The following is a 56354-nucleotide window of genomic DNA, read 5'->3' as shown; positions in this document are numbered from 1 at the left end:
AGTATTTCCAGCTTAAGCCGCAGCTGTTCGATTCGAGCGGGCATCCGAGTCTCACTGTGCCGGACGCCGAGGTGTTGTCGTTCCTGCAGAAATACGACGGCCAGGCGATCGCCGACCGGCTGCGCAACGACTACCTGGTGGTGCTCGGTTCGCGCCACGACTGGAATAACTTCGACCAGCAATACGCGCGCTTCGTGCTGAACGACGACACGCAGGTCAAGTGCTACGCGCTCGAATCGCGCGCGGCGCACGGTGAGAACGTCGCGGACGCGGCGCGCGCGCTGCTCGTCGACCCGAAGTGGTATGGCGACGGCTGCGTCGACCTGGTGACGGCGCTCGCCACGAACCAGCAGTTCAGCGCCGACGACGTCTGGCAGCAGATCCGCCTCGCTTACGAACAGAACTACCCCAACACCGGCAACAAGCTGGTCGATGCGCTCGGCAACCAGCGCCCCGATCCGGCGCTGTTCGATCAGGCGTCGAGCGCGCCGCCGCTATTGCTGGCGCGCGGCGTCGGGCCCGATCCGCAGTCGCATCAGCTGGCCTTGCTGGCCATCACGCGGATGGCGCGCAACGACCCGGCCATGGCCGCGGCCACCTTCGCGTCGGTGGCGCCGTCGCTGAGTTCGCCGGAGCGTGCGATCGGCTGGGGCACGATTGCCTATGAGGCGGCCGCCAAGCAGATGTCGACGGCGGTGGACTGGTACCGGCTGTCGGCGAATGCGCCGCTGCTGTCGAATCCGGCTTACGAGTGGCGCACCCGCAGCGCGCTGCTGGCGGGCGACTGGACGATGGTGCGCTGGTCGATCGAACAGATGCCGGCTGCGCTGCGCAGCCAGCCGTCGTGGGTGTACTGGCACGCTCGTGCGCTCAAGGAGGCGGGTCAGACAGACCAGGCCAACCAGGAATTCGCCACGATCTCGTCGGGCTATAACTTCTACGGGCAACTCGCGCTGGAAGAACTGGGCCAGAAGATCACGGTGCCGGCGAAGACCGCGGTGACCGACGCCGAAGTGCAGCAGGCGGCGAATACGCCGGGCCTGGCCCTCGCGCAACGCTTCTATCAGCTCAATTTGCGCCTCGAAGGCAACCGGGAATGGAACTGGCCGCTGCGCACCATGACCGATCGCCAACTGCTTGCCGTTGCGGAATACGCGCGCCGCATCGAGTTGTACGACCGCACTGTCAACACCGCGGATCGCACCAAGACCGAACACGATTTCTCGCTGCGCTACCTGTCTCCGTTCCGCGACATCGTCGAGCGCGACGCCCAGTCGAACGGTCTGGATGTCGAGTGGGCGTATGGTCTGATCCGTCAGGAATCGCGCTTCATCATGAATGCGCGCTCCGAAGTGGGCGCCAGCGGCCTGATGCAGCTGATGCCGGGCACCGCGCAACTGGTGGCGAAGAAGATCGGTCTGGGTCCGATTTCGCGTGAGCAGATGAACGATATCGACACGAACATCCTGCTCGGTACCAACTACCTTTCGATGATCTACAATCAGTTCGACGCATCCGCCGTGCTCGCTACCGCCGGCTACAACGCCGGGCCGGGCCGGCCAAAGGCGTGGCGGGAAGGGCTGTCGCATCCGGTCGAAGGAGCGGTCTTCGCGGAGACGATTCCGTTCACCGAGACGCGCGACTACGTCAAGAACGTGCTGTCCAATACGGTCTACTATGCGGCGTTGTTTGAAGGCCGTCCGCAATCGCTGAAGGCGCGTCTAGGTTATATCGCGCCGTAAGCGTCGTGCCGCCGCGCGTCCCGCGGCGGCGCCTCACTCCAGCCGTTGCCGCGGCTCCACCAGGGAGTCGGAAATGCGACATCAAGCCATTGCGATTATCGGTGGCTCCGGTTTTATCGGCAGCCATCTTGTCAACGCGCTCGTCGAGCTCGGCAAAGACGTGCGCATTGCCACCCGTCGACGCTACAACGCCCGTCACCTCACTCTGTTGCCCATCGACGTGATCGAAGCCGACGTGTTCGATCCGGTGCAGCTTGCACGCTTCCTGGAAGGCGCCGACGCGGTGATCAACCTGGTCGGCACATTGCATGGCGGGCGCGGCACACCGTACGGTCCCGAGTTCGCGAGGATGCACGTCGAGTTGCCGACCAGAATCGTGGCCGCCTGCGAAGGCAAGGGTGCGCACCGGCTGATCCATGTCAGTGCGCTAGGCGCGGACCCGAGCGGGCCGAGTATGTACCTGCGCTCCAAGGGTGACGGGGAAAAGGCGGTGCATGCGTCGACGCTGGCAACGACGATTTTCCGGCCCTCTGTGGTATTCGGTCCGGAGGACAGGTTCCTCAATCAGTTCGCGTTCCTGCAACGTGTGTTCCCGGTGATTCCGCTGGCGTCGCCGGACGCGCAGTTCCAGCCGGTGTTTGTCGGCGACGTCGCGAAGGCGATTCTCAACGTGCTCGATCTCGATGCCGCCACCGGCCGCACTTATGAACTCGGTGGCCCGACCGTCTATACGCTGGAGCAACTGGTGCAGTATTGCGGCGATGTGATCGGCCGCCACGCGCGAATCATGCGGCTGCCGAGCGCGCTGGCGCGGCTGCAGGCTTTGAGCTTCGAAATGGCGCCGGGTGAGCCACTGATCTCGCGCGACAATCTCGATTCGATGAAAGTGCCGAGCGTGCTGAGCGGCCCGCTCGCGCCGGAGTTGGGGATCGAGCCGGCTGCCATCGAGACGATTGCGCCCGTGTATCTGACGGACGCGTCCCTGCGCTCGCGCTTCAACACATTCCGCGCGAGCGCGGGGCGTTAAACGTTTCTTTTGTTCCTTTACCTGAAGCATGAAACTTCTGATCGGTGACAAGAACTATTCCTCGTGGTCGATGCGTCCGTGGGTGTTGCTGAAGCACTTCGGCATTCCATTCGACGAGGTGTGTATCGAGTTGTTTGAAGCCGGCGCGCGGGCGGCGATCCTCGAGCATTCGCCGTCGGGCAGAGTGCCTTGTCTGGTGGGCGACGATGGTCTGTCGGTGTGGGACTCGCTGGCGATTGCCGAGACGCTCGCCGAGCGCTTTCCGCAGCACGCCATGTGGCCGCGCGATGCGGCGCAGCGTGCCGAGGCGCGCAGCATCAGCGCCGAGATGCATTCGGGCTTTGGCGATCTGCGCTCGAACATGTGGATGAACATACGCGCGTCGTTTGCTGGCAAGGGCGCGACACCGGGCGCACTGGCGGATATCGCGCGCGTCGACGCGATCTGGAGCAGTTGCATCGAGCGTCATGGCGGCCCGTTTCTGTTCGGCGAGTTCGGCATTGCGGACGCAATGTACGCGCCGGTCGTGATGCGCTTTAACACGTGGCAGCCAGCGCTGTCCGACACAGCGGCGGCGTACGCGCGGCGCGTGACGCAACAGCCGGCGGTGCGCGCCTGGATTGAAGACGCGCAGCGCGAGACCCACGTGATCCCTGTTTACGAAATACCCGAATGAATATCTACGCAGTAGGCGGTGCGATTCGCGACGAGTTGCTGGGCGTGCCGGTCCAGGACCGCGACTACGTGGTGGTGGGCGCGACGCCAGAGCAGATGGTGTCGCAGGGCTACCGTCCGGTCGGCAAGGACTTCCCGGTGTTCCTGCATCCGCAGACGCACGAGGAGTACGCGCTTGCGCGCACCGAACGCAAGACAGCGGCTGGCTACCACGGTTTCCAGTTTTTCTACGCACCGGACGTAACGCTCGAAGAGGACCTGGCGCGACGCGATCTGACGATCAACGCGATGGCACGCGAAGTGCGCCCGGACGGCGTACTGACCGGACCAGTGATCGACCCGTTCAACGGTCAGGCGGATTTGCAGGCGCGCGTGTTTCGGCATGTGAGCGATGCGTTCCTGGAAGACCCTGTACGGATCTTGCGGGTGGCGCGCTTTGCGGCGCGTTTCACCGATTTCACGGTGGCGCCGGAAACGATGACGCTGATGCGCAAGATGGTGGAGGCGGGTGAGGTGAACGCGCTGGTGGCCGAGCGGGTGTGGCAGGAAGTGTCACGCGGTCTGATGGAGAAGCGACCATCGCGGATGTTTGAGGTGTTGCGCGAATGCGGGGCGCTTGCCCGGATTTTGCCGGAGATCGACGCGTTGTATGGCGTGCCGCAGCGAGCGGACTATCACCCCGAGGTGGATACGGGGATGCATGTGATGATGGTGGTGGATCATGCCGCGGCGCAGGGGTATGCGTTGGCGGTGCGGTTTGCTGCGTTGACGCATGATCTGGGGAAGGCGACGACGCCTGAGGATGTTTTGCCGCGGCATATTGGGCATGAAGGGCGGAGTGTGGATTTGCTCAAGCCGTTGTGCGAGCGGTTGCGGGTGCCGAATGAGTGTCGGGATCTGGCGCTTCTCGTTGCCCGGGAGCATGGGAATATTCATCGGGTCATGGAGACGGGTGCTGCTGGGGTTGTGCGGCTGCTCGAGCGGTGTGATGCGATTCGGAAACCTGGGCGGTTTGCTGAGGCTTTGCAGGCATGTGAGTCGGATGCCCGCGGGCGGCTTGGGTTTGAGGCTCGGGGTTATCCTCAGGCTGAACGCTTAAGAGTAGCTCTTGTCGCGGCGCGGGCTGTCGATGCTGGGGCTATTGCTAAGGGGGTTGGGGATCGGCCTGAGCTTATTAGGGAGGCAGTGCAGAGGGAGAGGGTTCGGGTTGTGGCTGTTGCTCTTGAGGAGTAGGTTTTTTTGCCTGCGCGGCGCTTTGGTGGTTTTACTATGGTGTTGGCCTTTCCTTGCTTTGTTAGTGGTCTATTAGCTTCGCCCCTGTGCGGGGCGGCACTTACTTTCTTTGCCGCCGCAAAGAAAGTAAGCAAAGAAAGCGGGCTTCACACCGCCAGCTCGTAGGTGTCTCCCACTGCCACCCACGACAGAGTGGTCCGCGCACGCAATGTGCCCTCGCACCACCCGCGCTTGTGACAAGGCAGTCATCCGTTCCAGCGTCGCGCTGCGCGCCCCGCCGCGGCACATAACACCTTCTGCAAGCTCGGTAGGTATGCTAACTATATCGGTCTGTCATTCCACTGGTTAAAGCGGAAACCTCTGAGGCTAGATAGGATTTCTAACTATACTGCGCGACCTTTCTCTTCTCCGAAATGTAGGGTAGCCCGCATGCGCAAACCACGCTTTCCCTTGCAGGCCCATCCGCGACGCACGTAGTGCGGAGTGGGGTGGATGATTGCTTTGTCACTAGGTTTGGAGGTGCGAGGGCACGGTGCGTGCGCGGACCACTTCGGGATAGCTTAAGTGGTGGACACCTAAAGGCTAGCGGTTTGAAGCCCGCTTTCTTTGCTTACTTTCTTTGCGGCGGCAAAGAAAGTAAGTGCCGCCCCGCACAGGGGCGAAGCTAATAGACCGATAAGAATGCAAGGAAAGGCCAACACCCCAGTAAAACCAAAAAAACCAAGGCGCCGCAGGCAACCCCCCGGGGGCACTACAAAACCTTAACAACCAAAGACAAAACCATAGTCAACAACAAAGTAGACATAAACGGAAACGGATACTCCTTCCCAAACATCCTGAGCGTCACATCCCCGGGCATCCGCCCAATCCCAATCTTCCTGAGCCACGGCCAGGAGCCCGACAAAATCGCCACGGCGATAAACATAGTCAACAACCACCGGATCATCGTGAGCCCCTAACGGAAATGCAATTCACCACGAACGCGGTCAAAGAGTATGCGTCCGATCCCCGCTCGCAAACGCGTCGAGCGTCTCCTCGATCTCCCGCGAAAACGCAATCACCTTGAACAACTCACCCATCTCCGCCTCGGACAATAACTTCTGCACCGCATTCGCCGCAGGCAAAAACCGCGTCGTGTCCGCTGGGTCAATCTCCCCCAATACCTCAGTAATTCCGGCGTTCAGAAGAAACCGCGCCTGCGATGTGTACCCCAGCAAGTCAGCTCCCGTATCCACGCCCGCCTCGGCGATGCCCGTAAACTCTACGTGCGCCGTGATGTCCTGCAAACCCGGATACAAAAACGGATCGCCGTGCGCCCGGTGCCGGTAGTGGCACATCAACGTGCCCTGCGCTCGCTGTGCATGGTAGTACTCGTGTCGCGGAAAACCATAGTCGATCAGCAACGCCGCGCCTCGCGTCAGCATCGTGCAGATCGTCCGCGTGAACGCTCGCGCCGCCTCGTGCGTCTCCGCAATGTAATCGCCGTCCACTTCAAGACTCGTCAGAAACTCCATGTCCTGCTGTGCGCTCACCGGCCGGTCGGCGAAGGCGAGCTCGTCGTTGCTGAACGTCACGCCGCGCTCGTGCCACACGCCATTCGTATGAGCGAAGAGACGCACCGGCATCGCGTCCAGCACCTCGTTGCCGATCACCACGCCCTCGAACTGCTCCGGTAACCCATCCAGCCAGCGGACCCGCGCTGCCAGTGCAGGCGCTTGCGCTTCGATCATTGAGCGTTGCCGTTCACGCAGTTCGCCGGATAGGTCCACGATCGAGTAAGTTTCGACGGCGGCGCCCAGTTCCTCCAGCGCGTTCAGCAGGCCGGCTGCCAGTTTGCCGGTCCCGGCGCCGAATTCCATCACGTGGCGTGTGCCGCTCGCCTCCAGCGCCTGGGCGACCGGTCGCGCCAGCGTCGCGGCGAACAACGGTGACAGTTCCGGGGCCGTCACGAAGTCGCTGCCATCCTCCGGACGGCGGCCGAATTTGATCGATCCGCCGCCGTAGTAGCCCAGTCCCGGCGCGTATAGCGCCTGCTCCATGTAGCGGTCGAACCGCAGCCAGCCATCCGCTGCGGCGATCGCCGAGCGGATCTGCGCGGACAGCGCTTCCGACTGCGCAAGCGCGCTCGGGCCGGGAGCAGGTAAACTATCGGGTTGGTGAGCTATCGGATTCATCCGTGTATTGTAAATGACCGTTCCTACCGACACTTCCGCCGCCGTCGACCGTCCGGCCTCCGTTCCGCGTGTTGTCCTGATCACCGGCGCTGCCCGGCGGATCGGCCGCGAACTGGCGCTCGGCTTTGCTGGGCGGGGCTGGGACGTCGCCGTCCATTACGGGAAGTCGAAGCCGGAAGCCGACCAGGTGGTCGCCGAAATCGTCGCGCTCGGCCGCCGGGCGGTCGCGCTGCAGGCGGATCTGGTTGTCGAGGCGGAAGTCGCCCGGCTCGTGCCCGATTGTATGGCGGCGTTGGGGCGGCCAGTGTGTATCGTCAACAATGCGTCCCAGTTCGACGAAGATACCGCCCAGAGCATAGGCTACGAACAACTGCTCAGCCATATGGCCGCGAATGTCGGCGCGCCGCTCGTGCTGGCGCGTATGCTGTATGAGGCCACGCCCGAAGCCGCCCGTAGCGACGAGGCGCAGCGCGCGGTCGTCATCAATGTGCTGGACCAGAAGCTGTACAACATGAATCCGGATTACCTGTCCTACACGCTGTCCAAGGCGGCGTTGCAGACAGCTACCGTCGCGCTCGCCCAGGCGCTGGCGCCGAAACTGCGTGTGGTGGGTCTCGCGCCCGGGCTGACGCTGCAGTCCGGCGATCAGACGCCGGAAGGTTTTGCCGAAGCTCATCGCATCACCCCGCTCGGCCGCGCGTCGCGGCCCGAGGATATCGTTGCCGCCGCGCTGTATCTGGCCGAGGCGGCGGGTGTGACCGGGACGACGCTGGTGGTCGACGGCGGTCAGCACCTCGTGCCGTCCCCGCGTGACGTGATGTTTTTGACGGGCGCCTGAATGTGCGCGGCCCTTAAATTTAGGGGCCGTGGTGCGTTGAAGCGCCCCCTTGCGTGCCCCGCACGCTTTTTTTGACTGGAACGACCATGTTTGCCGCTCTTTCGCATCCCCGGCTAGCCGATTGCCGCCGGCTTTTTCTGCGCAACTACGAAGTGCACATCAACATCGGCGTGCATGACTTCGAAAAGCGCGGCGAGCAACGCGTCGTGATCAACGTCGAACTGTACGTGCCGCTCGCGCTGTCGACCCCCGTCGAGGACAAACTGCGCGAAGTCGTCGACTACGACTTCATGCGCGCTACCATCGCACGCCGCGTCGAACGCGGTCACATTCACCTGCAGGAAACGCTTTGCGACGACCTGCTGACCGCGCTGCTCGCCCATCCGCAGGTGCGCGCGGCCCGCGTGTCCACCGAAAAGCCGGACGTGTATCCGGACTGCGATGCCGTCGGCATCGAAGTCTTCCGCATCAAAGAGGATTGAGTCATGAACGCTCCTGAGATCCTGAGCGCCGAAACGACGCGCGAGGCAGCGCCGGCCGAAACGATGGGCGCCGCGGCGACTGCCGAACGGTCCGCCAAGCCTGCGCTTACGCGCCGCGAGCAGAAAGAGGCGTACGAGAACAACAAGCTGTTCAAGCGGCTTGCGCGCCTCGTCGGTCAGGCGATCGGCGATTTCAACATGATCGAGGAAGGCGACAAGGTGATGGTCTGCCTGTCGGGCGGCAAAGACAGCTACGCCATGCTCGACGTGCTGATGCGCCTGCGCGAGCGCGCGCCGATCCACTTCGACATCGTCGCGGTGAATCTCGACCAGAAGCAGCCGGGCTTCCCGGAACACGTGCTGCCCGAGTATCTGAAGCAGCTGGACATCCCGTTCCATATCGAGAATCAGGACACCTACAGCATCGTCAAGCGGCTAGTGCCGGAAGGCAAGACCACCTGCTCGCTGTGTTCGCGGCTGCGTCGCGGCATCCTGTACCGCGTGGCCGGTGAGCTGGGCGCCACCAAGATCGCGCTTGGCCACCATCGTGACGACATCCTGCAGACGCTGCTGCTGAACCTGTTCTACGGCGGCAAGTTGAAGGGCATGCCGCCGAAGCTGCAGTCGGATGACGGCAAGAACATCGTGATCCGGCCGCTCGCCTACGTGAAGGAAACCGATCTGGAGAAATACGCGGAGTTGCGCGAATTTCCGATCATTCCGTGCAACCTCTGCGGCAGCCAGCCGAACCTGAAGCGCGCGGAAATGAAGGCGCTGATCCGCGATTGGGACAAGCGCTTCCCGGGCCGCGTCGAGAATATGTTCAATGCATTGTCGAATATCGTGCCGTCGCATCTGATGGATCACAAGCTGTTCCCGTTCGCCGGCCTGCGCGCGACGGGCGAAGCCGATCCGCACGGCGATATCGCCTTCGACGAAGAGCCGTGCTCGACCGATTCCATCGAGGGCGCGACGCTCAACGGATCGAAGCCGATTTCGATCGTGCAGTTCGACGATCTGTGAAGCAGTACGCATTGCTTTGAAGTTGCTCTAAACGCCCCGGAAGCCCCGTGCTTCCGGGATTGCGAACCTCCGTAGTAAATCCGCCCGCGAGCGTCTCTGTCATGGGCCGCATGCTAGAATCATCGGCTCCAAACTCGTCCCCTCGCCGACGCCATGAACATCGTGATTTTGGCGGCAGGCACCGGTAAGCGCATGCGCTCCGCGCTGCCCAAGGTGCTGCATCCCCTGGCCGGCCGGCCACTTCTGTCTCACGTTATCGACACCGCTCGTACGCTCGAGCCCAGCCGCCTCGTCGTGGTGATCGGCCATGGCGGTGAAGCCGTGCGTGCTGCGGTAGCCGCGCCCGATGTGCTGTTCGCCGTCCAGGAACAGCAGCTCGGCACAGGGCACGCCGTGAAGCAGGCTTTGCCGTTACTCGATCCCGGCGTGCCGACGCTGGTGCTGTACGGTGACGTGCCGCTCACGCGGGCGAGCACGCTCAAGCGCCTCGTCGACAGTGCCGCCGAGGGCTGCTACGGCGTCCTCACGGTGATGCTCGACGATCCCACGGGGTACGGTCGCATCGTGCGCGACCAGACCGGCTGCGTGGTGCGGATCGTCGAGCAGAAGGATGCGACGCCGGAACAGCTGCGTATCGCCGAAATCAATACGGGCATTGTCGTGACGCCGACCGCGCAGCTCGGCATGTGGCTCGCCGCGCTGAAGAACGACAACGCGCAGGGCGAGTACTACCTCACCGATGTGGTCGAGCGCGCAACCGAAGCCGGTTTTGAGGTTGTCACGGCCCAGCCCGATGAAGAGTGGGAGACGCTTGGCGTCAACAGCAAGCAACAGTTGGCCGAGCTGGAGCGGATTCACCAGCAAAACGTCGCGGAAACCCTGCTGGTAGCGGGCGTGACCCTGGCCGACCCGGCGCGTATCGACGTGCGCGGCACGCTCGAATGCGGGCGCGATGTGTCGATCGACGTGAACTGCGTGTTCGAAGGGCATGTGACGCTCGCAGACAACGTGACGATCGGCCCCAACTGCGTGATCCGCGATGCCACGATTGGTGCGGGTAGCCACGTCGAAGCGTTCACGCATATCGAAGGCGCCGAAATCGGTGCGAACGTGGGGCTTGGACCGTATGCGCGGCTACGGCCAGGGGCGACGCTGCTGGACGAATCGCATGTGGGCAACTTCGTCGAAGTGAAGAATGCCGTGCTGGGCCATGGCTCGAAGGCGGGGCATCTCACCTATATCGGCGACGCGGATGTCGGCGCGCGGGTGAACATCGGCGCGGGCACCATCACCTGCAATTACGACGGTGCAAACAAGCACCGCACGGTCATCGAGGACGATGTGTTTGTCGGCTCGGATACGCAGTTTGTCGCGCCGGTACGCGTCGGCCGCGGCGTGACGATCGCCGCGGGCACGACGATCTGGAAAGACGTCGGGGACAATGTGCTGGTGCTGAACGACAAGACCCAGACGAGCAAGACGGGTTTCGTACGCCCGACCAAAAAGAAAAGCTGAAGCTCACCCGGCGTGCGTGCAGTGCACGCCTTGAAACCGAACCCCTGCAAAGGACTCAGAATCTATGTGCGGCATTGTCGGCGCGGTTGCGCAACGTAATATCGTCCCCGTCCTGATCGAAGGATTGCGTCGTCTCGAATATCGCGGCTACGACTCGTGCGGCGTCGCCGTGCTGGCCAACGGTGAACCGCTGCGCGCGCGTAGCGTCGCCCGGGTGGCGGATCTCGACGATCAGGTGCGCGAGACTCACCTTGAAGGGATCACGGGGATTGCGCACACACGCTGGGCCACGCACGGCGCGCCGGTCACGGACAACGCTCATCCGATCTTCTCGCGAAACGCGCTCGCGCTAGTTCACAACGGCATCATCGAGAACTATGAAGCACTGCGTGAAATGCTGCGCGGCAAGGGCTACGAGTTCGTCTCGCAGACCGATACGGAAGTGATCGCGCATCTGGTGCATAGCCTGTATCAGGGCGATCTGTTCGCCGCGGTGCGTTCCGCGGTGAAGCAGTTGCATGGCGCGTATGCGATTGCCGTGCTGCATAAGGATCAACCGCATACGGTGGTGGGTGCGCGTCAGGGTTCACCGCTGGTCGTTGGATTGGGCGATGGTGAGAACTTCCTTGCTTCGGATGCGCTGGCGCTTGCTGGCAGCACTGAGCGCTTCATCTTCCTCGAGGAAGGCGACGTGTGCGAGCTGGCGCTCGAACAGGTGCGAATTGCCGACCGCGATGGCGACATTGTCCAGCGCGAAGTGCGTCAGGTGGCGGCGTATGGTGGCGCGGTCGAACTTGGCCCGTATCGGCACTTCATGCAGAAGGAAATCTTCGAGCAGCCGCGCGCGATTACTGACACGATTCCGCAAGCCGAGACCTTCGATGCAGCGCTGTTTGGTGACGGTGCGCAGAAGGTGTTTGAGGGTATCGACAGCCTGCTGATTCTCGCGTGCGGCACGAGCTATTACTCGGGACTGACGGCGAAGTACTGGCTGGAATCGGTGGCGAAGATTCCGACCCAGGTAGAGATTGCGAGCGAGTATCGCTATCGCGAGTCGGTGCCGAATCCCAAGGCGCTGGTGGTGGTGATCTCGCAGTCGGGCGAAACGGCGGATACGCTCGCGGCGTTGAAGCATGCGCAGTCACTTGGGCATCAGCATACGCTGGCGGTGTGCAACGTCGGCACGAGTGCGATGGTACGGCAGACGGAGTTTTCGTTCCTCACGCATGCAGGACGCGAGATTGGTGTGGCGTCGACCAAGGCTTTTACTACGCAACTCGTGGCGTTGTTTGTGCTGGCGGTTACGCTGGGCAAGCTGCGCGGGCATGTGAATGCGTCGCAGGAAGCGGATTACATCAGGCAGCTACGTCACTTGCCGGCGGCGCTCAATAGCGTGCTGGCGCTTGAGCCGCAGATCATCGCCTGGTCGGAGGAGTTTTCACGCAAGGAAAATGCGCTGTTCCTCGGGCGTGGGCTGCATTATCCGATCGCGCTTGAGGGTGCGTTGAAGCTCAAGGAGATTTCGTATATTCATGCTGAGGCTTATCCGGCAGGTGAGTTGAAACATGGGCCGCTGGCGCTGGTGACCGAGGCAATGCCGGTGGTAACGGTGGCGCCGAACGACGCGCTGCTTGAAAAGCTAAAGTCGAATATTCAGGAAGTGCGGGCGCGCGGTGGTCAGCTTTATGTGTTCGCGGATGCGGATACGCGGATCGTCAATGACGAAGGTCTGCATGTGATTCGGATGCCTGAGCATTATGGGTTGCTGTCGCCGATTCTTCATGTGGTGCCGCTGCAGTTGCTGGCTTATCACACGGCGTGTGCGAGAGGGACGGATGTGGACAAGCCGCGGAATCTGGCTAAGTCGGTGACGGTGGAGTGAGGGCAGGGGGCGCGAGCCGTATATCGGAGCGCGCGCTGACCTCGGTTGGCGTGCTCCTAAGCCGGCCCAAAAACCACCGCCCCCACACCCGCAACATGCGTAAAACTCCGAACAAACCGATACACCTGATCCCCGACCTCTAGCCTGTTCACCCCAGCCCGCGTCAGTTCAAGTATCTCGTCGGCCACGCCTACTGCGATGGTTCCCTGGCGACTCAACGGATTCTCCTCATCCGCCGGGTCACCAACATAAACTGAACACACCCCGGCCTCGTGCCGCATCATCACGACGGACTTCCCTTTGTCCAGCGCGAGGTCGAGGTATTTGATCAGAGCCAGCAGCGACTCCGGCGTCGCGTCCTGCGGACTGTTCACCAGCTCGGAAGAAGTAGTCATTTCGCTGTCCCTGTCGAAGGTGCCTGTCCTGAAGAAGGAAGCTCGCACGGCTCCACTATAAGCAGCCATCCGCAGATTCGGAACATGTTTGCGCGGACATTTGCCGTGAGACGGGCTGCCGCCAGCTGAGTCGTCAACCGGCAAGCACCCACCCGCGCCCGTCGAAAATCCTCGTCATCGTTCAGAAAGGTTGCATCCAATTTGCTTTCAAACGATAATGATTCGCATTAATATTAGTAATACTTCCGGCGCACCACGGTCCAAACCGGTCCGTATCGCGCCGCGCTAGCGTTCGGTACGGGGAAAATCTTCATGCATGGCGGTATGCGGTACAACCTTTTGGCAACTCGACGCAGGCGAAACTGGATCGGCACACTACTCGCGGCGAGCGTAATCACCACTTCCGCGCAGGCGGCGGACACCGCCGAGACGCCCGACAGCACCGCGAAAGCAAACGCAGACAGCAGCGTCAAAAGTGGCGCGAAGGCCACCGCAAGCACCACCGCGGACAACGCCAGCCAACTCGCCCCGGTAAAAGTCATCAGCGAGAAGTCCAATCATTTCGCTCCCTCGAGCATCGAAACCGGCCCCTACAAGGGCCTCGACGCGCTCGACGTGCCCGCAACCGTCAACGTGGTGACGCGCGATGTGATGGACGCCCAAGGCGATACCGGTCTCTACGACGCGCTGCGCAACGTAGCCGGCGTAACTCGCCTGCAGTTGAACGGTCTGGCGTACGACAATCTCGCGATCCGCGGCATCGCGCTCGACAACCGCTCGAGCTACTACATCGACGGCATCCTGCCGATCGACAACAACGTCTGGATGCCGATGGAAGACAAGGAGCGCGTCGAAGTCCTGAAGGGCGCGTCGGCGCTCTACTACGGCTTCACCGTCCCAGCCGGCGTCGTCAACATGGTCATGAAGCGGGCGGGCGCCGAGCCCGTCACGAGCGTGACGGCGCTCGCCGACTCGAACGGTTCGTACGGCGTCGCGGTCGATCTCTCCCGGCGCTTCGGACAGGACAACCAGTTCGGCATTCGCGTCAACGCGATGGACGAACACGTCGAGACGCCGATCGACGGCGATCGCGGCTACCGCAAGTTTGTCAGTGCCGCGCTCGACTGGAAACTGAGCAGCAAGCTCAAGCTGCAATACGATTTCGAGCACGTCGAATCGAGCATCGTTGAACAGGCGGGTATCGTGCCGCTCACCGCAAAGAACGGCGTTATCACACTGCCAGCGATACCCGATCCGTCGAAGCTGCTGGTCAGCAACGCGCATCCGACCAGATCGAGCGCCGATACCCAGCTGCTGCGCGCCGACTACGCGCTGTCCGAAAACTGGAACGTGGACTTCTCGATCGGCCAGTCGATCACACGGCGCGACCGTTGGGCCTGGGTGTTCCAGAAGTACAGCGTTGCGACGGGCGCCGGCAGCTTGCAAGCCAGCGAGCAGAACGGCCAGATGTACGAGAACAAAAACGTGCGGCTCGAAACGACCGGTGCGTTCAAGACGGGCCCGATCGGTCACACGCTGACGGCTGGCGTCATGCAGAACTGGTTGTTCCAGCCGGACTTCACGACCTACTTCTACACAGCGAGCCAGAATCTCTACGACCCCGTGTCGATCACGAAGCTGACCGCGAGCGGCACGCCGAAGCAGTTCTACGCGCAGCACATCCGCAACAGCGGCGTGTACCTGTTCGACCAGGTCGACCTGACCTCGCGTCTGCAATTCATCGCTGGCGTGCGCCGCTCCGAATATATGAGTTCGCAGCTGGGCACGCCGAGCCAGGATATCAACAGGACGTCGCCGTCCGGCAGCCTCAGCTACCGCCTCACGCCCAACACGAGCGTCTATGCAAGCTACGTCGAGGCGCTCGAGTCGGCCGGTAGCGCACCGTCCACGGCTGCAAACGCCAATCAGATCCTGCCAGCGGCCGTGAGCCGGCAGGAGGAAGTGGGCGTTCGTACCCGGCTGGCGGACCGTGCGCTGGTGTCGCTCGCGCTCTTCAATCTGCGTCAGCCCTCGGCCGATACGAATGCCGACAACGTCTACGTCATGGACGGCAACGCACGTTTTCGCGGCATCGAGTTTTCGGTGCAGGGCGATGTGACGAAGGACATTTCGTTGACGGCGTCGACGGTCTATCTCGACGCGAAGCAACTCGACTCGTCGGATTCGACGCTGGTCGGCAAGACGCCGGAAAACACACCGCACGTCACGGCGAGTCTGTTCGCCGAATATCGCGTGCCGGTGCTCGCAGGCCTGTCGGTCAACGGCGGGATGTACTACGTGGGGCCGCGCCCGGTGAACAGCGCCGATCAGGCGTGGATCGGCGGCGCCACGATTTACACCGCGGGCTTGCGTTACGCGACCCGTGTATACGGCAAGCGCGTGTCGTTCCAGGCGAATCTGGAAAACGCCACCAACAAGCGCTACTGGAGCGCGGCGGGTTCGAATCAGCTCGCGGTCGGCCTCGGCCGCACGCTCGAACTCACATCCACCATCGACTTTTGATCAACAGGTATCCGATGAACGACCTCGCGACCCGTACCGGCGCAAATACGGAATTCAAAGACCGGCCTCGATCCCGCGCCAGCGGTTCGCGTTCGTTTCGCAGCACCTTTCTCAAATGGCTGCGCAAGGTGCACGGCTGGATCGGTCTGTGGGGTGCGGTGCTGGGTCTGCTGTTCGGTGTGACTGGTTTTCTGCAGAATCATCGCGCAACGATGAAGATCAAGGTCGGCGGTCCGGTCGTTTCGACCGTGCAGATGCCTGTGGATGCGGCGCAGTTCAGGACGCCGCGCGAACTGGCCGGCTGGCTGCGTACCGAACTGAAACTCGACCGGCCCGCGGAGCGCGTCACGCGTGATCCGTCCGGCCCAGTCACGTGGGGCGATCAGTCGGTGATTCAACCGGAGCATTGGGAGGTGCGCTTCAACGCGCCGAACTATCTCGTCAGTGCGGACTACTGGAAGGGCGGCACGTTTGTTAGCGTCGAACGGCGCGATCAAGGCCTCGTTGCGACGCTCGAAGGTTTGCATCGCTCGACGGGGGCGGGCGTCGGCTGGATTCTGCTTGCCGATTCGATGGCCGGTAGCATGATTCTGCTGTCGTTGACCGGTGTGATTTTGTGGACCGAACTGAACCGCAGACGCACGATCGGAGCGGTGATTTTCATGTCCTCGATCGCTGCAGTGATTATCCTGGGCATTCAGACGCTTTAGCGTCTGAGCGAGCCGCACTGGGCTGATGAGCCCTGCGGGCTTGTCGCCTGGACCGGCGCAGACGGCGCGCCCGGTCCAGGTCGGACTCTTCAAAAAGCCGTTACTAGAGCGAACTCGCTCGGCCGCGACTGAAAAGACGAATAATGAAGAGCAAGATAACTGCGCCAATGAGCGCCGTTATCAGCGAGCCGATAATGCCGCCGCCCAGATGCAGGCCGAGCGCTCCGCCAAGCCATCCACCTATGAAGGCGCCGACAATCCCGACAATGATGTCGACGACGATGCCGAAGCCGCCACCGTCGACGATGCGCCCCGCCAAGGCACCAGCAATGCCTCCGATAATTAGCCAGAAAATGATGCCATGTGAGACCGGGTCCATATTTACCTCCTGATGGGCAGAATCCGCGCTAGCGGCGAACAAGCATTCCGGTCGTGAGACCGCCCGTTCAGACGGGCACAAAGCGTGAACCGGACGGATTCCTTAAGGATCTCCAGCCGGTTTGCCGGGAATGGGTTACTGCTGAGCAAGTGGCGTGCCTCGCCGTTGCCTTCAGGCCGGCCGGGTAGTGACCTGACGCGGAAACGCGACTGAAACGCAGTGACCACCGGCTTCAAGCCCTTTTTTATTTATTTTTTTGCTGTTGCGCCCGCTTTGCGCGGAGCCGGATACTGAATCTGCCCGTGTTGTCTCCTCTGCGGGGGCATCAATTTGGCCCGCGCCATGCGGGCCTCTTTTGAGCGAAGTAAGCAGACGCTAGCCAGTGGATTGGTCATTTGATTCCGGAGGCGCCATGGAAGTCTGCGAAAGATGTGCCGACATTGATGGATGTCCGGTTGATACTCAACGTCAGGATGGTGTGACGTTGATCGGCGTGGCCGAGTGCAACGGTACGCTCGCACTTGAGCACTACCGCTGCGATGAATGCCAGGCTGTTATCGCCAGACGATTCATGGGTGCCACCGAGGAACGTATCTGGAGCGTCATTGAAGGCGGTCGCCGCCCGTCATTACCGCGTTGCAGCGCGTGAAGCGGGATACAAGGCAGCGCGAAATGTCAGCTGCCCTGGCTATCCGGCGTACCACGGCGCGCCGCATCCGCAAACATCTCCTGAAAAGCCTGACGTTGCTCGTCTGTTAAATGCGTCGCGGCCGTGGGCATGGCAAGCGCGATGCGAAGCCGCAGATCGCCCTGATTTCCTGCCTTGTCCGATAATCCGCGCGCCGGGAGACGGATAATGCTTCCTTGCTGCGAGTTCGGCAGAACCGTAATGCGCAGATCGCGCCCGAGCACCTTTGCTTCGATGGACCCTCCAAGCGTCGCAGTCACAAAATCAACCTGCAGTTCTCCGCTCAGGTTCAGTCCTTCACGCGTAAAGTCGGCGCCACATACAACCGCTATCGAGAAGATCGCGTCGCCGGCAGCGCCACCGTTCACACCTGGAAATCCGCCGCCCGCCACGACGAGTCTCTGACCATCCCATGCGCCAGGAGGGACTGCGACGGTGTCCGAGTTCCAGTAGCTTTGCGTCCCCGTGCCGTCGCACGACGGGCACGAATGCTTGCTCGTAGTACGTCCTCCACCGGAGCAGGTGCCGCAACGCATGCCGTCGCCTGTCTGACCCCACCCGCCGCAGCCTGAACACAGCGCGACCGTGGACTGGAAGCCTTTGCCCCGGCATCGATGGCAGGTTTCAGTGACTTCATAGCGGGTCGCGGCTTCGCCACCGTTCAACGCCACTTCGACAGGTACGTATAGCTGGGTGAGCCGGTTTGCTCCGCGCATGGGCAGCGGTCCGCGATTCGGCCCATACGCGCCCGCTCGCCCCGATGCAGACCTCGCGGTCCGTTCGTTGTGTCCTGCCCCTGCCGTGTGTTCCTGCTGTTGATGAGCTGCATTGCGAGCCGCGTCATGTGCGCGCGTGCGCATGTGCGGTGGCGCTTCGCGCTCGCCCGTGAGAATCTCGAACGCCTCCTGAACCAGCTTGAATGCCGGCTCGACGTTGGACTCCGCGCCTTTGTTGCGGTCGGGGTGGTACTTCGCCCGCAAGCGCCGATGCGCCCGCTTTATCTCCGCAGGCGAGGCAGTATTTGGCAAGCCCAGTCGTCCGTAGTATTCGTCAAGGCTCACGCGTGTGTTCCTTCGTTTTCTTGCAGAAACAAGACGATCCCCAACGTCAGAAAGAAAGGCGAAGCTGCCGCCAAAATACACGAAACCGAAAGTCTGCGAAATGGGGAGCGGGTACGTCAAAAACAGCAAATCCCTAGGTTATTTTCAATACATCCCTACACCAACCCGCTTTGGCATTCGTGGAAGACGATGCACTCTATTCACCGAGGCGCACCGGGGGCAAGTTTGGCTGTTTGTCGCCAGCGCAGCAGTCACTTCGTCAATTTTTTGTCCCGTAGAATGTGTCCCGGTAACTTGCCCGTCGGAGAGAACCTTGCAGAGAGCCTTCAGTGACGCTGTTCCCAGCAGCGAAACGCTTCTCGCGATCGTCAGAGCGCAGACAGAGATCGCCAAACTGGGACTCGATCTTGGCGGCGTCATGAGTTTCGTCACCGAGCGGGTTCAGCAACTGACGCACGCCGACGGCGCCGTCCTCGAGCTTGCTGAGGGCGATGAAATGGTCTACCGGGCGAGCTCGGGCATCGCTGCCACGCTGCTGGGTTTGCGGCTCAAGCGTAATGGCAGCCTGTCCGGTCTGTGCGTCGAGAGCGGCGAGATCCTGCGATGTGTCGACTCGGAAATCGACGCCCGCGTCGACCGGGAGGCTTGCCGGCGAGTCGGCCTGCGCTCGATGATCGTGACGCCGCTCAGGCATATGGATACGACGGTGGGTGTGCTGAAGGTTGTGGGCGCCGCGGCGGACGCGTTCACTGACGGCGACATTCGCGCGCTCGAACTGATGTCCGAACTGATTGCCGCCGCGATGTTTCATGCGGCGAAGCACGAGACCAGCGAGCTTTATCTTCTGGCTACGCGTGACGCGCTGACAGGGTTGCCGAACCGTGCGCTGTTTTACGACCGGCTGCGGCAGGCGATTCACCTCGCTCAACGGTCTTCGGAACCGCTCGGCATTCTCAATCTCGACCTCAACGACCTGAAACCCATCAACGACCGTTACGGCCACCGGGCAGGCGATGCGGCGATCAAGGCAGCCGCCGATCGCATGCACATGACGGCGCGGCGTTCGGACACGGTGGCGCGCGTGGGCGGCGACGAATTCGCCGTCATCTTGCCCGGTATCCATTCGAAGGCCGATGCCGAGCGGCTTGGCATGCGCATGGTTGAACAGGTGCGTGAGCCGTTCGAGTTCGAGGGGCGCGTGCTCGACCTCGATATCAGTGTCGGCGCAGCCGTACTTCCAGATGACGGCGTCGAGATGACTACCCTCATCGATCGGGCCGATCAGGCCATGTACGAAGCCAAGCGGATGCGAAAAGAAGGGCGGACGTAACACGGGGACATGCACGTTCTTCGGTAGCCTGCGTAAAGGCCGACCCCTCGTCGAGCACTGAGCGGTTGAAATGGCTCAAAGCGCTTCGTAACACAGCGCCATCATCCTTTGCACCATGGTGCTCGCCTCGTTGAGTTCCATCTCGCTGGTGAACAGCGCATTCACGCTCGACAGGCGAACCGCGACACCTGCATCCAGCAGGTCTTTGCTGGCGATCTTCAGTGCCAGCTGGCCGATCCGCACCCGGTCGAGCCAGTGCATTTTCAGCTGGTTCTTGTCGAGCCACTGACGGCAGCATTGGACCACATGGTCCACGCGCCAGTCGTTAGTCAACGCGTACGACGCGGCAGCAATCGCGACCAGGAAGCACAACAGGTCGGGACGCGCACTATCAGGTTCGGAGAATTCGGGTTTGTTCATGCCTATCTGATTGCCGTCGTTGATCAACACCGACACATAGGGCCGTGGCCCCGAGAATCAATACCGCTGCAATATCTACCGGATCTGGCACTGCTCGTTCTGGCCCGGATTAGTATTTTTCCGTATGTTCTGAAGATTTGCTGCCTCTTTTTCGAGCATCGGTATAATACGGCCTTCTCCTCTCGAACGTTATCCGCTCATGAGCCGACTACTTTGTCTGATCATGCTGTCGCTTTGTTTCATGCAGAGCGCGATGGCCGAAGAGAGCGACCACGACCGTATCTCGGAATATCTGACGCAAAAGTTCGGCCTCGCCAAGGCGAAGGCCGAGCAAATCTCGTCCGCCGTTCAGTCTGCCGCAGCCAAGTACTCGCTGCCGCCGGCGCTTCTGCTCGCGATCATCTCGATCGAATCCCGGTTTAAGGAAAAAGCCAAAGGCCCGCGCGGCGCCACGGGCCTGATGCAGGTCGTACCGGCCGCCCACCGCGGGTTGCTGCGCAACGTCAAAGACCTGACCGAGCCGACCGCCAATATCGAGGCGGGCTCTGCCATCCTGCACGGTTACGTGCAATCGGCCGGCGGCAATATGAGTCTTGCGTTGAAGAGCTACGGCGGTTCGATGGCTTACGCGCAGATGGTGAGCACACGGGTCGAGACGTTTGCGCCGGTTGTCGCCGAACAGGGCGGCGCGGCGCGTTCGGCCGCGGACGACGCAGCATGCGACGGCCACGCAGCCGACTGCGCCACGTCCGTTGGTGGTGCTCGCACGTTCTACATTCCTTCGGCAAGCGCGGTGCCGGGTTCATCTTCGATCGGTCTGTCGGCCGCTGGCACGGCTTCGGCGGCGCCCTGATCCGATGACCTGACCTTACCGGTCGGGCAAGCTGCGTCGCCCCGAGGCGCACGAGGCATTCCGATGACCGCGCGGCCACCTCGGTCGGACCACTGGTCATCCTGACATCGCCCCGAGCGGCACGCGCCGCACACCGCGCTGACGGAAAGCCTACAAACCTTTTTGTTTCAACGTGTTACGCGCTTTGCCCATTGTTTTCGCTCTGTCAGGCAACCGCTCTACAATGCATGCCATTCGACGTTAAGTAGTCTGCCTTCCGGAATCATGCGTACCTCATTTTCTAAAGCTACCGTAGCCTCGCTGTTTGGGCTGCTCGGGCTTGCCGCCTGTTCAAGCTCGTCACAACCGAAATTCCAGCAGGAACAGTTCGATACGGGCGCGAGCCCCTTCGCCCGCAATTTCAACGCTAGCACCGCCGACACCTGCGAAGCCGCGCGTCGCGCGCTGCTGAGCCAAGGCTACATGACGACATTGACGCATCCCGATACCGTCGACGGCACCAAGAACTTCCAGCCCACCGGCGATTCGCACGTGATGGTGGAGTTTCACGTCGTTTGCACGCCGGGTGAAGAAGCCAGCGACACGAGCATCGTCTACGTGAATGCGGTCCAGGACGGCTTTGCGATGAAGAAAAGCGATACGTCGGCGAGCGTCGGTCTGAGCATCATCGGTTCGGTGTCGTTGCCGATCCGCTCGAACAACGACGAGATGGTGAAAATCTCCAGCGAGACGATTCCGTCGGGCAAGTTCTACGATCGCTTCTTCGGGCTCGTCGATCACTATCTGCAGACGGTTGTGCGCACTGACCCTGTCAAGTCGAGCGTGGTGACAAGCACGCCGCTTCCCGCCGCCTCGACGGTGACCACGGCTGCGCCCGTGCCGATCGTGCCGGCGCCAATGATGGCGGCCAACCGGGTGGTGGCCCCGCCTGCGAGCGCATTGAACACGCCGGTTGCATCTGGCACGCCGGTGGCTCCTGTATCGTCTGTGGAACCGGACATTCTGGGCCGCCCGGATTTGACGCATCCAGCCAGTGCGCCCAGCGTCAGTCCATAAGAACGCGCGGTGCTGGTAATCGGCTGATTGGGGCTGAGTTTTTTGCCCCGCGCACTTTTTTCCAGGCGCGTACGGCCGCAGAGTCCCGGGCACCACTCCGTATTTCTCCCCCTTCAAGATTGTCGCCGGCGCGCCGTTTAACCGGTGTCACTGCGGTGCGGTTCCGAATCAGGTGCCGCCCGGCCAGTCGCCAGTCCCATCAGCGCGTTGCGGTCGCCAGCGCACATACCGCACTGCGCCAATGCGCGCACATTGAGGTCGGGCGGCGCAGACGCCCGGCGCGCACGAGTTTGATCGTGACTGTTGCTATTTAGTCAAAAACCTCACTGCGGTGCGCCATCGAGGCATAAAGTTAAAGTGCTTTCTCAAGTTACTGGTGCAGTGCGGGGGGTGTTCGATGAAACGCAGATCAGCACGACAGCTTGTCCGTCTACTCTCGGACATCAGACACGCTACTCATTGCAGTACGCTGCGGGCCGCGGCGACCAGCCGGGCCATCGAACTGGCCGCCGCTGAAGCCGACGAGCCGTCCACGGAAGATAGCGATAGTGTCGACGACACGCGGGACGTCACCCAGGACGAACGCTCGTGGAGACGGTCATGAGAGCTGCCTGCGAACAATCTCTGCGCTTTCTGGTCGAGAAGTGGCTGGCGCCGGCTCCGTCGAATCCCATTCGTGTCACCGAATTCAGCCGCACGCGCGCGGGCGGCAGACGCTATGTACGCGTCGAAACCGCCTTGGCGGAGGGTGACCGGAGTCTGTTTTTCTTCCGGCACGACGACGGTTGCTGGTGCGTGTTTCCGCCTACTGCCGACAACCGGAAGGCCGCGCAGGAGAACCTGGCCGAGCGGTTCGGATTCGCCCAATCCTGGTGAGTGAAAGCCTGGGATTTTCAAACAGCCGTTACTGGATGTCTCGCGCGATAATCGCGCAATCGCGTTGACCTGTTTGCAGGACGGCGCCCGGGGGACATCAGGCGGAAACCATGGATGACAAGGACTGGATCGCCGGCGCGGCCAAAGCGCTGGCGATCATCGAAGCGTTTGACGAGGAACATGCGCGCATGACGCCAACGATGGTCGCAGCGCGCGCGGGCCTGTCGCGAACGGCGGCGCGCCGCTACCTGCTGACGCTGCGCGAACTCGGCTACGTGGATACCGACGGCAAACTGTTCTGGCTTGCGCCGCGCGTGCTGCGCCTCGGTCAATCCTATCTGGACTCGGCGCGCTTGCCGCGCACCGTGCAGCCGTTCCTGCAGCGGATCACGGCGACGCTGCAGGAAACCGCGCTGGTCGCGATTCTCGACGAACAGGATGTGGTCTACGTGGCCCGCAATGGCGTGAACCGGGCGATGGCGGTCGGCTTCGTGCTGGGGTCGCGGGCGGCGGCGCCGTTGTCGTCGGCGGGTCTGGTGCTGCTCGCCTTTCAGACGCCGGAGGTCATCGAACGATGGCTCGCGTCGTACGAAATCAAGGTTTTCACGCCACAAACCTACTCCACCATCGAGCAGCTTCGCGAGGTGCTGGGGGAGGTGCGCCGCAACGGCTACGTCGTCACGGATCAACAGCTCGAGCTGGGTATGCGCGGAGTCGCGGTGCCGTTGCGCGACCGGCACGGCTCGGTGGTGGCGGCGATCAGCGTCAGTATGCCGATCGGCCAGGAGTCGGCCAATGCCGCTTTGCATCGGGTCTTGCCGACGCTCCAGGAAACCGCCAGCCTGCTACGCAATCTGGTTTAGGTAGCGGCATGAACGGGCGTTTTCAGGGATGTCGTGGATCTTGTCCTGCGCGGTTCAGTTGCTGAAACGAACTGAACTGAACTCAGCGCAGCAGACCGGTGAGATGTTACGACGCGTCTGCTGGCAGACCGCGGCGGATCACTTCGGTCAGGAGGCCCGTCATGCCTTCCGGATGCGTAGCTGCGCGTTCCTTCAGTTGCTCCACGAGTTCCGCGTTGAGCTTGCACGCAAAAGGCACGAGTCCCTGCGCCTGGTCGAGCTTGCGTTGTTCGCGGCGATCGAGCACGGGCGTAGCGGCGGAGCCTTTGCCGAAGCGGTCGGCGGTCGCCAGCTTCATGGAATTGGTCAGTTTGAGGGCCTTGTTCTTCTCAAGGTCGGTTTTTTTCATCGGCATTCGGAAAGCCTCAGCAGGGTAGGGAATCCCGCATTGTACGCATCCGCGCTGGCCTGCCAGCCGGACACGGGTTCCAGTGGAGTCGAACGTCGTGGGTCAGCTCAGGCGCGCTCATTCGCCATGCTGTCCATTAACGCTCGCATGCGCTGCCAATGAGTGCCCTCCCAGAACACGCGCCGGCATACGTCGCAGGTGACGAACTGGCTGTGGCGTTCGAGCACGCCTTCGGGCGCGCGGCCTGCCACCTCATCTTTGGGAATACGCCGCAGCGGAACGTTGCAGGTCAGGCACAAGCGAAACGGACGGGCGCTGCCGGCCAGGTCGAGCCGGTCGAAAATCTCGCGCAATTGCGCCTTCGGTTTGAGCGTGCGGACATAGCAGCCGTGGGTGATCGTGCGCCGCTTGAGCAATTCGCGGTCACGGGTCAGCACGATGCGCTGTTCGGCGGCGGCCAGCACTTCGATGTCGGCGTCGGGGTAGTGGTTGTCGTAGAGCGTGTCGAAGCCGGCTAGCCGCAGCAGTTGCGCGAGGCCGCCGAGGTGGGCATCGGCGATAAAGCGCGTCACACGCAATGGGTGTTCGCGCACGCGCAGCAGCGGCTGGATGTCGAGCGCCTCGAACTTCGGATAAACCGCCACGCGGTCGCCGTCCGCCAGCTGACGCTCGAAGCCAACCGATTCGCCGTTCACCAGGATCAATTCGACTTCCGTATGCGGCACACCGAGCGCTTCGATCATGTGCTTGGCCGTGGCGGCATCCGCGCAGGCGCAACTGAACGCGCGCCGGCGCAGCGGCCGGGCGAGGAAGTCGTTCAGCTCCTCATAGAAGCGGAATGTCGCGGTGACCATCGCATCAGTATGGCACCGGGGGGCATTGCGCGCTGGCTGCACGTCTCGCGGGGCTGTGCTCTACTTTCACCTCTTCGAAAGAGTGGAGCGAGAGATGGACATCGGTTTTATCGGTCTCGGCGAGATGGGCGTCGCCATGGTGCGCAACATGCTGAAAGCGGGTCACACGGTGCGGGTCTGGAACCGTTCGCCGGAGCGCGCGCAACCGCTGGTCGCGGAGGGTGCGGCGGTGGTCGGTTCGCCCGCCGAGGCATTTACCGGCGACGCCGTGTTTTCGATGCTCGCCGACGATACGGCGCTGCGCGAGGTGATCGACGCGACGTTGCTGGAACACGCGCCGCGCGGGCTGATTCACGTGAACATGGCGACGATTTCCGTGGCGCTGGCTGAAGAGCTGGCTCATGCCCATGCAACGCGTGGACTGCACTATGTCGCGGCGCCCGTACTGGGACGCCCCGACGTGGCGGCGGCAGGCAAGCTGACCATCGTCGCGGGTGGGCCGGCTGAAGCTATCGAGCGTGTGCAGCCGGTGCTCGACGTGATTGGCCAGAAGACCTGGCGCATCGGTTCGCAGCCACAACAGGCGAACGTCATGAAGCTCGCTGCCAATTTCATGCTCGCCTCGGCGGTCGAAACGCTCGGCGAGGCGGCGAGCCTCGTCACAGCGCACGGCGTGGCGATGCAGGATTTTCTCGACGTGATCACCGCGGGCCTGTTCACGGGCCCGGTCTATCAGGGCTACGGCAAGCTGATTGCGGAGCGGCGCTATGAGCCGGCGCTGTTCAAGGCGCGTCTTGGACTGAAGGACGTGCGTCTGGCGCTGGCCGCCGCCGATGCGGTATCGACGCCAATGCCGGTGGGGAGTCTGGTGCGCGATAACCTGATCGATGCCATCGCGCACGGTGACGGTGAGAAGGACTTCGCGGTGCTAGGAGAGGTGTCGGCCCGCCGCGCCGGGCGCTGAGCGCGCGAAGCGGGCGTAGTAACGCGGTCGCAACGGAAGTCCCCTGCACCTTGCGGCCGCAGGGGCAGGCATAATGCCTGTCCCGCTGATTTTTTACCGTGCCATTCATTCATGAACCTGCATACCTGGTGTCTGTACGTTGCCACCGTCTTCGTCGTTTCCGCCATTCCCGGTCCGAACATGCTGCTCGTCATGACACATGGCGCACAGCACGGGCTGCGCCGCTCGGGTGCGACGATGGCCGGTTGTCTGTCGGCGCTCGTTTTGATGCTGTCGGTCTCGGCAGCGGGACTGGGCGTGTTCCTCGAAGCGTGGCCAGCCATGTTCAACGCGCTGCGGATGATTGGCGCGGCGTACCTGGTCTATCTCGGCATCAAGGCCTGGCGGGCTCCTGCCGACGAGGGCGTGGCTCACCGCGCAGATGAACTCGCCGCGAAACCGGCGCGTTCGCGTTTTGCGTTGTTCCGCAACGGCTTTCTGGTGGCGGGCAGCAATCCGAAGGCGATTCTGTTCGCCGCGGCTTTGCTGCCGCAGTTCATCGACGCCAGCCGCCCGACGCTTCCGCAATTCGGCGTTCTGGTTGCCACTTTCGCGGTGATCGAGGTGAGCTGGTATCTGGTCTACGCAGGCTTTGGCACCCACATCGGCGCGCGGCTGAAGAGCCGCAACGTGGCGCGGGCGTTCAACCGTCTGACGGGCGGCGTGTTCGTGGGCTTCGGCGCGATGATGGCGCTGGTGCGCCGCTAGGAGGGACTTCGTACGGACTGGCAGGGTGTGGCAGGGGCGTCGCCGTAGCTACCGGGATTTCGTGCGATGTTGCATAAACGCAACATCGAGGGTCAACCCTAATTCCGATGTTGCGTCGCACCAAACGCTTTGCTATGATTTGCCTTGTCTCCTCCATGTCTCCTCTGATATGGATTCAGCCCGCCCAAGTAGGCGGGCTTTTTTTCGTCCTGCGTTTTCGTGCAGCGGCGTTTCCTCCGTGCCAATTAGAACTTATACGAAACGGCGAGGAACGAGATGATCGGATCCGCCTTCAGCGTGGCCCGGCTTACCGCGAGTTCGGTGCCGTCGGCTGCCTTGACGATCACCGACGAGGTCGTCTTCAACGGGATGTACGTGATCGAAGCCAGCAGACCCCAGTGATCCGTGATGTTGTACTCTGCGCCCGCATTGAACACCGGTTGCCATGACGACGACGCCTTGGCCGACACCTGCGTAGTCCCCGGCTTGCCGGCGCCCGCGGCGAGCACCGAGCCAAGGTTGTTCTGCGTCGAGGTGACGAAGTTCGGATTCAACTGAATGTCCGAGAACCAGTTGTACGACACCCCGAGACCGAGGAACGGCCGGAACTTCGAGGTTGGCTGGCCGAAGTAGTACTGCAGGATCGCCGCCGGACTCCATTGGCGCACACTCTTGATGATCGGATTACTCGACGGGTCTCCCAGATTCTGACTGCCAAGTGCGCCGGCCGGCCCCGGCGGCTTGATCGTGCCCTGACCGTAAACCTTGAACACCGGTGGCACGCCCGCGACCGACGACAGCGCAATATGGTCCGTGAAGAAGTGGGTGATCACGAGACCGGCTGTGTTCGCGTTGTTGGTCGACAGGCCGGTGCCGCTCGAAGTGAACGAGTTCGGCAGACGCAGCGGCGTGTTGATCGGCGTCGGTGCGACATTGGTCGTGAGCGCCGAACTGGAGTCCTTCGGCGCCACGTGGAACCAGCCGAGCACGGCGACGTTGTCGCCTGCCTGCTGGGCGTGGGCACTAAGCGAGAGGCACGCGGTCAGCGCCGCGATGAGCATTCTTTTCATGACGTTCCTCCTGAGCGGGCGCTCCTGCTACGCGCGGCGGCGGGGTGGGTTTCCCGCGTGGTCGTCGCGTTCCGGACGGACCCCGGCTGCGGCTGCAGCCGGGGAGCGGTCGCCTCGTTACGTGGTGACAGTGCTCACTGCGTCCATCACTGGACGAATGCGCCGATCGTGAAGTAAGGCGACGCTGGCGTCGTCAGGTCGAGGTAGCCGAACACGCCACCCGTGAAGATCATCTTTCCGGTCGGCGTGGTGCCCGTCGATGCGCCGACCTGGGTCGTCGTCACCTCGCCTGGAATCGCCTCGGTGAAGTCGAGATTGAGCGCGGTTGCGAGCGACGCCTGCGACGCATTGAACGGATCGAGCAACGTGGCCTGGGTGCCTTCGAGCGCCGTGGTGCGGTAGTCGAACTGGCTGTCCACGCCGATGTACTCACCGTTTTGCGAGTTCACCGCGACCGCGGTTTGCGGCGCGAGAATCGAAATGCCGGATTCGTCGTCCGCCAGCAAGGCCGCCGGATTGGCGACGCCGGTGCGCACGAGGATCGGCACGAGCTGGCCGCGCAGCTGGCCGACGATCATGAAGCCCTTGGCCTGCGGCGTGGTGGCGAGCGTGGCTTTCGCCTGGCCCTGGAAGTTGTCGGTTTCGAACGCTCCGCTACCGTCGGCCGACTGCACGAGGTTGGTCCCGGGTTGCTCGCACTTGCCGGCATTGACGCCGGAGTTGTCGCACTCGGTCCAGGTGCCGTCGGCGTTGATCGTGATCTTTGCGTCCACCGAGACCGGCAGGAAGTCCTGCGAGGGAACCTGGTGGTAGCCCAGCTGGTTATACGTGCCGGCGAGGCTCGCGATGTTCGTTTCAATCGACGAAAAGCCGATGAACGGGTAGTACGGGAACGTCGTATCGGGCACGGCGCCTACGCCGAGCACACCGGCAAACTGGATCTGCGCGCCGGGGATCGTGCCGCCTGCCACGCCTTCGCCGACGAAGATGCGGGCCGGGCGGGTCGGGTCGAGGCTCGCGCCGTTCAGCTGATAGGCGCACTGGTTGAGCTTGGCGGTCGGCAATTGCGTGACCGGAGTCAACGTGCCGCTGGCGGTCGTGCCTGCCCGCGTCGGGGTGACGGTGCCCGTGGTTTGCGGAATTGGCGACTCGATGTAGCTGATCTGCCAGGTCATCTTGGTCGTATCGAGCTGCAGCTTGACCAGTTCGCCGTCGCCGCCGCCTCCGGTGTAGACCGTGTTGTAGTCAAGCGTGGTCGGACACAGCGCTGTGACCACCGGCGCCGGCGAACTGCCGCCGCCACCGCCGCACGCCGTTACCAACGGCGCTGTCAATGCCAGTGCCGCAAGGATTTTCCATTTCATACTGCCCCCTCCTGAATGTTCTCGTTTTCGATGGCCGGCTCCCTGTCCGGCCATCCCCTCGATCTGATCGTCTCGTTACTTGTTGACGTTGGCGCCGACGCCGAAGTACGGCGTTTCCGCAGTACCCGAAATGGCCGAAGTCGATGCCACGCCGTTGTTTTCCTCACCCTGGATGAGGATGGCGTACAGGCCGCCCGCAGCGATCGCGTAGCCGGTAGCGCCGCCGCCGCTGGTCGTCGTGGCGGTGACATTGACCAGTCCCGGACTTGCCGCGACACCGTAGGTCAGGGCGAATCCATCTTCGGCGCTCGAGGTTGCCGGATTGACGAAGGTGCCCGTGGCGCCGTTGATGAGCGTCGCGGTGTAGTTGAAGTTCGAATCCGCGCCGACATAACCGCCGTCGAAGCCGCCCGAGGCGAGTGCCGTGGCCGGAGCGAGCATGGCGATGCCGGACTCGTCGTCGACCGCCAGCGACAGAAGGTTGGTATTGACGTTGCCGGTGCGCACCACGAGCGGGATGGTGGCCCCGTTCAACTGGCCGAGGATCATGTGCGCGACGCCCGATTTGCCGGTCGGTATCGTCTGCGCAATGATCTGCGGAGCCGCGGTGCTATCGAGATAGCCGTTGGCGTCGACCGTGTAGGGGTTACCCGTCGTCAGGCAGCCACCCGTATTGGGCGAGAAGCCAGTGGTGCTCTGGGTGGACGTGCAGGTGCCGGTCGCATCGAAGGTTTCGATGGTGTTCGTGCCGACGGTTGCATAGTTACCCGAATTACCAGAAGGCGTCAGGTGATAGAGGAGGCCGTTGTAGGTGCCCGGCAGCTTCGTAATATCCGTGGTCGTGCTGGCGAAGCCGAGGAACGGATAAAAGTCGAAATGACGGTTATCCACCGCGCCGAGACCCAATATGCCGGCGAACTGGATCGTGGCGCCCGGAATACCGCCGCCTGCCACACCCTGGCCGATGAAGATCGTCGGCGGATTGGCGGTGTTGAAGTCAGCGGTGGTGTTGTAGGTACCGTTGGGTCCAGAGCCCGTGCCCGGCTCGAGGATGAACGCGCAGCGTATCTGCTCGGCAGTCGGCAAGGCGCCGGTAGGCGGATGCGCCACCGAGCCCGTGATCTTCACACCCACGCGGGTCGGGGTCACGTTGCCCGTCGCAAGCGGAATGGGGGATTCGAGCCACGACAGCGTGTAAGTCATCGCCGTCGCGTTGATATTCAGGCTCACCACTTCGCCGCTGCCGGCGCCGCCCAGATAGGTCGTATTACCGATATCGGCGGTCGCAGGACAGAGCGAAGCAACCGTGCCCTGCGGCGGCGGCCCTTGCGTCGGACAGCTCGATCCGGAACATTGCGGCGTGTTGATCGCTGCGGGATTGCTGGCGTTGCCGCCACCACACCCGACCACCAGGCAGGCGGTCAAAATAGCCAGTACAAGGCCTCTAATTATGGCGTACGACATGCTGCTGTCTCCCTTTCGTGTAATTGTGCGAAGTAATTTCGCTGCGCGTTTAAGGGCTGTCAATTGACTGAACCGTCTAAAAAGGTCGATTCAAACAGCCTCTAAAACGCGCGACTCTTGCCACCGTGAGGTTTGCGAGCCTTTTAAACAAAAAACGAATTTTCGGATGCAGCAGCTGAAGCGTTGCTTTGCAGCACACGCTTGCCTGTCAGGGCTTTGGGCAAAAAGGCTCTATCATCTGCGAACGACCGTTCGTGGAAAAATCGGGTGTTTCCCTAGGCGGCAATCTATGCGGATTAATTCGCTGTTCTGCACGATTTACCGATCCATGTATAACGGCCGGATTTTGTTCGAAAGTAATTGGGAGTAGTACCGATTACTCGCAAGCGATTTGAAATATTCAAGCAGGGATTTAAAACGCAAAAGGCCGGTTTATAAAACCGGCCTTTTGGCTTGAATGGCGTCGACGCGCCGTCGGGAAAGAAGCGCTTAGTGTTTCAATCCGCTGTCTTCGGCGGTGCCGATCGCGAGGTTCATGCACTGGATGGCTGCGCCCGATGCGCCCTTGCCCAGATTGTCCAGACGTGCGACGGTGACGAAGCGTTCTTCATTGCCAAACACGAACAGGTCGACGCGATTGGTGTCGTTGTTGGCCTGCACGTCGAAGAAGCCGCCGTCGAGGTTGGCTTCGGCGTCGAACGGAGCGACGCGCACGAATGCTTCGCCTGCGTAGTATTCGCTGAAGAGCGCGACCACATCTTGCGGCGTGGCTTTCTTCGCCAACTGGCCGGGCGAGAAGAAGGTAGTGACCGCCAGACCCTTGTAGAACTCGCCGACGATCGGCGTGAATATCGGTGCCGACTTCAGACCCGTATGCGCTGCCATCTCCGGCAGATGCTTGTGCGTCAGACCGAGCGCGTAAGGGCGCGGGCTCTTCAGCCGGTCGTTGCCGCCGGCTTCGTAGTCGGCAATCATCTTTTTGCCGCCGCCGCTGTAGCCGGTGATCGAATAGCTGTGCGCAGCGAACTCCGGCGCGACCACGCCCGCTTCGACGAGCGGGCGCATGGCCAGCACGAACGCCGATGCGTGGCAGCCCGGCACGGCAATGCGTTTGGCCGTACGCAGCCGTTCGCGTTGCGAGCGTGCCAGCTCCGGCAGGCCGTAAGCCCAGTCCGCGCTGGTGCGAAATGCGGTGCTCGCGTCGATCAGGACGGTGTGGTCGTTCGCGACGAGCGAAGCCGATTCGCGCGAGGCCACATCGGGCAGGCACAGGAACGTGACATCCGATGCGTTGATGAGACGACGGCGCTCCTCGATGTCCTTGCGCTTCGCTTCTTCGATACGCAGGATCTCTACGTCGGCGCGTTGCGACAGGTATTCGAAAATCTTCAGGCCGGTCGTGCCTTCCTGTCCGTCGACAAATACTTTCGTGCTCATCTCACTCTCACTGGCTTACGGGAAAACGGCGGGGAAAACGGTGGCGCTGAGTTGCGCCGGAACGCTATTTTAAGACCTGACGACGGCACGCGTGCGCGAACATCGTCGAAAAACGACGTTGCGCCGTTGAAATGACATTGAGATGACGGTTTTATGCGGCAGATGCAATCCGTTGACGGCGGATTCGCGCCCGCCGCGGACCGGGAGACGTCTACTTCGCGGCACTCCAGCGCGCCGTCACGGCTGCGACCCGTGCGCCGAATGCCTTGGCCGTTTCGAGGTCGCCTGGCGGCGGGGCTTCCTCCGGCGTGGCGTCCGCCGGCGATTGCGTGAGCAGACCCGTAGAGCCGCCGACGTAGTTCAGGTCGTCGCGCGTCGCCGCCTTGGTGTTGGCCGGCATCATGCCGGTGCCCGCCCAGATCATGCTGTGCTGCATCGCTAGCGTGACGAAGTACTGGATGGTTGAGAACTTGTCGCCGTTCATCGTCGCAGAGTTGGTGAAGCCAGCGGCGATCTTGTCTTTCCACTTCTGGCCGAACCACACCTTCGAGCTGGCGTCGGCGAATTTCTTGAAGTCGGCCGATGGGCCGCCCATGTAGGTCGGCGCGCCGAAAATGATGGCGTCGGCGGCGTCGAGTTCGGCCCAGCCGGCATCGTCGACATCGCCGACTGCGAGCAGTCTGGCGTCGGCGCCGGCCGCGAGCGTGCCGGCGAGCACAGCTTCGGCGGCTTTCTTCGTATGGCCATATCCGCTGTGATAAACGATGACGATCTTCGGCATGAGATGCTCCAGGAAAGTTGAAGGGAGGACGAGGACGAGCGGTGCGAGCGCGCGGCGGCGGGTTGGCCGCGGCGATACTGCGCCATCCGCCGGACCTGGGTAACCGCAACGCCGCGGCCTTTGCGGGCGCGTGTTTTAGCGCCCGTAGTTCACCACCATTTTTGCACTACCGATCGTTGCAGTGCCGATCTCGTGGTCGAACATGAACGCCGGGCGGCCCTGGGCGAGCCGCAGATCGGTCGTGTTGAGCGCATACACGGTGATCACATAGCGATGCGGCTTGCCGGCCGGCGGACACGGTCCGCCATAGCCGTCGATCTCGAAGTCGTTGCGCGCCTCGACGGCGCCAAGCTTCTTTATGTAGCCTGACGCGCTCGCATTCTCAGGCAAGCGGTCGATATTCGCAGGGATCTCCGCGACGGCCCAGTGCCACCAGCCGGGACCGGGTGCGTCGGGATCGAAGATAGTGACGGCAAAGCTGCGCGTGCCTGCAGGCGCATCGTGCCACGATAACTGCGGCGAGCGGTTCGCACCCTTGCAGTCGTCCTGATCGAAAACCTGGGCGGTGTCGACCGTGCCGCCATCGCGGAAATTGGTACTGGTCAACGTAAAGGGCCCGTCCGCGAGCGCACGCGGCCCATGCGCGACGGCAAGCGCGAGACTGAGCGTCGCAATGGCAAAAGACGACGATCTGGAGCGGGGCGAAGCAAGCGAAACGACCAGGCAACGCGAATGCATGTGCCTATTCTCCTTTGTCGACCGGCGCCTGCGCTTTAGCTGTCAACCAGAGTTCGCGCTTTTAGCGCGGTACTCCGGTCCCATGCAGCGCAGTTACGCCGGTCCCATGCAGCCAGGGGTGTGAGCGTCCATCCTCAGGATCATTATTGTCCCTATTTTGTGTTCCGCGGTCGAATCAAGATTAACATTTGGTTGAGCGGGGGCCTTGTAGCGCCCGTTCTGACAGGCCGCGGACAGGTGAAATCAGCTATAGTCAGCGGAATTGCGCCCGTGGGCCGGCAACGCAAGGGAAGTCACGAATTTAGAACCTGGAATTTAGAATGATGCATGGCTGAAGTTTCGGAGAGCGTGCTATCAAGCGAAGGAGAGCCATGCCAGAACCAGTCAGAGTCGTTGTAGCCGATGATCACCCAGTGATTTTGTTCGGTGCAGAGCAAGCGCTGCTTAAATTCCCCGGCATCGAAGTTGTTGCACGCGCGCGCCAGTCAACGGAACTCATGAAGATTCTGCAGACCGTTCCCTGCGACGTGCTGGTGACCGATCTCGCCATGCCCGGTGGGCAGTACGGTGACGGTCTTCCGCTGATCGGTTACTTGCGCCGCAATTTTCCCAATCTGCCTATCGTCGTCCTGACGATGCTCGAGAACGCCGCGCTGCTCAAGCGCCTCAGCGAACTCGGCGTGACCTCGGTTGTCAACAAGGCGGACGATCTGAGCCATATCGGGCTCGCGGTCCAGCACGTCAGCCGCCATCTCGAATACATGAGTCCGTCGGTCAAGGCCTCGCTCGAGACATTGCGCATGAACGCCGGCGGCAAGACCGACGAGGTGATGCTGTCGAAGCGCGAACTGGAAGTGGTGCGGCTGTTCGTGTCCGGGATGACGATCAAGGAAATCTCGGAGCAGTTGAACCGCAGCATCAAGACCATCAGTACGCAGAAGAACACCGCGATGCGCAAACTCGGTCTCGAACGCGATTCCGAACTGTTTCAGTACGCGCAGAGCAACGGTCTGGCAAATCTGTCGTCGGGGACCGCGGGGGAACTGAGCGATCAGTGATCGCGTTGCCTGACGTGTCCCTGCCAGCGGCATAAAAAAAGCTGCCTGTCGGAAAGACAGGCAGCTTTTTTTGCATCCACCAGCGGCGTGGGTTAGAACCAGACCGCGTTGCGGCGGTCCCTTCCCGGCCTACGTACTTGAAACCCGGTGCTTACTGCGGCGACGCTGTCGCACCGCCGTGCGCGGCCGACCACTCAGCCGGTGCGTGCAGGAATTTTTCCACTTCGTCGAGCGTCTTCGTGTCGAAGTAGCCTTTTTCCTTGGCGATGCGCAGGACGTCCCACCAGGTGGCAAGCGCGTGCAGATCGACATCGATGTCTTTCAGCACCGACACGCTTTCCTTGAAGATGTTGTAGTGGAACAGTACGAAGCAGTGGTTCACCGTCGCGCCCGCGGTGCGCAGCGCGTTGATGAAGTTGATCTTGCTGCGGCTGTCGGTGGTCAGGTCTTCCACCAGCAGCACGCGCTGGCCTTCGGTCAGCAGACCTTCGATCTGTGCGTTGCGGCCGAAACCCTTCGGCTTCTTGCGCACGTATTGCATCGGCACCATCAGGCGGTCGGAGAGCCAGGCCGCGAACGGAATGCCGGCGGTTTCGCCACCGGCGACCGCGTCGATCTGCTCGTAGCCGACGTCGCGCAGGATGGTGGCTTCGGCCATTTCCATCAGGCCGCGGCGCACGCGCGGATACGAGATCAGCTTGCGGCAGTCGATATACACCGGGCTCGCCCAGCCGGACGTGAAGATGTACGGTTTTTCCGCGTTGAAGTGAACTGCTTGCACTTCCAGCAGCATCTTGGCGGTCGTGTCGGAGATCGTCTGGCGATCGAAGCCTGTCATGGGCGGATCCTTGGTGTGAGCGAGAGGGCGCGGGCGCATTGGCCCGGTGGCGCAGCAAGCGGAGTGTTCCGCGCCTGATGGGCGGAATACGTAGCCGGTCAGTGGAGTGCAGGCCGGTTTTGCTACGCGCGTAGCCCGTCATTTTACCCGATTCGGACACGTCCGAGGAGCCGGTCGTGCGTGAAAACCCGTAAAGACGGCGATAGCAGCGGCAATCGGAAGCGGCGAGACGACGCTTTTGGGTGGGGAAGGGTGCTCCGATGGTCGTGTCGCCGCGTGTCGCGCGGCGGTCTTTTTGGCTTGCTTGTGGCCCGGGCAAGCGCCGATTACACTCACGCGAATTTTCACGGACGGGCGGCGCCGATCTCCTCTGCGTGGCCGTGCCCTACGGGATGCTTTCGATGACAGTCGCCTCTTCTTCCACCCCCACCCGCGCGGCCGCGCAACGTGGCTATGCCGGCCGGGCGCTGCTCGCAGCAGTGCTCGGCTACGCGATGGACGGCTTCGATCTGTTGATCCTCGGCTTCATGTTGCCGGTGATCGCCCTCGACCTTCACCTCTCGTCCACTCAAGCCGGCTCGCTTGTCACGTGGACGCTGATCGGTGCCGTGGCGGGCGGCGTTCTCTTCGGCGTGTTGAGCGACTATTTCGGCCGCGTGCGGATGCTCACGTGGACCATCCTGATCTTCGCCGTCTTCACCGGCCTGTGCGCGCTGGCGCAAGGCTACGCGGATCTGCTGGCTTACCGGACCATCGCCGGGCTCGGACTCGGCGGCGAGTTCGGCATTGGCATGACGCTGGTCGCCGAGGCGTGGCCCGCGGCGCAGCGAGCGCGAGTGTCGTCGTATGTGGGGTTGGGCTGGCAACTCGGCGTGCTGGCCGCGGCGCTGCTCACGCCGTTGCTGTTGCCGGTCATCGGCTGGCGCGGCATGTTTGCGCTGGGACTGGCGCCGGCCGTGGTGTCGTTCGTGGTGCGGCGGCGCGTCGAGGAACCGGCGTTGTTCGTCGAACGTGCCGAGCACGCGCGGCAAGTGGCGCGCGCGGGGCAACGGACCACGTCGCGCAAGCTGCCATTGCGGCTCCTGATCGCCGACGCTCGCACCACGTGCGCGAGCGTCGGCGTTGTGATCCTTTGCTCCGTGCAGAACTTCGGCTACTACGGTCTGATGATCTGGTTGCCAAGCTACCTGTCGAAGACCTTCGGCTATTCGCTGACCAAATCCGGTTTGTGGACTTCCGCGACGGTGCTCGGCATGGCGCTCGGCATCTGGCTCTTCGGCATCGCGGCTGACCGCTTCGGACGCAAGCCGACCTTCCTGTTTTACCAGGCCGGCGCAGTCGTGATGGTGTTCGTCTATGCGCACCTCAGCACGCCGTTCGCGCTGCTGATCGGCGGTGCGGTGATGGGGGTGTTCGTCAACGGCATGATCGGCGGCTACGGTGCGCTGATTTCCGAGTTGTATCCCACCGAGGCGCGAGCCACTGCGCAAAACGTGCTGTTCAATATCGGGCGAGCCGTCGGCGGATTTGGGCCGGTCGTGGTCGGCGCGCTGGCTGCGCGCTACTCGTTCGGCGCGGCTCTAGGGTTGCTCGCTTCAATCTATCTGCTCGATATTCTCGCGACGCTGTTCCTGATTCCCGAACGTCGCGGCGCCGCGCTCGACTGACTCGCGGCACGCTCTTCGCAAGGTCCTGCCGAGGCGGCGGGACGTCTCCATATCAATGATGCGCCGCAACATTCCAGGTCCTTGTTTCGCCCGTGGTTACCGGCGGTAAACGCTACTCGTCACGACTCATGCGGGGTGTACACTAACTCCCCCGCAAAAGCTCTGCACCGTCTTGCTAACCGCTCAGGTTCGACGTTGCGCCTAACCGGCGCAAGCCAGAACCGCTGCAGTCGATTACCCATTCGATCCATGCGAGCGAGGCACACGGCGCACTGAGCCGGGCCCGATCACTTACGTCTCGCAGGCCAAAAAATGGACGAACAACTGAAGCAAAGCGCTCTCGCGTATCACCAGAATCCGAAGCCCGGCAAGATCTCGGTCACGCCGACCAAGCCACTCTCGAATCAGCTCGACCTCTCGCTGGCGTACTCGCCAGGCGTCGCCGCGGCCTGCATGGCGATCTTCGATGAACCGCTCGACGCGCAGAAGTACACCTCGCGCGGCAACCTCGTCGGCGTGATTACCAACGGCACCGCCGTGCTCGGCCTCGGCAACATCGGCCCGCTGGCCGCGAAGCCGGTGATGGAAGGCAAGGGCTGTCTGTTCAAGAAGTTTGCCGGCATCGACGTGTTCGATATCGAACTCGCCGAGAACGATCCCGACAAACTGGTCGAAGCGATCGCGATGCTCGAGCCGACGCTCGGCGGCATCAACCTCGAAGACATCAAGGCGCCGGAATGCTTCTACATCGAGAAGAAGCTGCGCGAGCGCATGAAGATTCCGGTCTTCCACGACGATCAGCACGGTACGGCGATCATCGCATCGGCGGCGATCCTGAACGGCCTGAAAGTGGTCGGCAAAAAGCTCGAAGAAGTGAAGCTGGTTTGCTCGGGTGCGGGCGCCGCGGCGATTGCGTGTCTCGACCTGCTGGTGCATCTGGGCCTTTCGAAGAAGAACGTGCTCGTCACCGATTCGAAGGGCGTGATCTACGAAGGCCGGGGCAATCTGGATCCGTCGAAGGAACGTTATGCGGCGAACACCGGCGCGCGTACGTTGGGCGATGCGATTCGCGGCGCCGATGTGTTCCTCGGTTGCTCGAGCGCCGGCGTGCTGAAGCCGGAAATGGTCGTGGAAATGGGCACCCAGCCGCTGATTCTCGCGCTGGCCAACCCGGAACCGGAGATTCGTCCGGAAGAAGCGAAGAAGGTGCGCCCGGACGCGATTATCGCCACGGGCCGTTCGGATTATCCGAACCAGGTCAACAACGTGCTGTGCTTCCCGTTCATCTTCCGCGGCGCACTCGACGTGGGTGCGACGACCATCACGGAAGAGATGAAGCTTGCGTGCGTACGTGCGATCGCTGAACTGGCCGAAGAAACCGACCAGGGCGACGAAGTGGCGAAGGCCTATGAGGGGCACACGCTCGAATTCGGCCCGGACTACCTGATCCCGAAACCGTTCGACCCGCGCCTGATCATCAAGATTGCGCCGGCCGTCGCGCAGGCTGCGATGGATTCAGGTGTGGCGACCCGTCCGATCAAGGACATGGACGCGTATCGCGAAGAGCTCGGCACCACGGTCTATCGTACCGGCATGGTGATGCGTCCGGTGTTTGCCGCGGCGAAATCGGCGCCGGCGCGCATCGTGTTTGCCGAAGGCGAAGACGAGCGCGTGCTGCGTGCGGCGCAGTTCGTGTTGCTGGAGAAGATCGCGAAGCCGATCCTCGTCGGCCGTCCGGCGGTGATCGACATGCGTCTGAAGAAGATGGGCTCGAAGCTCAAGTGCGGCGAAGACTTCGAGATCGTCAATCCGGAAGACGATCCGCGCTATCAGAAGTGCTGGCAGGAGTACCACGAGATCGGTGCGCGTGAAGGCGTCACGCCGGAAGTCGCGAAGGCCGCGCTACGCAAGTTCAACACGTTGATCGGTGCGCTGCTCGTGCGTGTGGGGGATGCCGACGGCATGATCTGCGGGATGATCGATACGTACCAGAGCCATCTGAAGTTCATCGAACAGGTGCTCGGCAAGGCGGAAAACGTGCAGAACCTGGCGGCGATGAATCTGCTGATGCTGCCTGGCCGCAACCTGTTTATCTGCGATACGTACATCAACGAAGTGCCGACTGCCGAGCAACTCGCCGATATGACGGTGCTGGCTGCTAGCGAGATCGAGAAGTTCGGCATTACGCCGAAGGTCGCGCTGTTGTCGAATTCGAACTTCGGCAGCGTGCCTTCGGCTTCGTCGCAACGCATGGCCGAAGCGCGCAAGCTGATCGTGGAACGTGCGCCGGAGCTGGAGATCGACGGTGAGATGCATGGTGACGCTGCGTTGTCGGAGATGGTCCGCAAGGCTGCGTTTCCGGGCACCAGGCTGACAGGCGAAGCTAACCTGCTGATCATGCCGAACGTCGAAGCGGCAAACATCACGTACAACCTGCTGAAGATGATCGGTGGCGAAGGCGTGACGGTGGGACCGTTCCTGCTCGGCGCGGAAAAGCCGGTGCATATCCTGACGCCGGCCGCGACCGTGCGCCGGATTATCAACATGACGGCGGTGGCTTCGGCGAATGCGCGTGTGAAAGCGAACGCGCAATAACGGTCGCTGTTCTCTCTGAGGGTGCGCCGCTTTTTGCGGCGCTTGTGAGATGCCCGCGTGCTGCACACGGGCATCTCACCGTCATCACGCAGCGTGCTGTGCCTGGCTGCCTTGCGGCGCGCGCCAGCGACCCAGCAATTCCTGCCACTTGACCCGCACACCCTTAAGGTTGTTTTCCTTCACGTGTCCGTAGCCACGGATGCCGTCCGGCAGGTTCGCCAGTTCGACCGCCAACGCGTGCTTCTGCGCGCTCAGGCCGCCGATCACTTCACGCACCAGCGCCTCATACTCGCCGATCAGCGCCCGCTCGGTGCGACGCTCTTCCGTCTTGCCGAATACATCGAACGCGGTGCCGCGCAGGAACTTGAGTTTCGCAAGCACACGCATGGCGCTGAGAATCCACGGTCCGTACTTCTTCTTGATCAGATGACCGTGCGCGTCCTTCTTCGAGAAAGCCGGCGGCGCGAGGTGGATATTGACCTTCCAGTCCCCCTCGAAACTTGCCTTCAGCTTTTCCATGAAGGCCGGATCGGCGTACAGACGGGCGACTTCGTACTCGTCCTTGTAGGCCATCAGCTTGTGGAGGTTCTTTGCCACTGCCTCGGTCAACGGCAATTGACCGTCGCCCGAGTCGAGCGCCGATTCCGCCACTCGCACCTGCGCCACCAGTTCGCGGTAGCGCGCTGCGTAGGCTTCGTTTTGCCACGCGGTCAGATAGCCGGCGCGCTTTTCGATCAGCGTGTCGAGTGCCTTCGGCGTATGCAGCGAGATGATCTTGCTGCTGGCGGTTTCCGTCGTCGCGGTGCGGCCTTGCGATTGCGCAATCTTGCGCACAGCCGCGAGGTCATGTGCCGCACGGCGGCCCCATTCGAATGCTGAACGGTTCTTTTCAACCTGCACCGCGTTTAGTTCGATGGCACGCATCAGCGATTCATACGTCAGCGGTACCCAGCCCTTTTGCCAGGCGTAGCCGAGCACGAACGGGTTCGTATAGATCGCATCGCCGAGCAGCGCAACAGCGAAGTGGTTGGCGTCGATTGCGTCGACCCCTGCCTCGCCGGCGCCCGTGCGTACATCCGATTCCGCATCGGCACCCGGGAATTGCCAGTTCGGGTTTTTGATGAACGCTGCGGTCGGCGTGTGCGCGCTGTTCAGCACGACGCGCGTGCGGCCCACCTGCATCCGCGAGACGCATTCGTCGCTGGCAGTCACGATCGCGTCGCAGCCGATCACAAGACTGGCTTCGCCCATGGCGATGCGCGTTGCGTGGATGTCGGCGGGCTGCTTCGCGATCTGCACGTGGCTCATCACGGCGCCGCCCTTTTGCGCGAGGCCGGTCACGTCCAGTACCGTCACGCCCTTGCTCTCGAGGTGAGCGGCCATGCCGAGCAGCGCGCCGATCGTCACCACGCCCGTACCGCCTACGCCGGTGACGAGTACGCCATACGGACGCTCGATCGACGGCAGCTCAGGCATGGGCACCGGTGGCATCGCCTCTGCGCTCGCGCCAGATGAAGCCTTAGGCTTCTTCAACTGTCCGCCTTCAACCGAGACGAAGCTCGGGCAGAAGCCGTTCACGCACGAGAAGTCTTTGTTGCAGGTCGACTGGTTGATCTGACGCTTGGTGCCGTACTCGGTATCCAGCGGTTCGACCGACAGACAGTTGGACTTCACCGAGCAGTCGCCGCAGCCTTCGCAGACTGCTTCGTTGATCACCACGCGGCGAGCCGGATCCGGATACGTGCCGCGTTTGCGACGGCGGCGCTTCTCGGTTGCACAGGTCTGGTCGTAGATCAGGATCGAGGTGCCGGCGATCTCGCGCAGCTCGCGCTGCACGTCGTCGAGCTGGTCGCGATGATGGATCGTGATGCCCGGCGCGAGACCGACGTTCGCGTGGTACTTCTCCGGCTCGTCGGTGACGATCACGATTTTCGCTGCGCCCTCGGCGGCAAGCTGATGCGTGATCTGCGGCACGGTCAGCACGCCGTCGACCGGTTGGCCGCCCGTCATCGCAACCGCGTCGTTGTACAGAATCTTGTAGGTAATATTCGCCTTCGAGGCTATCGCCGCGCGAATCGCCAGCAGTCCCGAGTGGAAGTAGGTGCCGTCGCCGAGGTTGGCGAACACATGCTTGTCGTTGGTGAACGGCGCCTGGCCAACCCATGCCACGCCTTCACCGCCCATCTGGCTGAACGTGCTGGTGCTGCGGTCCATCCACACGGTCATGTAGTGACAGCCGATACCCGCCATCGCCCGCGAACCTTCCGGCACATTGGTCGACGTGTTGTGCGGGCAGCCGGAGCAGAACCACGGCTTGCGCTCGACTTCGACGCGCGGCCGGGCCAGCGCTTTTTCCTTCGCTTCAATCACGGCAATACGCGTTGCGATGCGTGCGCGTACATCGGAAGGCAGGTCGAACTTTTCCAGACGCGTGGCGATGGCCTTGGCGATGATCGCTGGCGATAACTCGTAGTGCGCTGGTAGCAGCCAGTTGCCCATCGGCACGGACCATTCGCCGCCGGCGCCATCCTTCTCGTCGAATTTGCCGAATACGCGCGGACGCTGTGCGTCGGGCCAGTTGTACAGCTCTTCCTTGATCGCGTATTCGAGGATCTGGCGCTTTTCCTCGACCACCAGAATTTCTTCGAGCCCTTGCGCGAAACTATGTGCGCCTTGCGCTTCGAGCGGCCACACGCAACCTACTTTGTAAAGGCGAATGCCGATGCGCGAGCAGGTGTCGTCGTCGAGTCCGAGGTCGGTCAGCGCCTGACGCACGTCGAGATAAGCCTTGCCGGCCGTCATGATGCCGAAGCGCGCCTGCGGCGAATCGATCTCCACGCGGTCCAGCTTGTTGGCGCGCACGTAGGCGAGCGCGGCGTACCACTTGTAATCGAGTAGACGCGCTTCCTGGACCAGCGGCGGATCGGGCCAACGGATATTCAGGCCACCGTCCGGCATGGCGAAATCTTCAGGCAGCACGATTTTCGTGCGGTGCGGGTCGATATCCACCGAAGCCGACGATTCGACCACATCGGTCACGCACTTCATCGCGACCCACAGACCGGAGTAGCGGCTCATGGCCCAGCCGTGCAGGCCGAAGTCGAGGTATTCCTGCACGTTCGACGGAAACAGCACCGGCAGGCCGCAAGCCTTGAACATGTGCTCGGACTGATGCGCGAGCGTCGAGGACTTGGCGGCATGGTCGTCGCCGGCGAGCACGAGGACGCCGCCATGTTGCGACGAGCCGGCCGAATTGCCGTGCTTGAGCACGTCGCCGGAACGGTCGACGCCAGGGCCTTTGCCGTACCACATCGAGAAGACGCCGTCGAATTTGGCGTTCGGATACAGGTTGACCTGTTGCGAGCCCCACACGGCGGTGGCGGCAAGGTCTTCATTGACGCCGGGCTGGAATACGACCTGGTGTGCGGCGAGATGCTGCTTCGCCTTCCACAGCGACTGGTCGAGACCGCCAAGCGGAGATCCGCGATAGCCGGAGATGAACCCGGCAGTATTGAGCCCTGCGGCTTTGTCACGTTCCTGCTGCAACATGGGCAGACGCACGAGGGCCTGGATGCCGCTCATGTATGCGCGGCCGCGTTCCAGCGTGTATTTGTCGTCGAGCGTGACGGAATTGAGCGCGGCTTCGAGCGAGGCTCGCTGACCGGCGTCTAGCGGGGCATTCATTGTCTGTACTCCTCCAACCTGTTTGGGATCGCCAAAACTTGTTGGCCTCGGCATCTTGTGAATGCTTCGGCCGGGGTCGCCATATTGACGTGTTTTAAGTGATGGTAGCACTGGGAGAAACCCGCCGCATGGCATTAAAAATGCTGTACTGCGGCGCGAATCGCTACGGTGCCAATGACGTGATTGTGACAGTCAAGGGAGATGTTGAATTATTTCCAGAGCATCGTGTAACAAGCTGTAAAAGCTTCAATTTCCCGGAACCCATCTTGAAAACCCAGTCTAACCACCCACCTGTGCACGTGTCCGCGCAACGCTCCGCGGTTGGTGGAGCTTCACGACAAGCAGGCAGTTAGAAAAGGAGTACGCATGAACACCAGAAATATCCAGACCTTCCTGATGGTCTCCGCCGCATTCTTTGCGATGAGCGCGCCGGTGCGCTCCAACAGCGCGAGTACCCTCGCAAACGCGGTGGCTTGTACGGCGCGCGTCGCACCCGCTCGCATTGCTTCCAATCGTGCTACGCCTTCGAGCGAGGCCAGCGAGGACGAGCAGCTTTCGTGATGTATCGCTGAGGCGATTCGTCGATCCAATTCTTGCGGTCGCCTGAGGCTGGGCGGCTGCTGAAACAACAAAGGGCGGGGATCTTGCGATCCTCGCCCTTTTCTTATGGCGCGTTGGTGTTGGTCCGGGGCTACGCCTTGTCCTGCACCACGCCGCGTCGGATCTGATCCAACTCGATCGATTCGAACAGCGCCTTGAAATTACCTTCGCCGAACCCCTGATTCCCCTTGCGTTGAATGATCTCGAAGAAGATCGGGCCAATCTGGTTTTCGGTGAAGATCTGCAGCAGCAGATCTTCGGGCGCGCCGTCGATCAGGATCTTGCGCCTGCGCAGCTCGTCGAGCGGCTCGCCGTGATTTGGCACGCGCCGATCGACCAGTTCGTAGTAAGTGTCGATCGTATCGAGCAACGCAATCTTCGCCTCGCGCAGCCCGTCGACGGTGCGGTAGATGTTGTCGCTGCCGAGCGCAATGTGCTGAATGCCTTCGCCGTGATACGCGTCGAGGTATTCCTGAATCTGACCGGCAGTTTCCGAGCCTTCTTCGTTGATCGGAATGCGGATCTTGCCGCACGGTGAAGTCATCGCCTTCGACTTCACGCCCGTCACCTTGCCTTCGATGTCGAAGTAACGCACTTCCCGGAAGTTGAAGAGGCGCTCGTAGAACTCCGCCCATTCCTGCATGCGGCCGCGGTGGACGTTGTGCGTCAGGTGGTCGATATAGGTGAGGCCGTGGCCGACCGGGTTCGGGTTGGCGCCGGGAATCGGCACGAAGTCGACATCGTAGATGCCGATATCGCCGATGCTGTTCGGCTCCGCGCCATTCTTGCCACGCCAGCGGTCCACGAAATAGATCAGCGAATCGCCGACGCCCTTGATCGCCGGAATGTTCAGTTCCATCGGGCCGGTCTTGTTATCGAAGCCCCATGCGCCTTTTTCGAGCGCCTGCCTGTACGCCTTGGCGGCGTCCTGTACGCGAAAGGCGATGGCGCAGATCGACGGGCCATGCAGGCGCGCGAAGCGCTGCGCGAACGAATCGGGCTCCGCGTTGACGATGAAATTGATGTCGCCCTGACGGTACAGCGTCACGTCCTTGTGACGATGCCGCGCGATCGCAGTGAAGCCCATCTGTTCAAACAGCTTGCCCAGTGCCTTGGGATCCGGCGCGGTGTACTCGATGAACTCGAAGCCGTCGGTGCCGACGGGGTTGTCCCACGTTTGAACCTGCATATCTGTCTCCTGTGTCGAATGCCGCCAGTTTAAAGGGGCGTACGCGATGGAAACTTGCGAACTTAATCGTGATTGCGTAGGCTGGCGCTAGTTCATGGCTCAAAAATAGGGTTTGGTGGCAGAAGATGGCTAATATCGAGATGGATGTCATCGATCGACGAATTCTCACCATCCTCCAGGAGAACGGTCGACTGTCGAATCAGGAGATTGCAGAACGGGTGAGCCTCTCACCCAGTCCGTGTCTGCGGCGCATCCGGAGGCTGGAGGAGAGTGGCGTGATTCGCGGCTATGTCGCATTGCTCGACGCCCAGAAGCTGGGCCTCGATTTGCTTGCGTATGTAAATGTGCGGCTGGAAAAGCGCAGCGTCCCGACGATCAGCCCGCGCGGCGACGGCGCACCGGTGCGAGCGGGCGCGACGCATGCCGATCTGTTTCGCGCCGCGGTCCAGACCTGGCCGGAGGTGGTCGCCTGCCATGCCATGACGGGGGATATGGATTACCTGCTGCGCGTGCAGGTTCAGGACATGGCGCACTTTTCCCGCTTCGTGCAGGACCGGTTGCTGCACCATCCGTCAGTGATCGACGTGAAATCGAGTTTCTCGCTGGAGACGTTCAAGGAGACGACGGCGTTGCCGATTCTTTGAGCGGAGCAGATGACCGTGTTAGGACATATTGGCCTGTTCCAGGGGAAATCGCGGCGGCGGCAAACTTCGGCGGTGCAATAGCAAAAGGGCGGCTGAGCCGCCCTTTTGCTTATCCAGCGAGGATGTGCTTAGGCGATTCAGGCCGCCGCCGCAGCCGGCATGAACGATTCGAAAATCTTCGAAGCCTGACGCGCCTGGCGCTTCAACGCGTAGTCGAACACGGCGGCCTGTTCCTGCAGCATTTCAGCGATGATGCTCGACTGGTCGGCCGGCGGCAGTGTCAGATACGCATCGGCTTCGCCGTACGCGTATTCGATCTTCATGCCGGCCTTCTTCGCGATGTGCATCATCGTGGAGTTGCGCGACAGGCAGTGCATATAGAGCATGCTTACGTGCGTGTTGCGGCTGCGGATGGCGGCGCGCTCGAACAGCTTGCTGCCAATGCCCTGGCCACGCGTGCTTTCCAGCACCGATACGCCGAACTCGGCGGTGCGCTTGTCGCCCTCAACGGGCAGATAGGCGAGGTGGCCCACGCCAACCAGTTGCAACTGGTTGTCGAAAACACCGAACACGGTGTCACGGGTGAAATCGATGGCGCGCACGTAGTTTTCGATTACGTGGTCCGGCACGAGCTGACCGAAGCGCAGCAGGCGGTCGTCTTCGCCCAGTGCGAGAAAGTGCGTCAGCAGGCGTTCGCGGTCGATAGCGGTCAGCTCCCGTACCAGAGCATGCGCGTGACCGGCTGCCTGTGACAGGCGATCGGGTGTGACGATCGGCTCGGCGGCGCGAGTAGTGGGCGTGGTCATGGTTGGGTTCTCCTTTTGATCTAGCGGCATGGTGCACCGCAAGGTCAAATTCTATCGGAAGCGCAATCCCATAACTAGGGAAAACCCGGATATCGATTCGATGTCACGCTCTATTCTGTTGTGAACCTATTTTTATATATATGATTATTAACAGTTATTGATTCTGCATACGTCACATCGTCAACTGTGGCTTGCAGGCAACCTCCCTCTCTGGAAGCTGTTGCATCGCAATATTTCGATGCTAATCCTTAGCCCGCAGCCCGTGGTCGACCATGTCGACGACCTGTTCCGCGAATTCCCCGTAGCCCATCCGGCCGCCCGGCTTCAGCCAGGTGAAAGTCCAGTTGATCATGCCGAAGACCATCATCGTCAGCGCTGTCTGGTTGTCGCGGTTGGCGCGTTCCGGATAGGCGCGCGTTAGCTGGCGCGCAAATGCCGCGACCACGTCGCGCTGGCGATTCAGGATGATCTCGCGTTGCGCGTCGACCAGATATTTGACGTCGTTCAGCAGCGCAACATGCCGGCTGTGAGAGTTCTCGTATTCGGACAGAAACGCGCGGATCAGTTCGGCGAAGGTTTCCCGCTCGGTCAGGCCACGTCGCTGGCTCGAGCCTTCCACTTCCGCGATGATCAGCATCAGCCGTCTGGTATAGCGGTCGAGCAGATCGAACAGGATCGCTTCCTTGCTTTCGTAATAGTGGTAGAGGCGCGCCTTCGAAGTGCCGCTCGCGGCAGCCAGATCGGCCATCGAGGTACTTGGATAGCTCGTCTGCGCGAACTTGGCCGCGGCCAGTTCGAGGATCTGGTCGCGCTGGGTTTCGTGGTCTGGTGCGCGGGTGCGGGCCATGGTCCTTGGGGTCCTTAGCTGGAACAGGTGGAAAGGTCCGCGCGCAATTCCAGCGCGCGCCATGCGGAAGGATCGCCGCGCAGGCTCACGCGCCCGCTTGCGGCCAGTTCGCGGAAGCGCCAGAACACGAGGCTGTCGCTGACGAGAAAGCCCAGGTCGGCGACCATCAGTTGCGCGGCGATACGGGCGGCGGGGCGCCAGGCGTCGCTGGCGTGTTCCAGGATGAGCGCGTCCAACTCGGCGAACGTGCCGCTCGTGAAGGTGTTGTCGCGCCAGCGGCGGGTTTCGCCGTTCGCCTGCTTGACCTCCTGCCATTCGAGGGCGAGCCGGCTGATGCGCAGCACCGAGATCGGCGCAACGTCCGGAAGCCGCGTCTGCAGGATGTCCGGCGCAAACATCCCGACCGACGTCGCGTGGTCTGGTCGGCTATGGGCGAAGGCATTGGGGTCGGTGAGGTCGCGGATCGAGAGGCGGACTTCGTTCAGGCGCTGAGGATTGTTGCGCAGGTGGTAGCAGACCCTTCGCAGGGTCAACTGGTCGGCCGCGCTTTCGGCGTGCCAGACGGCCACCTGCGTGTCACCGGCCACGAGTTGCTCCAGCAATGTTGCCTGTTCGGTGAATTCGCCCTGGAAATTGCGTGGTGCGCCGTCGTGTGGGGCTCCGTCCGTCACGCGTTGCCAGAATTCGGCGCGCACCTCGGGCGTGTCGTCGACCCCGCGCAGCGGGCCGACCGCCAGATCGTCGCGCAACGACTGCACGGGATCGTCGCGCCCCGCCTGTCGCAGGGCGCTTCGCAGGGAGTCGGCGGCGACGTCGCCGTTAGTCAGGTGGATTGTGCTCATCAACAGCTCGTTGGCAAATCAGTCACAGAAAGGGCCGCCTGGCGAGCGGAACCGGGTCCCGATCGCGAGCGGCCCTTAGTGTAAGCGGATCGCGGGTGAGCTGAAAGCGCTCAGGCGTGCATCGTGGAAGATGTGCGCCCGCAATGTTGTCTAACGCTCATCGTAGCTGACCACCACCCGGTCGCTCACCGGATGGCACTGGCAGGTCAGCACGAAGCCGTCGCGGATTTCGTGGTCTTCGAGCGTGTAGTTCTTTTTCATCCGTACTTCGCCTTCGAGCACCTTGGCGCGGCAGGTGCAGCACACGCCGCCCTTGCAGGCATATGGCAGCGCGAGGCCGGCCTTCAGGCCGACGTCGAGTACGCTCACGCCCTCGTAAGGCAGGCGCAGCTTGCGTTTCTTGCCGTCGAGGACGATCTCGAGGTCCGCCGCTGGCGTATCTTCGGTGATTTCGACGGGCGGCACGCCCGCTTGGGGCAGTGGCGAGCCGAACCTTTCGACGTGAACCTTCGCGGGCGGCAGGCCCGCGGCTTTCAGCGCGGCCTCAGCGGCGTCCATCATCGGCGCGGGACCGCAGATGAAGGCTTCGTCAATGACTTCGGCTGGCACCAGGTTTTGGATAAACGCTGCGCACTTCTGCTGGTCGAGCACACCGTTGAACAGTTCGACCTCCTGCAGATCGTCCGACAGCACGTGATACAGCACGAACCGGTTCATGAAGCGGTTCTTCAGGTCTTCCAGTTCTTCTGCAAACATGATCTGGTCGACGCTGCGGTTGCCGTAGACCAACGTGAAGGTGCTGCGCGGCTCGAATTCGAGGGTCGTCTTGATGATCGCGAGCACGGGCGTGATGCCGGAGCCGCCGGAAAAGGCGAGGTATTGCTGCCCCTGTTCCGCGTTCAGGTGCGTGAAGAAGCGACCGTCGGGCGTCATCACGTCGATCGTGTGACCGGGCTGCAGGGTGTCGAATGCGAAGTTCGAAAAGCGGCCGCCCCGCACGCGCTTGATGCCGATACGCAGTTCGCCGTCGCGGTCGTAGTCGGTCACGCCGACGCAGATCGAATACGAGCGGCGCGTCTCCTCACCGTCGATGTGCGTCTTCAGCGTGACGAACTGGCCCTGCGTGAAGCGATACTGCTCGCGCAGTTCGGCGGGGACTTCGAAGGCGACCGAGACCGCGTCGGCGGTTTCGGGCCGGACTTCGCGGATACGCAGGGGGTGAAATTGCGGGGTGGCCATATCAGTAGGGTTTGAAATAGTCGAAAGGTTCGCGGCAGTCGAGACAGCGGTACAGCGCCTTGCAGGCCGTCGAGCCGAATTGCGCGAGACGTTCGGTATGGACCGAGCCGCAACGCGGGCACGCCGGGGCGGGGACTGCTGCCGTGCGGACGAAGCGGATTACTTTTTCCTGAGGTGCATCGCTCGCGCAATTGCCGGTGGGCGGCGCGATGCCGTAGGCACGCAGCTTTTCGCGCGCGTCGGCGGTCATCCAGTCGGTGGTCCAGGCAGGGGCGAGGACAGTGGCGATGCGGTACGGCGTGAGCTGCGCGGCCTCGAGCGCGTGTGCGACGTCCTCGGCAATCTGCGACATGGCCGGGCAGCCGGAGTACGTCGGGGTGATGACGACTTCGAGCATGCCATCCGCAGCACGCCGGACGTCGCGCAGGATGCCGAGCTCGCGAATCGACACCACCGGAATCTCCGGGTCGGGTACCGCTTCCAGCGCTGTCCATGCGCGCTCCAGCGTCGGGTCCACGGTCGTGGTGAGGTTCGCGGCCATCGTCTTGTGCTCCAGGGCCTACCAGCTCGCGCCGGGGTGCTGCCGCGCGAGGCTCTGCATCTCAGCCAGCACGTAGCCCATGTGTTCCGAGTGTTCGCCAAGCTTGCCCGTCGTGACATGCTTCACCGGTTCAGGTGACGTGAGCGTGGCTTCGTCGAGCGTGGCTCGTACGTCTTCTTCCCAGGCGCCTTGCAGATCGGCGGTCAGCGGACCGATGCCAGTTGCGGCGATGACTTCCTCAACCGCGTCCACGCTGAAGAACTCGCGCGTGTAGGGCATCAGGTAATCGAGCGCGTCCTGCGCGCGGCGATGCGACTCATCCGTGCCGTCGCCGAGCCGGACCAGCCATTCGCCGGCGTGATGGACGTGGTAGCGCGTTTCCTTGATCGACTTCGCGGCGATGGCCGCGAGTTGTGCGTCGGTCGACGCGGTAAGCGCCGTCCAGAGATGCGCCATCAACGTCGAGTACAGGAAGTTGCGCACGATCGTAACCGCGTAGTCCTTGTCCGCGTGCGCGGTGCCGGCGAGCGGCCCGTAATGCGGCAACTCGGCGAGCGTGTAGTTGGCGAACTCGCGCTCGGTGCGGAAATACGCGTAGTCGTCTTCGCTCTTGCTGGCGCCGGTGAGCGCATGCTCGAGCGTTGCGGCGTGCGTGTACAGCAGCCGCGCCTGGCCGATCAGGTCGAGGCTCATGTTGGCGAGCGCGATGTCCTCTTCGAGAATCGGGCCGTGGCCGCACCACTCGGCGTTGCGCTGACCGAGGATCAGTGCGGTGTCCGCGAGACGCAGCACGTAGGAAAGGTGTTGGGGCGTGATGTCCATGACGCGCTTACATGTGGTTGACTTCGTCGGGGAGTGTGTAGAACGTCGGATGGCGATAGATCTTGTCGCCAGCCGGTTCGAACAGCTCCGCCTTGTTCTGCGGGTCGGATGCGGTGATCGCCGAGGACGGCACCACCCAGATGCTCACGCCTTCCTGACGGCGGGTGTACACGTCGCGCGCCATGCGCAGCGCCATCGGCGCGTCGGCAGCGTGCAGACTGCCGCAGTGCTTGTGGTCGAGGCCCTGCTTGCTGCGCACGAACACTTCCCAGATCGGCCACTCTTTGTTTGTCGACTTGTCCATTCTCGAAATCTCCTGAATCTTTTGCTGTTGGCTCGTACCGGTTGGCAGCTATTAAATGTCTGTTAGTGCCTGTTGCTGCCGGACGCTGTGCCTGTTCGAGCTAATCATCCCTGCGTCGCTGTGCTTACGCTGCGTGCTGCTGCGCGCGTTGGCGCTGCTTTTCCGCGTGGGCGAGGGCCGCTTCGCGGACCCAGGCGCCGTCGTTATGAGCTTTCACGCGGGTGGCGAGACGCTCGCGGTTGCACGGGCCGTCGCCGTTGACCACGCGCCAGAACTCTTCCCAGTCGATGTCGCCGTAGTCGTGATGACCGCGCGCTTCGTTCCACTTCAGGTCTGGATCCGGCAGCGTGACGCCGAGGACCTTGGCCTGGTCGACGGTGGCGTCGACAAATTTTTGACGCAGATCGTCATTGGAAATGCGCTTGATGCCCCATTTCGACGATTGATTGCTGTGGATCGAATCCTTGTCGCTCGGGCCGAACATCATCAGCACCGGCCACCACCAGCGGTTCACCGCCTGCTGGACCATCTCGCGCTGGGCTTCGGTGCCGCTCATCATCGACAGCAGCGCGTCGAATCCCTGGCGCTGGTGGAACGACTCCTCCTTGCAGATGCGGATCATCGCCCGGGCGTATGGGCCATAGGTGCAGCGGCACAGCGGGATCTGGTTCATGATCGCCGCGCCGTCGACCAGCCAGCCGATCACGCCGACATCCGCCCACGTGGGTGTCGGATAATTGAAAATGCTCGAATATTTGGCTTTGCCGGCGTGCAGGGCGTCGATCAGCTGATCGCGTGAAACCGCGAGCGTTTCTGCCGCGCTATATAGATAAAGACCGTGGCCCGCCTCATCCTGCACCTTGGCGAGCAGAATTGCCTTGCGCTTCAGACTCGGCGCGCGGGTAATCCAGTTGCCTTCGGGCAGCATGCCGACGATTTCCGAATGCGCGTGCTGTGAAATCTGACGCACGAGCGTTTTACGATAGGCATCGGGCATCCAGTCTTGCGGTTCGATCTTGCCGTCGGCGGCCATGACCGCATCGAAATGCGCCTGTTCGGGCGAGCCGGCGGCACCATCTAGCGGCGCAACGTTGCCTGATATGTCGAGGGATTGCGTGTACATGGCGAGCACTCTCGTCCAAAGTTGTCCGTGGGTGGAGTATAAACCAACCGACCGGTCGGTTAATGATTTTTTTGAGATTGATTGAGGGTGGGTTCGGATGGTTTAGATAGGGTACGGTGGAGGCCGGCACGGCGCGTGAGTTTGTGAAGATTAATCTCAAGGACGAAAGAGAAATGGCGGAGCGGATCTATTTGCAACATCCCACGAGGACTGAAACGGTCGAAGTGAGTACTGGCTTTAGCTGGTCGGCGTTTCTGCTGGGTTTTGTCTGGGCACTCATGAAGCGCATGTGGCTGGTCGCGCTGGTGCTGCTGGCGGTGGATCTGGCGATTGGCCTGATCGGGTTCGCAGGCGTCACCGCCGATGTGGTCAGCCTGGTGCTGAGTATCGTGTTTGCGATTTACTGCGGTATGAATGCCAACCAGTGGTACCGCCGCGACCTGGAACGCAAAGGTTACGTGATCAAAGGTCCGGGGCCTGAAACAGGGGTGCTGCGATAGCGGCGCTCCGGTCCGAAATAACGCCTTTGGACGGTTCGAGCTCAACCGTTGCTGGCCTAGCCCGCTGCAGAACCTATAAAATCGCGGATTGGCTGCAATTTTGCGCCCCCTGCATTCCTGGTTCCCATGTTACGTCTAAGCGAAGTCAAACTCCCGCTCGATCACCCCGATAGCGCTCTCGATGCCGCCGTTCTCGCGCGCCTCGCCGAGCTGGGCGTACCGTCTGACGGGCTCGTCCGTTACACCGTGTTCCGTCGCGCACACGATGCGCGCAAGCGCGCCGATATCAAGCTGACGTATATCGTCGATGTCGAGGTGAAGGATGAAGCGGCCGCTTTGAAACACCTCGCGAGCGTGCCTCACTGCGCCGTGACACCGGACATGGCGTACCGCTTTGTCGCGAAGGCGCCCGAGCATATGACGGCGCTGCGGCCGGTGGTGATCGGCATGGGACCGTGTGGGCTGTTCGCGGGGTTGATCCTCGCCCAGATGGGTTTTCGCCCCATTATTCTCGAGCGCGGCAAGGCTGTTCGTGAGCGTACTAAAGATACGTTCGGGCTGTGGCGCAAGTCCGTGCTCAATCCCGAATCCAATGTGCAGTTCGGTGAAGGTGGAGCCGGCACATTCTCGGACGGCAAGCTCTACAGCCAGATCAAGGATCCGCATCACTACGGCCGCAAGGTGCTCGAGGAGTTCGTGAAAGCGGGTGCGCCGGAAGACATTCTCTATCTGAGCAGGCCGCATATCGGCACTTTTCGTCTGGTCAGCATGGTGGAGAAGATGCGCGCCACCATTCATGAACTCGGCGGCGAAGTGCGGTTTGAGACGCGCGTCGAGGATATTGAGATCGAGCAGGGCAAGGTGCGTGCTCTGCAGTTGTCCAATGGTGAAACACTGCCGTGCGACCACGTGGTGCTCGCAGTCGGTCACAGCGCGCGCGACACCTTCGAAATGCTGCACAAACGCGGCGTTTACATTGAAGCGAAGCCGTTTTCGCTCGGGTTCCGGATTGAACATCCGCAAGGGATGATCGACCGCAGCCGCTTTGGCAAGTTTGCCGGGCACAAGCAACTGGGCGCCGCAGATTACAAGGTGGTGCATCACTGCAGCAACGGCCGGGCGGTGTATAGCTTCTGCATGTGTCCTGGTGGCACGGTGGTCGCGGCAACTTCGGAGCCGGGCCGCGTGGTTACCAACGGGATGAGCCAGTATTCCCGGGCGGAGCGCAACGCCAATGCCGGCATCGTGGTTGGCATTACGCCGGAGGATTATCCGGGCGGGCCGCTTGCCGGCATCGCGTTTCAGCGCAAATGGGAAGAGCGGGCGTTCGAACTGGGCGGCAGCAATTACTGCGCGCCGGGCCAGCGGGTGGGCGACTTCATTGCCGGCCGGCCGTCTACGTCGCTCGGTTCGGTTGTCCCCTCCTATAAACCAGGTGTCCATCCGACCGATCTCGGCACGGCGCTGCCCAACTATGTCATCGAGGCCATCCGCGAAGCACTGCCGCAACTCGACCGCAAGATCGCCGGTTTCGCCATGGACGATGCAGTGTTGACGGGGGTGGAGACGCGCACGTCGTCGCCGATCCGGATTCGCCGCAAGGACGATTATCAGAGCATGAATGTGGAAGGGCTCTATCCAGCCGGCGAGGGCGCGGGTTACGCCGGTGGGATTTATTCTGCGGCGATCGACGGAATTGAAGTGGCGCAAGCATTGGCGTTGGACATGACGGCGGGCGCTGCTCACTGAGCTTGCCTTGCTCGCGAAGGCGCGGGCGGTGTGATCTGGCTGTTTGTTCGCGCCGGCCACCCGTTGCAATCGATCGGGCACAATGGGCGCTTTGCTTTTTGCCCACGAACCGAATGACCCTCCGTACTCTGGCCGCTGTGTGCGGCGCTGTTCTGCTTGTTCAATTCGCCGTCGCACCAGCAGCGATTGCCGCGGATGCTCCTACGCACTGGGTGTCCGCATGGGCGACCGCCCTTCAGTCGATTCCCCAGCAGGCTAACCTGCCGCCGCTGTACAGGGCGCCGGAGGTCGCTGGGCGTACGGTCCGGCAAATCGTGTATCCGACTCTTTCGGGTCGCGCCGTCCGGGTTCACCTCAGCAACGAATATGGAAAGACGCCGTTGGTGATCCAGGATTTGCGGATCGCGAGTTCGGCGGGTGGCGCGGCCACACAAGCGAACGGCGGCGCCAAGGTGACGTTTGGCGGGAAAGCCTCTGTAACAGTGCCACCCGGCAGTGAACTGGATAGCGATGCGGCCGAGGTCGATATTGTCGCCGGTGCGCCGTATGCGATCAGCTCGTACATGGGGGCGGATCAAAATCTGGTGGCGTGGCATCGCGTGTCGAATCAGGTGAATTACGTCTCGCTGCCTGGCAATCACACTGATGACTCTATGTCAGGAGCATTTCATCAGCGATTCACCCAGTTTGTGTGGGTGACGGGGTTGTCCGTGGAGGCGCCGTCGGCAGCCGCGGTTGCTACGATCGGCGATTCCATTACCGATGGCATGCGGTCTAGCTTGAATGAAAACCACCGTTGGCCGGATGCTTTCGCGCGCCGGTTGACTCAGGCAGGGGACCGGTCGACTTCGGTCGTCAATCTAGGGATCAGCGGCAACCGTCTGCTTAACGATTCGCCCTGCTATGGCGAGGCGCTCGTTAAACGTTTCAGCCGGGATGTGCTGGAGCGACCGGGCGTGAAAGTGGCGATCCTGCTGATCGGCATCAATGACATCAATTTCTCTTCGATGCCGCCGCGCGCCGGGCTTGATTGCGATTATCCGCATACGTCTGTGAATGCCGAGGACCTGATCGACGGCTACAAGCGGGTGATTGCCGAGGCGCATCGTCGTGGCGTGCGCGTGTTCGGTGCGACGCTCACGCCTGCCTCGCTGCCACCCCAGCGCGAAAGCATCCGGCTGGCGGCGAATCAATGGATCAGGACCGCGGGAGCGTTCGATGGTGTGGTCGATTTCGATGCTGCGCTGCGCGATCCCGCCCAGCCTGCGCGTTTGCGGGAGGGGTATGACAGTGGCGACCACATCCATCCGAGCGATGCAGGTTACGCGGCGATGGCTCAGGCGATTCCGCTCGATGCGGTAGTAAATTCGACTCGAAAGTGACTCGCCAAAAAAATATTTCCGTCAAACCCTTGTCATACGGCCATTGCTCGCCTACTATTCGGCTCCTCGTTTGCGGACGAGCGCCGCTGCGGAAACCAGTGGCCGTAGCGTCAACAAGGTTTTAAGCGGAAGCGAAAAAATGTTGTTGACGAAGCGAAAAAGATTCTTCATAATCTCGTTTCTCTGCTGCTGATGCAGCGACGCAGAACGAAGCGGTACCGAAGGGTTGTGAAGGTGATGCAACGCGGTGCCGGTTTGGTGGTGAATGCGTAACCGATCTTTAAAAATTAACAGCCGATAAGTGTGGGCGCTTGATGGCGACGCGGCGGTGGACCTTTCGGGGTTTGCCGCGAAAGCGAAAGTATCAAGTCT

53 protein-coding genes (1 of these 53 running past the window's edge) are annotated in these 56354 nt (G+C 62.1%); 27 read left to right on the top strand and 26 right to left on the bottom strand.

The annotated features are described in order from the left end of the window. The 4 genes from P3T24_RS35830 to P3T24_RS35815 all read left to right on the top strand — a co-directional run. Positions 1-1742 carry the 3' portion of a transglycosylase SLT domain-containing protein gene (locus tag P3T24_RS35830; protein ID WP_429441512.1) on the top strand. The gene continues 229 nt to the left of window position 1, outside the view, so the window shows 1742 of its 1971 coding nt (coding positions 230-1971); its start codon lies beyond the left edge, outside the window; its stop codon occupies positions 1740-1742. Positions 1743-1815: 73 nt separating this feature from the next. Then, positions 1816-2769: a complex I NDUFA9 subunit family protein gene (locus P3T24_RS35825; RefSeq protein WP_429441510.1), complete on the top strand. Its 954-nt coding sequence runs from the start codon at positions 1816-1818 to the stop codon at positions 2767-2769. Positions 2770-2797: 28 nt separating this feature from the next. Then, a complete protein-coding gene (locus tag P3T24_RS35820; RefSeq protein ID WP_429287787.1) occupies positions 2798-3445 on the top strand; it encodes a glutathione S-transferase family protein in 648 nt (215 codons plus the stop codon). Continuing rightward, positions 3442-4677, top strand: a complete 1236-nt coding sequence (locus tag P3T24_RS35815; RefSeq protein ID WP_429441508.1) for a multifunctional CCA addition/repair protein — start codon at positions 3442-3444, stop codon at positions 4675-4677. Before P3T24_RS35820 ends, P3T24_RS35815 begins: the two co-directional genes overlap by 4 nt. Positions 4678-5428: 751 nt before the next feature. On the opposite strand, the gene P3T24_RS35810 is transcribed toward P3T24_RS35815, so the two are convergent. After that, positions 5429-5623 carry a DUF2905 domain-containing protein gene (locus tag P3T24_RS35810; RefSeq protein ID WP_074262803.1) on the bottom strand — a complete coding sequence of 65 codons (195 nt, stop codon included), beginning with the start codon at positions 5621-5623 and terminating at the stop codon, positions 5429-5431. A gap of 40 nt (positions 5624-5663) precedes the next feature. Further along, the gene (locus P3T24_RS35805) at positions 5664-6851 is read right to left on the bottom strand and encodes a class I SAM-dependent methyltransferase (protein WP_429441506.1); all 1188 of its coding nucleotides are present in this window, start codon (positions 6849-6851) and stop codon (positions 5664-5666) included. Between the two features lie 13 nt (positions 6852-6864). On the opposite strand from P3T24_RS35805, the gene P3T24_RS35800 reads away from it, so the two are divergent. From P3T24_RS35800 to glmS, 5 genes are all read left to right on the top strand, one after another. Then, positions 6865-7689 carry an SDR family oxidoreductase gene (locus tag P3T24_RS35800; protein ID WP_429441505.1) on the top strand — a complete coding sequence of 275 codons (825 nt, stop codon included), beginning with the start codon at positions 6865-6867 and terminating at the stop codon, positions 7687-7689. A gap of 86 nt (positions 7690-7775) precedes the next feature. Continuing rightward, positions 7776-8171 (top strand): dihydroneopterin aldolase, encoded by a 396-nt coding sequence (locus tag P3T24_RS35795; RefSeq protein ID WP_074262800.1) that lies wholly within the window; start codon positions 7776-7778, stop codon positions 8169-8171. 3 nt (positions 8172-8174) lie between these two features. Continuing rightward, the gene (gene ttcA, locus P3T24_RS35790) at positions 8175-9194 is read left to right on the top strand and encodes a tRNA 2-thiocytidine(32) synthetase TtcA (RefSeq protein WP_429441503.1); all 1020 of its coding nucleotides are present in this window, start codon (positions 8175-8177) and stop codon (positions 9192-9194) included. A 153-nt stretch (positions 9195-9347) separates the two neighbouring features. Continuing rightward, positions 9348-10709 (top strand): bifunctional UDP-N-acetylglucosamine diphosphorylase/glucosamine-1-phosphate N-acetyltransferase GlmU, encoded by a 1362-nt coding sequence (glmU, locus tag P3T24_RS35785; protein ID WP_429441502.1) that lies wholly within the window; start codon positions 9348-9350, stop codon positions 10707-10709. A gap of 64 nt (positions 10710-10773) precedes the next feature. After that, positions 10774-12591 (top strand): glutamine--fructose-6-phosphate transaminase (isomerizing), encoded by a 1818-nt coding sequence (gene glmS, locus P3T24_RS35780; RefSeq protein ID WP_429411568.1) that lies wholly within the window; start codon positions 10774-10776, stop codon positions 12589-12591. A 56-nt stretch (positions 12592-12647) separates the two neighbouring features. On the opposite strand, the gene P3T24_RS35775 is transcribed toward glmS, so the two are convergent. Next, the gene (locus P3T24_RS35775) at positions 12648-12986 is read right to left on the bottom strand and encodes a hypothetical protein (protein ID WP_429441501.1); all 339 of its coding nucleotides are present in this window, start codon (positions 12984-12986) and stop codon (positions 12648-12650) included. A gap of 324 nt (positions 12987-13310) precedes the next feature. Here P3T24_RS35775 and P3T24_RS35770 point away from each other — a divergent pair, with 324 nt between their 5' ends. Both P3T24_RS35770 and P3T24_RS35765 read left to right on the top strand, forming a co-directional pair. Next, positions 13311-15509, top strand: coding sequence for a TonB-dependent receptor (locus tag P3T24_RS35770; protein WP_429441499.1), 2199 nt, complete (start codon positions 13311-13313; stop codon positions 15507-15509). A gap of 14 nt (positions 15510-15523) precedes the next feature. Continuing rightward, positions 15524-16219: a PepSY-associated TM helix domain-containing protein gene (locus P3T24_RS35765; protein ID WP_429441498.1), complete on the top strand. Its 696-nt coding sequence runs from the start codon at positions 15524-15526 to the stop codon at positions 16217-16219. A 103-nt stretch (positions 16220-16322) separates the two neighbouring features. On the opposite strand, the gene P3T24_RS35760 is transcribed toward P3T24_RS35765, so the two are convergent. After that, positions 16323-16598, bottom strand: coding sequence for a GlsB/YeaQ/YmgE family stress response membrane protein (locus P3T24_RS35760; RefSeq protein ID WP_074262751.1), 276 nt, complete (start codon positions 16596-16598; stop codon positions 16323-16325). A 412-nt stretch (positions 16599-17010) separates the two neighbouring features. Between P3T24_RS35760 and P3T24_RS35755 the strand changes: the two genes are divergently transcribed. Next, a complete protein-coding gene (locus tag P3T24_RS35755) occupies positions 17011-17247 on the top strand; it encodes a hypothetical protein (RefSeq protein WP_429411546.1) in 237 nt (78 codons plus the stop codon). A gap of 26 nt (positions 17248-17273) precedes the next feature. On the opposite strand, the gene P3T24_RS35750 is transcribed toward P3T24_RS35755, so the two are convergent. After that, the gene (locus P3T24_RS35750) at positions 17274-18347 is read right to left on the bottom strand and encodes a DnaJ C-terminal domain-containing protein (protein ID WP_429441497.1); all 1074 of its coding nucleotides are present in this window, start codon (positions 18345-18347) and stop codon (positions 17274-17276) included. 313 nt (positions 18348-18660) lie between these two features. Here P3T24_RS35750 and P3T24_RS35745 point away from each other — a divergent pair, with 313 nt between their 5' ends. Further along, on the top strand, positions 18661-19677 hold the full coding sequence (locus P3T24_RS35745) for a sensor domain-containing diguanylate cyclase (protein ID WP_254368718.1): 1017 nt from the start codon (positions 18661-18663) through the stop codon (positions 19675-19677). A 75-nt stretch (positions 19678-19752) separates the two neighbouring features. On the opposite strand, the gene P3T24_RS35740 is transcribed toward P3T24_RS35745, so the two are convergent. Continuing rightward, on the bottom strand, positions 19753-20097 hold the full coding sequence (locus P3T24_RS35740; protein WP_123385898.1) for a hypothetical protein: 345 nt from the start codon (positions 20095-20097) through the stop codon (positions 19753-19755). A gap of 199 nt (positions 20098-20296) precedes the next feature. On the opposite strand from P3T24_RS35740, the gene P3T24_RS35735 reads away from it, so the two are divergent. From P3T24_RS35735 to P3T24_RS35720, 4 genes are all read left to right on the top strand, one after another. Next, a complete protein-coding gene (locus P3T24_RS35735) occupies positions 20297-20950 on the top strand; it encodes a lytic transglycosylase domain-containing protein (protein WP_429441495.1) in 654 nt (217 codons plus the stop codon). 264 nt (positions 20951-21214) lie between these two features. Beyond that, positions 21215-22006 (top strand): DUF2242 domain-containing protein, encoded by a 792-nt coding sequence (locus tag P3T24_RS35730; protein WP_429441494.1) that lies wholly within the window; start codon positions 21215-21217, stop codon positions 22004-22006. A 600-nt stretch (positions 22007-22606) separates the two neighbouring features. Continuing rightward, positions 22607-22882, top strand: a complete 276-nt coding sequence (locus P3T24_RS35725; RefSeq protein WP_074262746.1) for a hypothetical protein — start codon at positions 22607-22609, stop codon at positions 22880-22882. A gap of 110 nt (positions 22883-22992) precedes the next feature. Beyond that, complete coding sequence (locus P3T24_RS35720) at positions 22993-23745, top strand: IclR family transcriptional regulator domain-containing protein (RefSeq protein ID WP_429411535.1); 753 nt, start codon at positions 22993-22995, stop codon at positions 23743-23745. Between the two features lie 106 nt (positions 23746-23851). On the opposite strand, the gene P3T24_RS35715 is transcribed toward P3T24_RS35720, so the two are convergent. After that, positions 23852-24139, bottom strand: coding sequence for a hypothetical protein (locus tag P3T24_RS35715; protein ID WP_429411532.1), 288 nt, complete (start codon positions 24137-24139; stop codon positions 23852-23854). Positions 24140-24240: 101 nt separating this feature from the next. Next, entirely contained in the window at positions 24241-24987 is a 747-nt protein-coding gene (locus P3T24_RS35710) for a Mut7-C RNAse domain-containing protein (RefSeq protein WP_429287803.1), read from the bottom strand. Positions 24988-25081: 94 nt separating this feature from the next. On the opposite strand from P3T24_RS35710, the gene P3T24_RS35705 reads away from it, so the two are divergent. After that, complete coding sequence (locus P3T24_RS35705) at positions 25082-25951, top strand: NAD(P)-dependent oxidoreductase (RefSeq protein WP_429287804.1); 870 nt, start codon at positions 25082-25084, stop codon at positions 25949-25951. Positions 25952-26062: 111 nt separating this feature from the next. Further along, positions 26063-26698, top strand: coding sequence for a LysE family translocator (locus P3T24_RS35700; protein ID WP_429287805.1), 636 nt, complete (start codon positions 26063-26065; stop codon positions 26696-26698). A 245-nt stretch (positions 26699-26943) separates the two neighbouring features. Here the strand turns inward: P3T24_RS35700 and P3T24_RS35695 are convergent, their stop codons facing one another. From P3T24_RS35695 to P3T24_RS35670, 6 genes are all read right to left on the bottom strand, one after another. Next, the gene (locus tag P3T24_RS35695; protein WP_429411524.1) at positions 26944-27768 is read right to left on the bottom strand and encodes an OmpW/AlkL family protein; all 825 of its coding nucleotides are present in this window, start codon (positions 27766-27768) and stop codon (positions 26944-26946) included. Positions 27769-27914: 146 nt separating this feature from the next. Beyond that, positions 27915-29132, bottom strand: coding sequence for a DUF2957 domain-containing protein (locus P3T24_RS35690; protein WP_074262739.1), 1218 nt, complete (start codon positions 29130-29132; stop codon positions 27915-27917). A 75-nt stretch (positions 29133-29207) separates the two neighbouring features. Continuing rightward, the gene (locus P3T24_RS35685) at positions 29208-30596 is read right to left on the bottom strand and encodes a DUF2957 domain-containing protein (protein ID WP_429441492.1); all 1389 of its coding nucleotides are present in this window, start codon (positions 30594-30596) and stop codon (positions 29208-29210) included. Between the two features lie 489 nt (positions 30597-31085). Continuing rightward, positions 31086-32033 (bottom strand): N-acetyl-gamma-glutamyl-phosphate reductase, encoded by a 948-nt coding sequence (gene argC / locus P3T24_RS35680; protein ID WP_429441491.1) that lies wholly within the window; start codon positions 32031-32033, stop codon positions 31086-31088. Positions 32034-32244: 211 nt separating this feature from the next. After that, positions 32245-32814 carry a flavodoxin family protein gene (locus tag P3T24_RS35675; protein WP_429411518.1) on the bottom strand — a complete coding sequence of 190 codons (570 nt, stop codon included), beginning with the start codon at positions 32812-32814 and terminating at the stop codon, positions 32245-32247. Between the two features lie 135 nt (positions 32815-32949). After that, entirely contained in the window at positions 32950-33552 is a 603-nt protein-coding gene (locus P3T24_RS35670) for a YbhB/YbcL family Raf kinase inhibitor-like protein (protein ID WP_074262735.1), read from the bottom strand. Between the two features lie 371 nt (positions 33553-33923). Between P3T24_RS35670 and P3T24_RS35665 the strand changes: the two genes are divergently transcribed. Beyond that, positions 33924-34610 carry a response regulator gene (locus P3T24_RS35665; protein WP_074262734.1) on the top strand — a complete coding sequence of 229 codons (687 nt, stop codon included), beginning with the start codon at positions 33924-33926 and terminating at the stop codon, positions 34608-34610. A gap of 151 nt (positions 34611-34761) precedes the next feature. Here P3T24_RS35665 and P3T24_RS35660 read toward each other — a convergent pair whose 3' ends face one another. Continuing rightward, positions 34762-35448 carry an orotate phosphoribosyltransferase gene (locus P3T24_RS35660; protein WP_074262733.1) on the bottom strand — a complete coding sequence of 229 codons (687 nt, stop codon included), beginning with the start codon at positions 35446-35448 and terminating at the stop codon, positions 34762-34764. 401 nt (positions 35449-35849) lie between these two features. Here P3T24_RS35660 and P3T24_RS35655 point away from each other — a divergent pair, with 401 nt between their 5' ends. Next, the gene (locus tag P3T24_RS35655) at positions 35850-37115 is read left to right on the top strand and encodes an MFS transporter (protein ID WP_429441489.1); all 1266 of its coding nucleotides are present in this window, start codon (positions 35850-35852) and stop codon (positions 37113-37115) included. A 312-nt stretch (positions 37116-37427) separates the two neighbouring features. Further along, positions 37428-39710 (top strand): NADP-dependent malic enzyme, encoded by a 2283-nt coding sequence (locus P3T24_RS35650; protein ID WP_429441487.1) that lies wholly within the window; start codon positions 37428-37430, stop codon positions 39708-39710. An 84-nt stretch (positions 39711-39794) separates the two neighbouring features. Here the strand turns inward: P3T24_RS35650 and P3T24_RS35645 are convergent, their stop codons facing one another. Then, on the bottom strand, positions 39795-43394 hold the full coding sequence (locus tag P3T24_RS35645) for an indolepyruvate ferredoxin oxidoreductase family protein (protein WP_429441485.1): 3600 nt from the start codon (positions 43392-43394) through the stop codon (positions 39795-39797). A gap of 366 nt (positions 43395-43760) precedes the next feature. On the opposite strand from P3T24_RS35645, the gene P3T24_RS35640 reads away from it, so the two are divergent. Continuing rightward, a complete protein-coding gene (locus tag P3T24_RS35640; protein ID WP_074262729.1) occupies positions 43761-43955 on the top strand; it encodes a hypothetical protein in 195 nt (64 codons plus the stop codon). A gap of 130 nt (positions 43956-44085) precedes the next feature. Here P3T24_RS35640 and hppD read toward each other — a convergent pair whose 3' ends face one another. After that, the gene (gene hppD / locus P3T24_RS35635; protein WP_074262728.1) at positions 44086-45183 is read right to left on the bottom strand and encodes a 4-hydroxyphenylpyruvate dioxygenase; all 1098 of its coding nucleotides are present in this window, start codon (positions 45181-45183) and stop codon (positions 44086-44088) included. Positions 45184-45308: 125 nt separating this feature from the next. Between hppD and P3T24_RS35630 the strand changes: the two genes are divergently transcribed. Beyond that, entirely contained in the window at positions 45309-45827 is a 519-nt protein-coding gene (locus P3T24_RS35630) for an Lrp/AsnC family transcriptional regulator (protein WP_074262727.1), read from the top strand. Positions 45828-45964: 137 nt separating this feature from the next. Here the strand turns inward: P3T24_RS35630 and P3T24_RS35625 are convergent, their stop codons facing one another. The 8 genes from P3T24_RS35625 to paaA form a co-directional block, all read right to left on the bottom strand. Then, positions 45965-46633, bottom strand: coding sequence for a GNAT family N-acetyltransferase (locus P3T24_RS35625; protein WP_074262726.1), 669 nt, complete (start codon positions 46631-46633; stop codon positions 45965-45967). A gap of 241 nt (positions 46634-46874) precedes the next feature. Beyond that, a complete protein-coding gene (locus tag P3T24_RS35620; RefSeq protein ID WP_074262725.1) occupies positions 46875-47480 on the bottom strand; it encodes a TetR/AcrR family transcriptional regulator in 606 nt (201 codons plus the stop codon). A gap of 14 nt (positions 47481-47494) precedes the next feature. Beyond that, a complete protein-coding gene (locus P3T24_RS35615; RefSeq protein ID WP_429441483.1) occupies positions 47495-48322 on the bottom strand; it encodes a DUF1835 domain-containing protein in 828 nt (275 codons plus the stop codon). A 150-nt stretch (positions 48323-48472) separates the two neighbouring features. Beyond that, positions 48473-49561 carry a 1,2-phenylacetyl-CoA epoxidase subunit PaaE gene (gene paaE, locus P3T24_RS35610; protein WP_429441481.1) on the bottom strand — a complete coding sequence of 363 codons (1089 nt, stop codon included), beginning with the start codon at positions 49559-49561 and terminating at the stop codon, positions 48473-48475. Position 49562: 1 nt separating this feature from the next. After that, entirely contained in the window at positions 49563-50102 is a 540-nt protein-coding gene (gene paaD / locus P3T24_RS35605) for a 1,2-phenylacetyl-CoA epoxidase subunit PaaD (RefSeq protein ID WP_429441480.1), read from the bottom strand. 18 nt (positions 50103-50120) lie between these two features. Continuing rightward, on the bottom strand, positions 50121-50924 hold the full coding sequence (gene paaC, locus P3T24_RS35600) for a 1,2-phenylacetyl-CoA epoxidase subunit PaaC (protein WP_429441478.1): 804 nt from the start codon (positions 50922-50924) through the stop codon (positions 50121-50123). Positions 50925-50931: 7 nt separating this feature from the next. Then, positions 50932-51228, bottom strand: a complete 297-nt coding sequence (gene paaB, locus P3T24_RS35595; protein ID WP_429411502.1) for a 1,2-phenylacetyl-CoA epoxidase subunit PaaB — start codon at positions 51226-51228, stop codon at positions 50932-50934. Between the two features lie 124 nt (positions 51229-51352). Then, complete coding sequence (gene paaA, locus P3T24_RS35590; RefSeq protein WP_429441477.1) at positions 51353-52351, bottom strand: 1,2-phenylacetyl-CoA epoxidase subunit PaaA; 999 nt, start codon at positions 52349-52351, stop codon at positions 51353-51355. 143 nt (positions 52352-52494) lie between these two features. Here paaA and P3T24_RS35585 point away from each other — a divergent pair, with 143 nt between their 5' ends. The 3 genes from P3T24_RS35585 to P3T24_RS35575 all read left to right on the top strand — a co-directional run bounded on the left by P3T24_RS35585 (position 52495) and on the right by P3T24_RS35575 (position 55982). Next, positions 52495-52851, top strand: a complete 357-nt coding sequence (locus tag P3T24_RS35585) for a DUF2628 domain-containing protein (RefSeq protein WP_429441475.1) — start codon at positions 52495-52497, stop codon at positions 52849-52851. Positions 52852-52977: 126 nt separating this feature from the next. Beyond that, a complete protein-coding gene (locus P3T24_RS35580) occupies positions 52978-54600 on the top strand; it encodes an NAD(P)/FAD-dependent oxidoreductase (protein WP_429441473.1) in 1623 nt (540 codons plus the stop codon). A gap of 113 nt (positions 54601-54713) precedes the next feature. Beyond that, positions 54714-55982, top strand: coding sequence for an SGNH/GDSL hydrolase family protein (locus P3T24_RS35575; protein ID WP_429441471.1), 1269 nt, complete (start codon positions 54714-54716; stop codon positions 55980-55982). 54 nt (positions 55983-56036) lie between these two features. Here P3T24_RS35575 and P3T24_RS35570 read toward each other — a convergent pair. Beyond that, positions 56037-56354, bottom strand: a 318-nt coding sequence (locus tag P3T24_RS35570) for a hypothetical protein (RefSeq protein ID WP_429441469.1), incomplete at its 5' end; no start/stop codon positions are given.

This window comes from Paraburkholderia sp. GAS33 (assembly GCF_050436645.1).
Classification (GTDB): domain Bacteria; phylum Pseudomonadota; class Gammaproteobacteria; order Burkholderiales; family Burkholderiaceae; genus Paraburkholderia; species Paraburkholderia phenazinium_B.
This window is presented reverse-complemented; position numbering and strand designations above follow the sequence as displayed.

Coding starts and splice junctions, on each gene's coding strand:
- P3T24_RS35705 (WP_429287804.1), top strand. CDS start 25,082: ATGGACATCGGTTTTATCGGTCTCGGCGAGATGGGCGTCGCCATGGTG.
- P3T24_RS35810 (WP_074262803.1), bottom strand. CDS start 5,623: ATGATCCGGTGGTTGTTGACTATGTTTATCGCCGTGGCGATTTTGTCG.
- P3T24_RS35710 (WP_429287803.1), bottom strand. CDS start 24,987: ATGGTCACCGCGACATTCCGCTTCTATGAGGAGCTGAACGACTTCCTC.
- paaA (WP_429441477.1), bottom strand. CDS start 52,351: ATGTACACGCAATCCCTCGACATATCAGGCAACGTTGCGCCGCTAGAT.
- P3T24_RS35760 (WP_074262751.1), bottom strand. CDS start 16,598: ATGGACCCGGTCTCACATGGCATCATTTTCTGGCTAATTATCGGAGGC.
- P3T24_RS35700 (WP_429287805.1), top strand. CDS start 26,063: ATGAACCTGCATACCTGGTGTCTGTACGTTGCCACCGTCTTCGTCGTT.
- hppD (WP_074262728.1), bottom strand. CDS start 45,183: ATGCAGGTTCAAACGTGGGACAACCCCGTCGGCACCGACGGCTTCGAG.
- P3T24_RS35655 (WP_429441489.1), top strand. CDS start 35,850: ATGACAGTCGCCTCTTCTTCCACCCCCACCCGCGCGGCCGCGCAACGT.
- P3T24_RS35620 (WP_074262725.1), bottom strand. CDS start 47,480: ATGGCCCGCACCCGCGCACCAGACCACGAAACCCAGCGCGACCAGATC.
- argC (WP_429441491.1), bottom strand. CDS start 32,033: ATGAGCACGAAAGTATTTGTCGACGGACAGGAAGGCACGACCGGCCTG.
- glmU (WP_429441502.1), top strand. CDS start 9,348: ATGAACATCGTGATTTTGGCGGCAGGCACCGGTAAGCGCATGCGCTCC.
- P3T24_RS35825 (WP_429441510.1), top strand. CDS start 1,816: ATGCGACATCAAGCCATTGCGATTATCGGTGGCTCCGGTTTTATCGGC.
- P3T24_RS35740 (WP_123385898.1), bottom strand. CDS start 20,097: ATGAACAAACCCGAATTCTCCGAACCTGATAGTGCGCGTCCCGACCTG.
- P3T24_RS35815 (WP_429441508.1), top strand. CDS start 3,442: ATGAATATCTACGCAGTAGGCGGTGCGATTCGCGACGAGTTGCTGGGC.
- P3T24_RS35630 (WP_074262727.1), top strand. CDS start 45,309: ATGGCTAATATCGAGATGGATGTCATCGATCGACGAATTCTCACCATC.
- glmS (WP_429411568.1), top strand. CDS start 10,774: ATGTGCGGCATTGTCGGCGCGGTTGCGCAACGTAATATCGTCCCCGTC.
- P3T24_RS35670 (WP_074262735.1), bottom strand. CDS start 33,552: ATGCATTCGCGTTGCCTGGTCGTTTCGCTTGCTTCGCCCCGCTCCAGA.
- P3T24_RS35820 (WP_429287787.1), top strand. CDS start 2,798: ATGAAACTTCTGATCGGTGACAAGAACTATTCCTCGTGGTCGATGCGT.
- P3T24_RS35650 (WP_429441487.1), top strand. CDS start 37,428: ATGGACGAACAACTGAAGCAAAGCGCTCTCGCGTATCACCAGAATCCG.
- P3T24_RS35795 (WP_074262800.1), top strand. CDS start 7,776: ATGTTTGCCGCTCTTTCGCATCCCCGGCTAGCCGATTGCCGCCGGCTT.
- P3T24_RS35720 (WP_429411535.1), top strand. CDS start 22,993: ATGGATGACAAGGACTGGATCGCCGGCGCGGCCAAAGCGCTGGCGATC.
- P3T24_RS35735 (WP_429441495.1), top strand. CDS start 20,297: ATGAGCCGACTACTTTGTCTGATCATGCTGTCGCTTTGTTTCATGCAG.
- P3T24_RS35675 (WP_429411518.1), bottom strand. CDS start 32,814: ATGCCGAAGATCGTCATCGTTTATCACAGCGGATATGGCCATACGAAG.
- P3T24_RS35690 (WP_074262739.1), bottom strand. CDS start 29,132: ATGAAATGGAAAATCCTTGCGGCACTGGCATTGACAGCGCCGTTGGTA.
- P3T24_RS35725 (WP_074262746.1), top strand. CDS start 22,607: ATGAGAGCTGCCTGCGAACAATCTCTGCGCTTTCTGGTCGAGAAGTGG.
- P3T24_RS35580 (WP_429441473.1), top strand. CDS start 52,978: ATGTTACGTCTAAGCGAAGTCAAACTCCCGCTCGATCACCCCGATAGC.
- paaD (WP_429441480.1), bottom strand. CDS start 50,102: ATGGCCGCGAACCTCACCACGACCGTGGACCCGACGCTGGAGCGCGCA.
- P3T24_RS35805 (WP_429441506.1), bottom strand. CDS start 6,851: ATGAATCCGATAGCTCACCAACCCGATAGTTTACCTGCTCCCGGCCCG.
- P3T24_RS35625 (WP_074262726.1), bottom strand. CDS start 46,633: ATGACCACGCCCACTACTCGCGCCGCCGAGCCGATCGTCACACCCGAT.
- paaC (WP_429441478.1), bottom strand. CDS start 50,924: ATGGACATCACGCCCCAACACCTTTCCTACGTGCTGCGTCTCGCGGAC.
- P3T24_RS35615 (WP_429441483.1), bottom strand. CDS start 48,322: ATGAGCACAATCCACCTGACTAACGGCGACGTCGCCGCCGACTCCCTG.
- P3T24_RS35575 (WP_429441471.1), top strand. CDS start 54,714: ATGACCCTCCGTACTCTGGCCGCTGTGTGCGGCGCTGTTCTGCTTGTT.
- P3T24_RS35800 (WP_429441505.1), top strand. CDS start 6,865: ATGACCGTTCCTACCGACACTTCCGCCGCCGTCGACCGTCCGGCCTCC.
- P3T24_RS35765 (WP_429441498.1), top strand. CDS start 15,524: ATGAACGACCTCGCGACCCGTACCGGCGCAAATACGGAATTCAAAGAC.
- ttcA (WP_429441503.1), top strand. CDS start 8,175: ATGAACGCTCCTGAGATCCTGAGCGCCGAAACGACGCGCGAGGCAGCG.
- P3T24_RS35730 (WP_429441494.1), top strand. CDS start 21,215: ATGCGTACCTCATTTTCTAAAGCTACCGTAGCCTCGCTGTTTGGGCTG.
- P3T24_RS35640 (WP_074262729.1), top strand. CDS start 43,761: ATGAACACCAGAAATATCCAGACCTTCCTGATGGTCTCCGCCGCATTC.
- paaE (WP_429441481.1), bottom strand. CDS start 49,561: ATGGCCACCCCGCAATTTCACCCCCTGCGTATCCGCGAAGTCCGGCCC.
- P3T24_RS35645 (WP_429441485.1), bottom strand. CDS start 43,394: ATGAATGCCCCGCTAGACGCCGGTCAGCGAGCCTCGCTCGAAGCCGCG.
- P3T24_RS35755 (WP_429411546.1), top strand. CDS start 17,011: ATGGAAGTCTGCGAAAGATGTGCCGACATTGATGGATGTCCGGTTGAT.
- P3T24_RS35770 (WP_429441499.1), top strand. CDS start 13,311: ATGCGGTACAACCTTTTGGCAACTCGACGCAGGCGAAACTGGATCGGC.
- P3T24_RS35665 (WP_074262734.1), top strand. CDS start 33,924: ATGCCAGAACCAGTCAGAGTCGTTGTAGCCGATGATCACCCAGTGATT.
- P3T24_RS35685 (WP_429441492.1), bottom strand. CDS start 30,596: ATGTCGTACGCCATAATTAGAGGCCTTGTACTGGCTATTTTGACCGCC.
- paaB (WP_429411502.1), bottom strand. CDS start 51,228: ATGGACAAGTCGACAAACAAAGAGTGGCCGATCTGGGAAGTGTTCGTG.
- P3T24_RS35660 (WP_074262733.1), bottom strand. CDS start 35,448: ATGACAGGCTTCGATCGCCAGACGATCTCCGACACGACCGCCAAGATG.
- P3T24_RS35715 (WP_429411532.1), bottom strand. CDS start 24,139: ATGCCGATGAAAAAAACCGACCTTGAGAAGAACAAGGCCCTCAAACTG.
- P3T24_RS35775 (WP_429441501.1), bottom strand. CDS start 12,986: ATGACTACTTCTTCCGAGCTGGTGAACAGTCCGCAGGACGCGACGCCG.
- P3T24_RS35695 (WP_429411524.1), bottom strand. CDS start 27,768: ATGAAAAGAATGCTCATCGCGGCGCTGACCGCGTGCCTCTCGCTTAGT.